General features: G+C 66.9%; 55 protein-coding genes, 1 tRNA gene and 1 other RNA gene (2 of these 57 only partly in view). 31 read left to right on the top strand and 26 right to left on the bottom strand.

What is annotated here, in order from left to right; translation table 11 throughout:
• A protein-coding gene (locus L1080_RS13540; protein WP_250771525.1) for a glutamine synthetase family protein crosses the window boundary here: on the top strand, positions 1-339 show its 3' end. 1,017 nt of this gene lie to the left of the window's left edge; the window shows 339 of its 1,356 coding nt (coding positions 1,018-1,356); the start codon falls outside the window, past its left edge; its stop codon occupies positions 337-339.
• A complete protein-coding gene (locus tag L1080_RS13535; protein ID WP_250771527.1) occupies positions 336-1,100 on the top strand; it encodes a gamma-glutamyl-gamma-aminobutyrate hydrolase family protein in 765 nt (254 codons plus the stop codon). The genes L1080_RS13540 and L1080_RS13535 overlap by 4 nt, the downstream gene beginning before the upstream one ends.
• A gap of 65 nt (positions 1,101-1,165) precedes the next feature.
• Here the strand turns inward: L1080_RS13535 and L1080_RS13530 are convergent, their stop codons facing one another.
• Complete coding sequence (locus L1080_RS13530) at positions 1,166-1,849, bottom strand: TetR/AcrR family transcriptional regulator (RefSeq protein WP_159921553.1); 684 nt, start codon at positions 1,847-1,849, stop codon at positions 1,166-1,168.
• Between the two features lie 147 nt (positions 1,850-1,996).
• Between L1080_RS13530 and L1080_RS13525 the strand changes: the two genes are divergently transcribed.
• The 10 genes from L1080_RS13525 (at position 1,997) to L1080_RS13480 (ending at position 14,410) form a co-directional block, all read left to right on the top strand.
• A complete protein-coding gene (locus L1080_RS13525; RefSeq protein ID WP_459030969.1) occupies positions 1,997-3,739 on the top strand; it encodes a class I adenylate-forming enzyme family protein in 1,743 nt (580 codons plus the stop codon).
• A 10-nt stretch (positions 3,740-3,749) separates the two neighbouring features.
• On the top strand, positions 3,750-4,520 hold the full coding sequence (locus tag L1080_RS13520) for an enoyl-CoA hydratase/isomerase family protein (protein ID WP_250771531.1): 771 nt from the start codon (positions 3,750-3,752) through the stop codon (positions 4,518-4,520).
• A gap of 22 nt (positions 4,521-4,542) precedes the next feature.
• Positions 4,543-5,637: a Zn-dependent alcohol dehydrogenase gene (locus L1080_RS13515; RefSeq protein WP_250771570.1), complete on the top strand. Its 1,095-nt coding sequence runs from the start codon at positions 4,543-4,545 to the stop codon at positions 5,635-5,637.
• 34 nt (positions 5,638-5,671) lie between these two features.
• Positions 5,672-7,129: an aldehyde dehydrogenase family protein gene (locus tag L1080_RS13510; RefSeq protein WP_250771534.1), complete on the top strand. Its 1,458-nt coding sequence runs from the start codon at positions 5,672-5,674 to the stop codon at positions 7,127-7,129.
• A gap of 110 nt (positions 7,130-7,239) precedes the next feature.
• Entirely contained in the window at positions 7,240-8,904 is a 1,665-nt protein-coding gene (locus L1080_RS13505) for a flavin-containing monooxygenase (protein WP_250771573.1), read from the top strand.
• On the top strand, positions 8,901-9,275 hold the full coding sequence (locus L1080_RS13500) for a hotdog fold domain-containing protein (RefSeq protein ID WP_208961875.1): 375 nt from the start codon (positions 8,901-8,903) through the stop codon (positions 9,273-9,275). The genes L1080_RS13505 and L1080_RS13500 overlap by 4 nt, the downstream gene beginning before the upstream one ends.
• 5 nt (positions 9,276-9,280) lie before the next feature.
• The gene (locus L1080_RS13495) at positions 9,281-10,579 is read left to right on the top strand and encodes an NAD(P)/FAD-dependent oxidoreductase (protein ID WP_250771537.1); all 1,299 of its coding nucleotides are present in this window, start codon (positions 9,281-9,283) and stop codon (positions 10,577-10,579) included.
• Between the two features lie 34 nt (positions 10,580-10,613).
• Positions 10,614-11,309, top strand: coding sequence for a transporter (locus L1080_RS13490; RefSeq protein ID WP_250771540.1), 696 nt, complete (start codon positions 10,614-10,616; stop codon positions 11,307-11,309).
• Positions 11,310-11,354: 45 nt separating this feature from the next.
• A complete protein-coding gene (locus L1080_RS13485) occupies positions 11,355-12,737 on the top strand; it encodes a flavin monoamine oxidase family protein (protein ID WP_250771543.1) in 1,383 nt (460 codons plus the stop codon).
• Between the two features lie 83 nt (positions 12,738-12,820).
• Entirely contained in the window at positions 12,821-14,410 is a 1,590-nt protein-coding gene (locus L1080_RS13480) for an AMP-binding protein (RefSeq protein WP_459030965.1), read from the top strand.
• 49 nt (positions 14,411-14,459) lie between these two features.
• Here L1080_RS13480 and L1080_RS13475 read toward each other — a convergent pair whose 3' ends face one another.
• The 6 genes from L1080_RS13475 to aceE form a co-directional block, all read right to left on the bottom strand.
• Positions 14,460-15,893: an acyl-CoA carboxylase subunit beta gene (locus L1080_RS13475; RefSeq protein WP_159921571.1), complete on the bottom strand. Its 1,434-nt coding sequence runs from the start codon at positions 15,891-15,893 to the stop codon at positions 14,460-14,462.
• Between the two features lie 94 nt (positions 15,894-15,987).
• Positions 15,988-17,238: a KasA/KasB family beta-ketoacyl-ACP synthase gene (locus L1080_RS13470; protein WP_109335018.1), complete on the bottom strand. Its 1,251-nt coding sequence runs from the start codon at positions 17,236-17,238 to the stop codon at positions 15,988-15,990.
• An 8-nt stretch (positions 17,239-17,246) separates the two neighbouring features.
• A complete protein-coding gene (gene acpM / locus L1080_RS13465; protein ID WP_109329100.1) occupies positions 17,247-17,558 on the bottom strand; it encodes a meromycolate extension acyl carrier protein AcpM in 312 nt (103 codons plus the stop codon).
• 108 nt (positions 17,559-17,666) lie between these two features.
• Entirely contained in the window at positions 17,667-18,584 is a 918-nt protein-coding gene (locus tag L1080_RS13460) for an ACP S-malonyltransferase (RefSeq protein WP_250777139.1), read from the bottom strand.
• 127 nt (positions 18,585-18,711) lie between these two features.
• Positions 18,712-19,983 (bottom strand): PucR family transcriptional regulator, encoded by a 1,272-nt coding sequence (locus tag L1080_RS13455; RefSeq protein WP_109329104.1) that lies wholly within the window; start codon positions 19,981-19,983, stop codon positions 18,712-18,714.
• A 79-nt stretch (positions 19,984-20,062) separates the two neighbouring features.
• On the bottom strand, positions 20,063-22,915 hold the full coding sequence (gene aceE, locus L1080_RS13450; protein WP_250777138.1) for a pyruvate dehydrogenase (acetyl-transferring), homodimeric type: 2,853 nt from the start codon (positions 22,913-22,915) through the stop codon (positions 20,063-20,065).
• Between the two features lie 225 nt (positions 22,916-23,140).
• On the opposite strand from aceE, the gene L1080_RS13445 reads away from it, so the two are divergent.
• The 4 genes from L1080_RS13445 to L1080_RS13430 all read left to right on the top strand — a co-directional run bounded on the left by L1080_RS13445 (position 23,141) and on the right by L1080_RS13430 (position 24,872).
• Positions 23,141-23,674, top strand: coding sequence for a hypothetical protein (locus L1080_RS13445; RefSeq protein ID WP_250777137.1), 534 nt, complete (start codon positions 23,141-23,143; stop codon positions 23,672-23,674).
• Positions 23,675-23,839: 165 nt separating this feature from the next.
• Positions 23,840-24,265: a DUF3052 domain-containing protein gene (locus L1080_RS13440; RefSeq protein ID WP_109329110.1), complete on the top strand. Its 426-nt coding sequence runs from the start codon at positions 23,840-23,842 to the stop codon at positions 24,263-24,265.
• 38 nt (positions 24,266-24,303) lie between these two features.
• Positions 24,304-24,768, top strand: coding sequence for a peroxiredoxin (locus tag L1080_RS13435; protein ID WP_250777136.1), 465 nt, complete (start codon positions 24,304-24,306; stop codon positions 24,766-24,768).
• Positions 24,769-24,800: 32 nt separating this feature from the next.
• Positions 24,801-24,872 (top strand) — tRNA-Val (locus tag L1080_RS13430).
• A gap of 110 nt (positions 24,873-24,982) precedes the next feature.
• Here the strand turns inward: L1080_RS13430 and L1080_RS13425 are convergent.
• A complete protein-coding gene (locus tag L1080_RS13425; protein WP_159921579.1) occupies positions 24,983-25,345 on the bottom strand; it encodes a DUF5655 domain-containing protein in 363 nt (120 codons plus the stop codon).
• Between the two features lie 47 nt (positions 25,346-25,392).
• Here L1080_RS13425 and L1080_RS13420 point away from each other — a divergent pair, with 47 nt between their 5' ends.
• The gene (locus L1080_RS13420) at positions 25,393-26,376 is read left to right on the top strand and encodes a cobalamin biosynthesis protein (protein ID WP_250777135.1); all 984 of its coding nucleotides are present in this window, start codon (positions 25,393-25,395) and stop codon (positions 26,374-26,376) included.
• Here the strand turns inward: L1080_RS13420 and L1080_RS13415 are convergent.
• Genes L1080_RS13415 through L1080_RS13405 form a run of 3 tightly spaced genes read right to left on the bottom strand, consistent with a single transcriptional unit; the run spans position 26,317 to position 28,427 of the window.
• Complete coding sequence (locus L1080_RS13415) at positions 26,317-27,198, bottom strand: SURF1 family cytochrome oxidase biogenesis protein (protein ID WP_250777134.1); 882 nt, start codon at positions 27,196-27,198, stop codon at positions 26,317-26,319. The genes L1080_RS13420 and L1080_RS13415 overlap by 60 nt on opposite strands.
• A 43-nt stretch (positions 27,199-27,241) precedes the next feature.
• On the bottom strand, positions 27,242-27,715 hold the full coding sequence (locus L1080_RS13410) for a low molecular weight protein-tyrosine-phosphatase (RefSeq protein WP_109329118.1): 474 nt from the start codon (positions 27,713-27,715) through the stop codon (positions 27,242-27,244).
• Positions 27,702-28,427: an HAD-IA family hydrolase gene (locus L1080_RS13405; RefSeq protein ID WP_159921585.1), complete on the bottom strand. Its 726-nt coding sequence runs from the start codon at positions 28,425-28,427 to the stop codon at positions 27,702-27,704. Before L1080_RS13405 ends, L1080_RS13410 begins: the two co-directional genes overlap by 14 nt.
• Positions 28,428-28,456: 29 nt before the next feature.
• Between L1080_RS13405 and cobC the strand changes: the two genes are divergently transcribed.
• The 4 genes from cobC (at position 28,457) to L1080_RS13385 (ending at position 32,583) form a co-directional block, all read left to right on the top strand.
• A complete protein-coding gene (gene cobC / locus L1080_RS13400) occupies positions 28,457-29,491 on the top strand; it encodes an Rv2231c family pyridoxal phosphate-dependent protein CobC (RefSeq protein WP_159921587.1) in 1,035 nt (344 codons plus the stop codon).
• Positions 29,488-30,636 (top strand): Nif3-like dinuclear metal center hexameric protein, encoded by a 1,149-nt coding sequence (locus tag L1080_RS13395; RefSeq protein ID WP_250777133.1) that lies wholly within the window; start codon positions 29,488-29,490, stop codon positions 30,634-30,636. Before cobC ends, L1080_RS13395 begins: the two co-directional genes overlap by 4 nt.
• Positions 30,637-30,724: 88 nt before the next feature.
• Positions 30,725-31,462, top strand: a complete 738-nt coding sequence (locus L1080_RS13390; protein ID WP_159921591.1) for a zinc ribbon domain-containing protein — start codon at positions 30,725-30,727, stop codon at positions 31,460-31,462.
• Positions 31,459-32,583: a bifunctional RNase H/acid phosphatase gene (locus L1080_RS13385; RefSeq protein ID WP_250777132.1), complete on the top strand. Its 1,125-nt coding sequence runs from the start codon at positions 31,459-31,461 to the stop codon at positions 32,581-32,583. Before L1080_RS13390 ends, L1080_RS13385 begins: the two co-directional genes overlap by 4 nt.
• A gap of 6 nt (positions 32,584-32,589) precedes the next feature.
• On the opposite strand, the gene L1080_RS13380 is transcribed toward L1080_RS13385, so the two are convergent.
• Positions 32,590-33,825, bottom strand: a complete 1,236-nt coding sequence (locus L1080_RS13380; protein ID WP_250777131.1) for an SLC13 family permease — start codon at positions 33,823-33,825, stop codon at positions 32,590-32,592.
• Between the two features lie 7 nt (positions 33,826-33,832).
• Positions 33,833-34,360, bottom strand: coding sequence for a DUF1697 domain-containing protein (locus tag L1080_RS13375; protein WP_250777130.1), 528 nt, complete (start codon positions 34,358-34,360; stop codon positions 33,833-33,835).
• A gap of 77 nt (positions 34,361-34,437) precedes the next feature.
• Here L1080_RS13375 and rnpB point away from each other — a divergent pair.
• Together rnpB and L1080_RS13365 are read left to right on the top strand one after the other, a co-directional pair.
• An RNA gene (gene rnpB / locus L1080_RS13370) (RNase P RNA component class A) lies at positions 34,438-34,875 on the top strand.
• Between the two features lie 58 nt (positions 34,876-34,933).
• On the top strand, positions 34,934-35,737 hold the full coding sequence (locus L1080_RS13365) for an alpha/beta fold hydrolase (protein WP_159921599.1): 804 nt from the start codon (positions 34,934-34,936) through the stop codon (positions 35,735-35,737).
• An 11-nt stretch (positions 35,738-35,748) separates the two neighbouring features.
• On the opposite strand, the gene L1080_RS13360 is transcribed toward L1080_RS13365, so the two are convergent.
• Positions 35,749-36,168, bottom strand: a complete 420-nt coding sequence (locus L1080_RS13360; protein WP_250777129.1) for a MaoC/PaaZ C-terminal domain-containing protein — start codon at positions 36,166-36,168, stop codon at positions 35,749-35,751.
• Positions 36,165-36,611 carry an FAS1-like dehydratase domain-containing protein gene (locus L1080_RS13355; protein WP_159921601.1) on the bottom strand — a complete coding sequence of 149 codons (447 nt, stop codon included), beginning with the start codon at positions 36,609-36,611 and terminating at the stop codon, positions 36,165-36,167. The genes L1080_RS13360 and L1080_RS13355 overlap by 4 nt, the downstream gene beginning before the upstream one ends.
• Positions 36,612-36,992: 381 nt before the next feature.
• Here L1080_RS13355 and L1080_RS13350 point away from each other — a divergent pair, with 381 nt between their 5' ends.
• Both L1080_RS13350 and L1080_RS13345 read left to right on the top strand, forming a co-directional pair.
• Positions 36,993-37,178, top strand: coding sequence for a hypothetical protein (locus L1080_RS13350; RefSeq protein WP_109329136.1), 186 nt, complete (start codon positions 36,993-36,995; stop codon positions 37,176-37,178).
• 53 nt (positions 37,179-37,231) lie between these two features.
• Complete coding sequence (locus L1080_RS13345; protein WP_250777143.1) at positions 37,232-38,632, top strand: RNB domain-containing ribonuclease; 1,401 nt, start codon at positions 37,232-37,234, stop codon at positions 38,630-38,632.
• Positions 38,633-38,636: 4 nt separating this feature from the next.
• Here L1080_RS13345 and pip read toward each other — a convergent pair whose 3' ends face one another.
• The 3 genes from pip to panB are packed head-to-tail and all read right to left on the bottom strand — an operon-like array spanning position 38,637 to position 40,979.
• Complete coding sequence (gene pip / locus L1080_RS13340; protein ID WP_250777142.1) at positions 38,637-39,593, bottom strand: prolyl aminopeptidase; 957 nt, start codon at positions 39,591-39,593, stop codon at positions 38,637-38,639.
• A 19-nt stretch (positions 39,594-39,612) separates the two neighbouring features.
• Positions 39,613-40,065 (bottom strand): hypothetical protein, encoded by a 453-nt coding sequence (locus L1080_RS13335; RefSeq protein WP_250777128.1) that lies wholly within the window; start codon positions 40,063-40,065, stop codon positions 39,613-39,615.
• A gap of 44 nt (positions 40,066-40,109) precedes the next feature.
• Positions 40,110-40,979: a 3-methyl-2-oxobutanoate hydroxymethyltransferase gene (panB, locus tag L1080_RS13330; RefSeq protein ID WP_250777127.1), complete on the bottom strand. Its 870-nt coding sequence runs from the start codon at positions 40,977-40,979 to the stop codon at positions 40,110-40,112.
• Positions 40,980-41,161: 182 nt separating this feature from the next.
• On the opposite strand from panB, the gene L1080_RS13325 reads away from it, so the two are divergent.
• From L1080_RS13325 to L1080_RS13310, 4 genes are all read left to right on the top strand, one after another.
• Positions 41,162-42,730 carry an alpha/beta hydrolase gene (locus L1080_RS13325; protein ID WP_159921605.1) on the top strand — a complete coding sequence of 523 codons (1,569 nt, stop codon included), beginning with the start codon at positions 41,162-41,164 and terminating at the stop codon, positions 42,728-42,730.
• Between the two features lie 116 nt (positions 42,731-42,846).
• Complete coding sequence (locus tag L1080_RS13320) at positions 42,847-44,187, top strand: glutamine synthetase family protein (protein WP_109329144.1); 1,341 nt, start codon at positions 42,847-42,849, stop codon at positions 44,185-44,187.
• 8 nt (positions 44,188-44,195) lie between these two features.
• A complete protein-coding gene (locus L1080_RS13315; RefSeq protein WP_250777126.1) occupies positions 44,196-47,210 on the top strand; it encodes a bifunctional [glutamine synthetase] adenylyltransferase/[glutamine synthetase]-adenylyl-L-tyrosine phosphorylase in 3,015 nt (1,004 codons plus the stop codon).
• Positions 47,207-48,172: an endonuclease/exonuclease/phosphatase family protein gene (locus L1080_RS13310; RefSeq protein WP_159921609.1), complete on the top strand. Its 966-nt coding sequence runs from the start codon at positions 47,207-47,209 to the stop codon at positions 48,170-48,172. Before L1080_RS13315 ends, L1080_RS13310 begins: the two co-directional genes overlap by 4 nt.
• 3 nt (positions 48,173-48,175) lie before the next feature.
• Here L1080_RS13310 and L1080_RS13305 read toward each other — a convergent pair whose 3' ends face one another.
• From L1080_RS13305 to L1080_RS13280, 6 genes are all read right to left on the bottom strand, one after another.
• On the bottom strand, positions 48,176-49,168 hold the full coding sequence (locus L1080_RS13305; RefSeq protein ID WP_159921611.1) for a glycine betaine ABC transporter substrate-binding protein: 993 nt from the start codon (positions 49,166-49,168) through the stop codon (positions 48,176-48,178).
• A complete protein-coding gene (locus tag L1080_RS13300) occupies positions 49,168-49,938 on the bottom strand; it encodes an ABC transporter permease (protein ID WP_159921613.1) in 771 nt (256 codons plus the stop codon). Before L1080_RS13300 ends, L1080_RS13305 begins: the two co-directional genes overlap by 1 nt.
• The gene (locus L1080_RS13295; RefSeq protein WP_159921615.1) at positions 49,935-51,146 is read right to left on the bottom strand and encodes an ABC transporter ATP-binding protein; all 1,212 of its coding nucleotides are present in this window, start codon (positions 51,144-51,146) and stop codon (positions 49,935-49,937) included. The genes L1080_RS13300 and L1080_RS13295 overlap by 4 nt, the downstream gene beginning before the upstream one ends.
• A complete protein-coding gene (locus L1080_RS13290; protein ID WP_159921617.1) occupies positions 51,139-51,795 on the bottom strand; it encodes an ABC transporter permease in 657 nt (218 codons plus the stop codon). Before L1080_RS13290 ends, L1080_RS13295 begins: the two co-directional genes overlap by 8 nt.
• A gap of 162 nt (positions 51,796-51,957) precedes the next feature.
• Positions 51,958-53,022: a DUF2332 domain-containing protein gene (locus L1080_RS13285; RefSeq protein WP_250777125.1), complete on the bottom strand. Its 1,065-nt coding sequence runs from the start codon at positions 53,020-53,022 to the stop codon at positions 51,958-51,960.
• 48 nt (positions 53,023-53,070) lie between these two features.
• Positions 53,071-54,048 (bottom strand): antibiotic biosynthesis monooxygenase, encoded by a 978-nt coding sequence (locus L1080_RS13280; protein ID WP_250777124.1) that lies wholly within the window; start codon positions 54,046-54,048, stop codon positions 53,071-53,073.
• 167 nt (positions 54,049-54,215) lie between these two features.
• Here L1080_RS13280 and L1080_RS13275 point away from each other — a divergent pair, with 167 nt between their 5' ends.
• Positions 54,216-54,950, top strand: coding sequence for a GAF and ANTAR domain-containing protein (locus L1080_RS13275; protein WP_250777123.1), 735 nt, complete (start codon positions 54,216-54,218; stop codon positions 54,948-54,950).
• Between the two features lie 222 nt (positions 54,951-55,172).
• Here L1080_RS13275 and glnA read toward each other — a convergent pair whose 3' ends face one another.
• Complete coding sequence (glnA, locus tag L1080_RS13270) at positions 55,173-56,609, bottom strand: type I glutamate--ammonia ligase (RefSeq protein ID WP_109329159.1); 1,437 nt, start codon at positions 56,607-56,609, stop codon at positions 55,173-55,175.
• Positions 56,610-56,821: 212 nt separating this feature from the next.
• Between glnA and L1080_RS13265 the strand changes: the two genes are divergently transcribed.
• The gene (locus L1080_RS13265; protein ID WP_159921625.1) at positions 56,822-57,298 is read left to right on the top strand and encodes an RDD family protein; all 477 of its coding nucleotides are present in this window, start codon (positions 56,822-56,824) and stop codon (positions 57,296-57,298) included.
• 86 nt (positions 57,299-57,384) lie between these two features.
• Here L1080_RS13265 and L1080_RS13260 read toward each other — a convergent pair whose 3' ends face one another.
• Positions 57,385-57,671 carry the final stretch of a DUF4191 domain-containing protein gene (locus tag L1080_RS13260; RefSeq protein ID WP_109329163.1) on the bottom strand. Its footprint extends 472 nt past the window's final position, so the window shows 287 of its 759 coding nt (coding positions 473-759); its start codon lies beyond the right edge, outside the window — the gene reads right to left on this strand; the stop codon is at positions 57,385-57,387.

Below are 57,671 nucleotides of genomic sequence, written 5' to 3'. Positions count from 1 at the left end.
GAGTACCGCGTGCCCGGCGCCGATGCCAACCTGTACCTCGCGGTCGCGACAATCCTGGCCGGTGTGATCGCCGGGATCGACGGCAAGCTCGAACCGGCCGACCCGATCACCGATATGGCGTGGTGCGCGCCCGACCTCGAACGGCTGCCCGACACCATCACCAAGGCGGCCGACGCGCTCGAGACCGACCTGATCCTGCGCGAGCAGCTCGGTGACGAGTTCGTCGACTACTGGGTCGGCACGCGGCGCTGGGAGTGGATGCAGTTCCACACCACCGGCGGTGACCCGTTCGCCGACCTGTCCGAGTGGGAGTCCACGCGCTACTTCGAGTTCCCGTGACCGTGGGCTCGGCCCGGCGCAAGCCCCTGATCGGTCTGACCGGACGACGGTTCAGGATGGGGCTGATCAAGGGCTCGCACCCGGGTTACGGTCAGCGGCTCACCGACAGCTACTTCGCCGATTTCGCGGAGCGGATCACCCGCGCCGGTGGTGTGCCGGTGAATCTGCCCTACGACGCCGATCCGGCGGAGCTGGGCGATTGGCTGTCCGGTGTGCTGATCACCGGTGGTCAAGATGTGCATCCGAGCCGCTGGGGTGGGGACGAGTCGGTGGTCAGCGGGATCGATCCGCGGACCGACCCCTCGGTCCACGATCCCAGCCGGGACGAGTTCGAGATGACGTTGACCCGGGTCGCGCTGGATCGCCAGATCCCGCTGCTCGGCGTCTGCCGCGGCATGCAGGTGCTCAACGTGACCCTCGGCGGCACGCTGATCCCCGACCTACCGGTCGGACCGATCACGCACCTCATGTCGGCGCCTCCGCTGTCGGACGGCGATCCCGAGCACGTCGTCACCTTCGACGTGGGAACAACCGCCCAGAAGGTGTTCGGCGATCGGCTGGTGACTAACTCATGGCACCACCAGGCGGTCGATGTCTGCGGTGACGGGCTGGTCGTCACCGGCCGCACCGACGACGGTGTCGCCGAGTCGGTGGAGCTGCCCGGAGCCGCCGTGTTCGGGGTGCAGTGGCATCCCGAGTGGATGGCAGGTGACGACGGCGCGGTGCGCTGGCTCGTCGAAGCGGCCAACGAACGGCACTGAGCGAAGCGGAAATGGCTGTGGCCGCCACCGGTCCGGTGGGGGCCACAGTCGCTTCTGTGGGGAGTTCAGTCCACGCTGACCCAGGACACCAGCGACCGCATATCCGGCGCGGGCGTGCTCTCGGGGATCTCGACCGTGAGCGTCTCGGCGGAGCCCCCTCCAAGATTGGCCGCCATCCATGTGTCGAGCACGCTGAGGGTGAGCTCCATCTGTATCTGTGCCGCGGCGGTGTCGGTGAACACCAGCCAGTTGAGTGCGAAGCCGTCGGACAGCGCGGCGACCAAGTAGATCAACCGGTCGATCGTGTCCGGTGGAACGTGTTGGCCCGCCGCGGTCAACGGTGCGCCGAGGATCGTACGCATGGTTTCGAAGGCGGCGTTGTACACCAGCTGGGCCTGCGCGCCCTCCCGCTGGCCCCAGCTGATCAGCTCGATGATTGTCGCGCCGAAGGCGGGGTTGTCCAGGTACCACTCCATCAGGCCGCGTAACAACGCCCGTGCGGTGGTCGGAATGTCGCTGTGGACGTCGTTGCGGATGAGCACGTCGCGATACTCACCGGCGAGGTACTCGAACACCGCTCCGAACAGCACCTCTTTGGTGGCGAAGCAGTAGTGCAGCGTCGCCAGTGGAGCCTTCGCCTCCTCGGCGATCCGGCGCGTAGTGGCTCCGTCCACTCCGTGGTCGGCGATCACGCGCACGGCCGCGGCTACCAGCTCGGCGCGACGTTCCGCGGCGGGAATGCGAGCCATGCGAATCTCCTTCTCACCAGATCTGAACGACTGATCAAGTCAAACTCGACATTACCAGCCCGAACAATTCGCCAGACCCGCATCCGTTGCAGTTGGGCAATTAGTTAGTCAAACGCCTTGATCATTTGACCCACTACCGTTACGGTTATGGCAGGCCTCACATTCCCTCGCGAACCGGGCCCATCGAGAACCGTCGACGACGGCGTGCGAGCCGCGTCGGCCGCAGCCCGGCCACTGCAGAGCGATCGACGGCCTACCACCTGCTACCGCGAAGAGGACGACATGACCCAAGTCGAATCGGTCCACGCCGAACGCGCGATCGCGCTCGAACGCCTGTCCGTGGACCCGCCGATCGACACCCTCGTCGGCCTCCTGGCCGACCGGGCCGTCCGCTCGCCCGACCGTGAATTCCTCCGATTCGTCGACGGGTCGTGGACCTTCGCCGAGATCGACGACTGGAGCACGCGGCTGGCCCAGCGGTTGGTCACCGAAGACGGTGTCCGTCCGGGGGACCGCGTCGCGATCATGCTCCCCAACGTGGTGCAGTGGCCGGTCGCCTGGCTTGCGATCCTCGGGGCAGGCGGCGTCGCGGTGCCGGTGAACTCGTCTTACCAGCGCGCAGACCTCGAATTCGTGCTGCGGGACTCCGGTGCCCGGGTGATGTTCACCGACGCCGCGCACACCCCGATCGTCGAAGAGGTGCGCGCCGCCAATGACGATCTGGCCGATGTCCGGATCGTCGGAGTCGGTGCACGCGACGAGCTCACGCAGTATCCGGCGGCGTGGCCGGGGGTTGCCATCTCCGGCGACACCCTCGCGAACCTCCAATACACCTCAGGCACAACCGGATTCCCCAAGGCCTGCATGCTCACCCACGATTACTGGACCCGGCTGGGCTGGGTCTGCGCGAACGCAGCCGGTCTCGGCCCCGACGACGTGGCCCTCACCTCGCAGCCATTCTCCTACATGGACCCGCAGTGGAACACGTCGTTATGCCTCACGATCGGCGCGCCGCTGGTGGTGCTTCCCCGGTTCTCCGCCTCCGGTTTCATGGCCGACGTCCGAAAGCACCGGGCCACGTTCTGCTACGTGCTCGGTTCCATGCCCACGCTGCTGTTCAAGCAGCCGCCCAGCCCCGACGACCGCGACAACGACCTGCGCATCGTGCTGTGCTCGGCCATTCCGGTCGCGTTGCACGCCGAGCTCGAACAACGCTGGGGCGCGCCGTGGCGGGAGATCTTCGGGATGACGGAGAGCGGGGTGGACCTGTTCAGCCTGCCCGAGAGGGCCGGTGATGTCGGCAGCGGACGACTGGGTCAGCCGGTGCCGACCAAACAGGTCCGCGTGGTCGACCCGCAAGGCCGTGAGGTCGGCGACGGTGAATCCGGCGAACTGATCACCGCGGGCAAGCCGATGATGCTCGGCTACTGGAACCGGCCCGAGGAGACCGCGCAGGCCCTGCGCGACGGCTGGCTGCACACCGGCGACGTCGCGGTGCGCGAGGCGGGCAGCTATCGCCTGGTCGGCCGGATCAAGGACATGGTCCGTCGCGGCGGGGAGAACATCGCCAGCGCCGAGGTCGAACGGGCGCTCGAACGCGACGACACCGTCGTCGCGGCCGCGGTCGTCGGTGTCCCCGACGAGCTGTTCGGTGAGGAAGTCAAGGCCTTCGTGCAGCTGGCAGCAGGCGTCGAGGAGGGTCGCGAGACTGCCGAGCGGATTCTCGGAAATCTTCGAAACCAACTGGCGCGCTTCAAGGTCCCGCGCTACGTCGAGTTCGTCCCCGATTTCCCGCGCACGCCGTCCGAGCGGGTGTCGAAGCCTGCGCTGAAGATTCGCGCCGCCGAGCATCCCGGCACCACCTACGACCTGCAACCCCCGCGTGCCTGAGGAGCCAGACATGACCGACCACTACCTGGACGTGCACATCGACGACGACGTCGCGGTGCTCACGCTGAACCGCCCAGCGAAGCTGAACGTGATGGATGTGGCCACCCGGGTGCTGCTCGCGCAGACGATCCGCCGGTTCGGTACGGGTGATCTCGTCCGCGGGATCGTCCTCACGGGCACCGGGCGGGCATTTTCCGCCGGGGAGGACCTGCAGGCGGTGCCGACCGACTACGACGAGATTCGCGAAGCCTTCGCGACCTTCCATGACATCACCCGGGCAATTCTCGAGACGAAGGTTCCCGTCATCGCCGCCGTCAACGGTATTGCGGTGGGCGGTGCCTCGGAGATCACGCTCTGCTGCGACTCCCGGATCGGCAGCCCCGCCGCCGAGTACTACCAGCCGGAGAACCACCGCGGGATCATCATTTCGAACGCTGCCAGCCTCCTGATGGGCCGGCTGGTGCGCAATCATGCGATGCGAATCATTCTTGGCTCCAGCCGGATCGGCGCGGAGGAGGCCCTGCGGATCGGGCTGCTCGACGAGATCACCGCCCCAGAGGCGCTCGTGGACCGCGCGGTCGAGGTGATCCGGCAGTGGAACACCGACCCTCGTATCACCGCGCTGCACCTGGGTTTGCTGCGGCCGCGCCTCGAAGCCATCGAGGCCGCGTTCGCCCGCGAAGACGACGCCGCCCGCCAGTCGTGGGAGTCCGGCGCCTTCAGTGAAGGCATCGAGGGCTTCTGGACATCGAAAAACGCGGCGCCATCGGCGTCGCAATAGCGCAATCAAGATCGGAGACATGATGATCACCACCGAAGCAGCTGTCCTCACTGCGGTGAACGAACCGCTGGAATTCACCGAGATCCAGGTCGACGACCCGGAGCCCCACGAGGTCCGCCTCGCCGTCTCGAATGTCGGCCTGTGTCACAGCGACCTGCACTACATGACCGGTACCGTGGGCGCCGACCTGCCCGTGGTCGTCGGGCACGAGGTGGCGGGCGTCGTCGAGTCGGTCGGCTCCGGGGTCTCCTCGTTGCTCCCCGGCGACCGCGTCGTGGGCGCGCTCACGCCGTCGTGTGGGTTGTGCCGCAACTGCCAGGTCGGGCATTCGACGCAGTGCCAGCGTGTCGCGCAGATTCGGCAGCGGTCGCGCCCGGCTTTCCAAGTGCCGGGAGGCCAAGTCGTCGAGCGACTCGGCGACGTCGGCGCGTTCTCCCGCCACACCCTGATGCGGGAGAACTCGCTGGTGAAGGTTCCCGACGAGGTGGGACTACATGTCGGGTGCCTGCTCTCGTGCTGCATCATCACCGGTGTCGGCGCCGTGTTCCGCGCCGCCCAGGTACGCCCCGGCGCGACCGTGGCCGTGATCGGCTGCGGCGGTGTCGGATCGGCCATCATTCAAGGGGCGCGGCTCGCGGGCGCCTCGGCGATCGTCGCCGTGGATCTCGACGAATCCCGGCTCGCGGCGGCCCGGACCTACGGTGCCACGCACGTTGTGAACGGGGCGGCAGATGTCCCTGCTGAGATCCGGAACGTGCTCGGCGACGGGGTGGATTACTCGTTCGAGGCCGTCGGCAACGCGCGGACCGCGGCTACCGCGCTGGCGGTCCTGCGGGCCACGGGCACCGCATGCCTCGTGGGTATCGCGCCCGACGGCACCGATCTCACCCTCCCTGCGTCGGACTTCTTCTTCGGTGAGAAGCGCCTCATCGGCTCCTACATGGGCTCCGGCCAAGCGCACGAGGATATTACGCAGTTCGCGCACCTCTACCTGCAGGGTCGCCTGCTGCTCGACGAGATGGTCAGCGACGTCATCCCGTTCAGTGAGGTCGACAAGGGCTTCGAAGCGATGAAGTCGGGAGAGGTAACCCGCATCGTCGCCGACCTCACCGTGTGAACCCCCACCCCTTCGAGCACCCAGGGAGCCCCAGATGGCGAATCCGCAACTGTCCCAGCCAGTCAACTACATTGCCGACGAGTGGTCCGAGTGCCAGACGATCCCGGACGCGTGGAATCTCGACCCCAACACCGGCCAACCCGTCCACCGGGCCGTCACCTCGAGTCCGGACGACGTGGAGCGCGCGCTGCGCCATGCCGAACGGTCCTACGGCTTCGAACGCTGGGACGACACGGCGAGAGAGGAGCGTGCGGCGGTCATCGAGCGCGCAGCTGAGATCGTCGAGACCCGGATCGAAGACATCGCCCGGACCGACGCTCTCACCAGCGGTGTCCCGATCGCGAAGGCCCGGATGGTCGCGGAGTTCCTCCCGCACAGGATCCGCTCGTCCGCGGCGGAGCTACGCACCATCCCGCGGCGCACGGCGCTGGCGGCCGGCGGCCGCGACGTGCGGCTGTACAAGGTCCCGTGGGGGCCCGCGGCCATCCTCACCCCATGGAACGGCCCGAGTTTCATTCCCGCCGCGAAGATGGTGAGTGCGCTGGCCGCCGGGTGCCCTGTCATCCTCAAGCCCTCGGAGCACGCGCCGAGCAGCGCCCAGATCATCGTCGAGAGCTTCGTCAAAGCCGGGCTGCCCGCGGGCGCACTGCAGCTCGTCCACGGCGCGGGCGATGTGGGAGCGGCGATCACTGGTGATCCCCGGGTGAAGATCGTCTCGTTCACCGGCGGACCGACCGCGGGCCGGGCGATCGCCCGCGCGGCAGCGGAAGACTTCAAGGTGCTCCAACTCGAGCTCGGTGGCAACAACCCGGCCCTCGTGTTGGATGACGCCGACATCGACGTGGCCGCCGACGGCATCCTCGAGGGGATGACCAAGCTCAACGGTCAGTGGTGTGAGGGGCCCGGGAAGGTGCTGGCGCACAAGAGCCTCGTCGAGCCGCTCCTCCGCGCGCTGATCGATCGCATCTCCCGCATCGAGATCGGACACTCCCTCGAAGAGGCCACGCAAGTGGGCCCCATTTCGAACGCGCCACATTTCGCCACGCTGCAGAGCCGGATCGAAGGGCTGCGGGCGCACGGCGCGACTATCCATCAGCCCGCGAACCTCCCCGCACTCGACGGATTCTTCCTGTCGCCCACCGTCGCTACGGGAGTTGACGCATCGGTGGCGACCGCCGAGCTGTTCGGGCCGATCGTCAGCCTGCACGCCGTGGAATCCGACGAGGACGCACTGCGCGTGGCCAATGCGAACCCGTCGGGTCTGGACGCCTACGTGTTCGGCGGCGACGTGGACCGCGCCATCGAGGTCGGATCCCGGGTGCTGTCGGGCGAGGTCCGAGTGAACGGTGCCAAGGTCGCCGATCTCGCCGACGGTTCGGCACAGAGCTTCTGGGGCACGTCCGGAATCGGCGGTCACGCCCCCGGCGAGTCCGTCCGCGTGTTCTGCGGCGACCGCGTGGTTGGCGTCGATGCACCCGATCTTCCGATGTAGCGCTCGGGACACTTTTCCGTCACCTCTTGACTGTGACCAGGACCACTGGTGTACTGGACTCAGTCAACTGATCCAGTCATATGATCACCAAGACGAAAGCGGCAATTTCCATGAACTTCCCCTCCACCTCGGATACCGGGATCGTCGATGTCATCGGCGTCGGCGCCGGCTTCTCCGGCCTCTACCTCTCGCACCGGCTCACGAGGGCGGGGTGGACCTTCGCCGGGTTCGAGGCCGGACCCAGTGTCGGCGGCACCTGGTTCTGGAACACCTACCCCGGCGCCCGCTGCGATGTCGAGAGCATCTACTACTCGTACTCATTCGACGAGGCGCTCCAGCAGGAGTGGACGTGGAGCCAGCGATTCGCGCCGCAGGCCGAGATTCTGAGCTACATCGAGCACGTCGCCGACCGCTTCGACCTGCGTAAGCACTTCACGTTCAATACCCGAGTTGTCAGCGCGACATGGAACGCGGACGACCGGCTGTGGGAGGTACAGCTGGACAACGGTGCGACTCGCCGCAGCCGCTACCTGATCTCGGGCGCCGGCGGCCTGTCCACCCCGAAGGACTTCGACGTGCCAGGCCTCGCGAACTTCACCGGACTCCAGGTATCCACCAGCCGGTGGAATATCTCGCTCGACGACCTCGCCGGCAAGCCCGTTGCCGTGATCGGCACCGGATCTTCCGGGGTTCAGGCCATCCCCCTGATCGCGGAGGTGGCCGAGCACCTCACGGTGTTCCAGCGCACCCCGAACTATGTGATGCCCGCACGCAACGCCGACCTCCCCCCGGAGCAGGTCGCCGCCATCAAGGACGACTACCCGGCGATCCGAGAAGAATGCCGGCACTCACCCGGCGGCATCCCCGACCGTCCCGTCACCGACAACGCCTTCGACGTCTCGGACGAGGAGCGCCAGCGGCGGTACGAGGAAGCGTACGAGCGCAGCGGCTTCCAGGGCGTCGGCGCCGAGTTCGCAGACCTGCTCACTGATCCCGAGGCGAACCGGACCGCCTCGGAATTCATCCACGACAAGATCCGCGAGATAGTGAAGGATCCGGTCACGGCGGAACTGCTGGTGCCCAAGTACCACCCACTCGGCGCCAAGCGCAGCGTGTTCGGCACCGACTACTACGAGACCTATAACCGGCCGAACGTGTCGCTGGTGTCGCTGCGTGGCGAGTCGATCGAGACGATGACCGAGAACGCGATCGTCACCTCGAAGGGCACCTACGAGGTGGACGCCATTGTGCTCGCGATCGGGTTCGACGCCTTCACCGGCCCGCTGTACGGGCTGAATATCACCGGCGCGTCCGGCGAGAAGCTGCAGGAGGCCTGGAGCGACGGTATCCGCTCCTACCTCGGGGTCATGGCCGCCGACTTCCCCAACTTCTTCATGGTCGGCGGACCGCTGAGTCCCGCGCTGGCCAGCAACGTGGTGGTGACGATCGAGCAGGCCGTCGACTGGATCGCCGACCTCATCGAGCACGCCCGCGACTCCAACGCCACGCTGATCGAGGCCACCCCTGAGGCCCAGAACGACTGGGTGGACATCACCGAGGGGACCGTCGCCCAGACGCTGTATGCCACGACCGACTCCTGGTATCGCGGCTCCAACATCGAGGGCAAGCCCAACACCTTCATGGGCTACGTGGGTGGCGTGGGCAAGTACCGCCGGATGTGCACCGAGATTGCCAAGCGCGGGTACCCCGGCATCCAGATCGACGGCGAAGCGCAGTCCCGCACCCTCGGCCCCATCCATCAGGAAATCTCATGAGTAAGACCGTGCACCGACGCTATGTCGCCTTCTCCGACGCACACTATGCCGGAAACCTGGTCGACGGTGCCTTCGCCCTGAAGTTGTTCGGTGACGTCGGCACGAACCTGTCGATCGAGATCGACGGCCACGAGGGGCTGTTCGCCGGCTACTCGTCCGTCGAGTTCCTCGCCCCGGTTCGTGGCGGCGATGTCGTGGAGGCCGAGGCCGCGCTGGTGAAAAAGGGCAACCGCAGCCGCACAGTCGATTTCGAGCTCCGGGTGATCTGCCGCGGTTCCGACGACACCGGCCGCTCGCAGGTCCTGGAGACGCCCCTGGTCGCGGTGCGCGCTCGCGGCACCGCGGTCATTCCTGCAGATGAGACGGAGTAGAAGCCATGGAGCTGATCCACGACACTGGCTGGGCCGCAACGCCTGTCGCCGCTGAACCATCCCTGCGCGGTGACATCGACTGCGACGTGGTGATCGTCGGCGGCGGCGGGGGCGGCATGTCGGCCGCACTGCGCCTCGCGGAGAGAGGCGTTGACGTGGTCCTCCTCGAGGCGAAGACCCTCGGCTGGGGCGCGACCTCCCGCAACGCCGGATACATCACCAACTCCATCGCCGCCGATCCGGAAATGCTGGGCTTCCTGCTGAAGCGCGAACGGCTGCGCGACCTCTACCGGTACGCCGAGAACGCGGTGCACTTCGCCGAAGATGCCATCACACACCACGGGATCGACTGCGGCTACCAGCAGGAGGGGATCGTGATGGCCGCCGTGTCCAAGGGGCAGCTGCGGCACGCACGCCGCAACGCGAAGGTCATGGCCGCGGCCGGATCGTCGGCCGAATTCGTTGAAGGTCGCGCAGCAGGCCTCCCGGACGGCTTCCTCGGCGGAGTGCGTGAGGGCGTCGGCGGCACGCTCAACCCGGGGGAGTTCGTGCTCGGTCTGCGGGCCGCGACGATCGCGGCCGGCGTGCGTGTCTACGAGCACACCCTCGCCCGCGACGTCACGGACACCGGCGGCGGGGTCACCGTCGAAACACCGGACGGAAGAATTCGGGCTCGCAAGGCGCTGCTGACCACAAACGCCAACAGCAACGGCTTGTCCATCGCACCGAAGCACCTCGCCAGCCCGGTGTGGACGTCCCTGGTGGAGACCGAACCCGTCGCACCCGAGCGACTCGACGAGATCGGCTGGACCAGCCGTGCCCCGATGGTCACGCTGCACATGATCATCGAGAGCTACCGCATCACCCCGCGGGGCACGATCGTGTTCGGCACCCGCCGCGTACAGTCCGGGCGGAACCCACTGCCCGACCGCACCCCCGCGCGGAACGTCGCAGACGATCTTGTCCGCGGATTCCACGACAGATTCCCGGGCCTGCGCGACGTCAAGCCGCAGCGGGCGTGGGGTGGCTGGATCGGCATGAGCTCCACCTGGCTCCCCGCCGCCGGCGAGGCCTCTGACAACGTGCTGTACTCGCTCGCCTGCAACGGCCACGGCTTCGCCCAAGCACAGTATGTGGGCCACCTGCTCGCGGACCGCATCGGCGGCGCGCCGCTGCACGACGACCTGGCGGCAATTTGGCACGGGCGCAAGCGCTTCTGGCCCAGCCTCGTCAGCGGCCCCGCGCTGTACGCGGCCTGGCTCGCCGACCGCGCCTCCGACCGCCTGGCAGCACTCACGAAATAACTATCGGCGTAAGCCACCTTCCAAGGAGATGCTCATGTCCATCAAAGAACTGCTCTTCGCGGTCTCGGACATCTGGATGATCGCCGTCGGATTCACCTACGGGATCAAGTTTATCCGGAACTACAAGAATTACCTGCTCGGCATCGAGTGGATCGTCGTCGCGACGTCGGGCACGAATTTCCTGCTCTACGGTCTCCTGAAGGCTGGTCACGACAGCCCGATGTATGCCTTCGCCTACTTCCTGGACGCCTTCTCCCGGTCGATCGGCATCACGCTCATCTTGGTCCTGGGGCTGATGAAGGTCACCCACCGGTACAAGCCGTCCGCGGCGGTGGACATCGGCGCGTTCGCCCTGGCGGGTGTGGTGGGTTTCCTCCTCAGCCATTTCGCGGAGGAGATCGGTCTGCCCGGCAAGATCTTCTACATCGTGGTCAACGTGCTCACCACGATTTTCCTCATCTACTTCGTCAAGCGGCTGTGGGGCATCGGCGAGCGCGGGCACGCGGCGTGGGCCGCCGTCGCCACCGCCTGCGGGTTCGTCATCGCGGCGACCTACGACTTCGTTTCCATTCCGGGGGACGACGCCGAGCACACGATCTTCTACATCTTCGCACTGTCCACGTGGGGCCTGCAGATGTTCGCGTACTACCGCGCCTACCGAGCATTCGACGCCCACAACAAGCGCGTCGACGCCCAGACGGTCAGCGGCAGCGCTCCAGCAACGGCGTAAGCGGCCGAACCCTCCGTGGTGATCGATCCATAGTCAGGAACCGAAATGTCAACGCATGTCATGCACGAAGAGACCACCGAGGTTGTCGTCGTCGGCGCCGGAATGTCGGGTCTGATGGCGGCCACCACGCTGGCGCCGGAGACCGACGTGGTGGTGCTCGAATCCACCGAGCGCACCGGTGGACGCGTCGAGACCGTCCGTCGGGGCGACTACTGGATCAACGTCGGCACCCAGTTCACCGAGGGCACCGGCACGCTGATCGATGCCCTCGACCGGCACGGCATCGAGATGGGCTCGCTCGCAGGCAAGAGCGTCGCGCTGTACTTGAACGGCGAGGTGGTCGACACCTCGAACCCCGTCGCGCTCATGTTCCGCACGCGGATGACCATGATGGACCGTATCGGCATGGCCATCGTCGGTGCCCGCATCCTTTCGGTCATGCCGTTCCTGGAGTCGCAGAGCCGTATCGCGCGACGGGTTCGCGCCAAGCTCGACACCAAGCTGGCGTCATACCTGCTGAAGGGTGTCCGGTCGCAGTTGGCCGCCGCCGTCGTGCGGTCGTGGTCGGCGCAGTGGATGGGATGCGAGGTGGAGGAGACGGCCGCCACCCAGTTCGTCACGTCGGTGGGCCTCGCGCTGGCCGACCCGGAGAAGATCCCGAACTTCTCGCTGCCGGTGGGTGGCAATCAGACGTTGACCGACGTGCTGACGGAAGATCTCGGTGGCCGGATCCGGCTGAACTCGGTGGTGCGCTCGGTGCGGCAGGACGGTGACGGCGTGGTCGTCGACTATCACGACGGTGACCGACCGGTGCGGTTGCGGGCAAAGCGCGCGATCGTGACCGCACCCGCCGATGTCGCCGAGCGAATCATCCCGGACCTCCCGCAGCAGCACCGGAATGCTTTCAACGACATCACCTACGGCCGGTACGTGATCGTCGGATTCTTCACCGACGAAGTCGGGCCGCAGCGCTGGGACGACTACTTCGCTGTCTCGACGCCGCAACTGTCGTTCCAGGCGATGTTCAACCACGCCGCCGCGATGCGGAACGGCGACAACCGTAAGCCGGGTGGAGCACTCGCCTGTTTCGCCGGTGGCGCTCACGCCGACGCGTTGTTCGACCTCCCCGACGAGGAGATCGTGTCGCGATACCAGCAGGACCTGCTCGCAGTGTTCCCCGAGCTGGAAGGGAAGCTGGGCGAGGGCATCGTGCGACGGCATCGTCGGGTCGTGCCCTTCTGGGCGCCCGGGCGGAGGAACTCGCTTCCGACGTTGCGTGATCCGCTCGGCACCACCTACCTCGCCGGCGACTATCAGCTCGAATTGCCCTCTCTCGCCGACGCGGCCACGTCGGGCGAACGGGCGGCGAAGGCCGTACTGGCGAGCCTGAGCGGCGTGGGGGTGCAGGGCGTCCCGACACGTTCCTGAATCAGCTCCCGTCCCAGCGCGCCCGGCAACCGGGCCGCGATACCAACACCCCACTGCTGCAATATTTCGAGGGAGAGGCCCCAGTGAGCTTCAAGAGCCCGTTTCCGGACGTCGAGATTCCGAACCTCAGCGTCTATGACTTCCTCTTCGGCCAGGTCGATGCGGCCGATGGGGATCGGCCGGCGCTGATCGACGGCGCTTCCGGTGCGGTCACCACGTATCGGGCGTTGATCGCCCAGATCGACGGGGTCGCGGGGGCGCTCGCCGCGCGCGGGTTGGCCGTCGGTGAGGTGGCGGCGTTGCATTCGCCGAACGTGCCGGCGTTCGCGTCGGTGTTCCACGGGATCCTGCGGGCCGGTGGGGTCGCGACCACGATCAACGCGTTGTACACCGCCGAGGACATCGCCAAGCAGCTCACCGACTCGAAGGCGAAGTTCCTGTTCACCGTCTCCCCGCTGCTGCCGCAGGCGAAGGCCGCGGCCGCGCAGGTCGGGATCCCGGCCGCGCACGTGATCGTCCTCGACGGTGCGGACGGGCACCCGTCACTGCAGGATCTGCTGGCCGAGGGGGCGCCGGCGCCGGAGGTGTCGTTCGACCCGGGCACCCAGTTGGCGGTGCTGCCGTATTCGTCGGGCACCACCGGTCGGCCGAAGGGGGTGATGCTCACCCACCGCAACCTGGTGGCCAATGTCTGCCAGATCGACCGGCCGATCGGGATCGGTGCCGACGACAAGCTCCTGGCGGTGTTGCCGTTCTTCCACATCTACGGGATGACGGTGCTGCTCAACGCCGCCCTGCGTAAGCGGGCGGCGCTGGTGACGATGCCGAAGTTCGACCTGGTCGAGTTCTTGACGATCGTCGCGGAGCAGAGGTGCACGTATGTGTTCATCGCCCCGCCGGTGGCGGTGGCGTTGGCCAAGCATCCGCTGATCGATCAGTACGACCTGTCGAGTGTGCATTCGATCTTCTCCGGGGCCGCCCCGCTGGATCAGGAATTGGGTAAGGCGGTGGCGAACCGGCTCGGGTGCCGGGTGCGGCAGGGGTACGGGATGTCGGAGATGAGCCCGGTCTCGCATGCGATTCCGTTCGATCGGGACGATATTGCGCTGGACTCGGTGGGTCCGAGTATCGCGAACATGGAATGCAAGCTGGTCGATCCCGGGACCGGTGCGGAGATCGAGCAGCCGGCCGAGGGGGTCAGTGCGGCGGGGGAGTTGTGGTGCAAGGGCCCGAACATCATGGCCGGGTATCTCGGTAACGAGGAGGCGACCGCGGAAACTCTGGATGCGGATGGGTATCTGCATACCGGGGACATCGCGACGGTGGATTCGGAGGGGGTGGTGACGATCGTGGACCGGATGAAGGAGTTGATCAAGTACAAGGGTTATCAGGTGCCGCCCGCGGAGTTGGAGGCGTTGTTGTTGACGCATCCGCAGATCGCCGACGCCGCCGTGATCGGGGTGCTCGACGAGGAGGGTGAGGAGGTGCCCAAGGCGTTCGTGGTCCGGCAGCCCGGCGCCGACCTGGACGAGGACGCGGTGATCGCGTTCGTCGCCGAGAAGGTCTCCCCGCACAAGAAGGTCCGCAAGGTCGAGTTCATCGACCTGGTGCCGAAATCGGCCGCCGGCAAGATCCTCCGCAAGGACCTACGCGCCGCCGAGGCCGCAAAGTAGACACTCCGACATGACTCACACCGAACCGACCGCGGTGTGGTCTACCGAATCAGAGCGGGATGTTCTTGTGATCGCCGCGATGCGCGGGGGCGGCCGCGAGGGCTGCGGTGATGACGCTGCGAGTCTTGGCCGGGTCGATCTCCTCGTCCACCACGCCGATCGCGACGGCGCGATCGACACCACCGGCGATGCTCTCGTGCTCGATGGCCAGACGCTCGTGCAGCGCCTCACGCTCTTCTTCGGGAGCGGCGGCGAGCGCACGCTTGTGCAGGATGCCGACCGCAGCCTTGGCGCCCATCACGGCGACCTCGGCGTCGGGCCAGGCGTAGACGGCGGTGGCCCCGAGCGCGCGAGAGTTCATGGCGATGTAGGCGCCACCGTAGATCTTGCGCGTGACCACCGTGACCCGGGGAACCTTGGCCTCGGCGAACGCGTGGAGCAGCTTGGCGCCCCGGCGAACCACGCCTTCCCATTCCATGCTGACGCCGGGGAGGTAGCCGGGGACGTCGACGATGACGACGAGGGGGATCCCGAACGCGTTGCACAGGCGCACGAAACGCGCCGACTTCTCCGCACTTTCGGAGTTGAGGCAACCGCCGAGGCGAAGCGGGTTGTTGGCGATGACGCCGACCGTGCGGCCGCCGAGGCGGCCCAGCCCGGTGACGATGCTGCGCGCGTAATTGCCCTGCAACTCTTCGAAGCTCGACTCGCCCTCGACGTTGTCGAGCAGTTCGTGCACGATCGGGCGAACGTCGTAGGCGCGCTTGGCTGACTCCGGCATGAGGGCGCGGAGATCGGTGTCACCATGTTCGGCTGCGGCCTGGTCGAATTCGCCTTGCTCGCAGAACATCGACACGAGGCGGCGCGCCCGATGCAGGGCATCGGCCTCGTCGTGGGCGGCGATGTGCGCCACACCCGACTTCTTGGTGTGGGTGTCGGGGCCGCCGAGGGACACCATGTCGACCTGTTCGCCGGTGACACTGCGCACCACGTCGGGGCCGGTCACGAAAACGCGGGCCTCGGGCGCCATGATGACGATGTCGGTGAGGGCGGGGCCGTATGCCGCTCCGCCGGCGGCGAAGCCGAGTACTACGGAAATCTGGGGGATGCGACCGGAGGCACGCACCATGGCCTCGAAGACGAGTCCGACGGCGTGCAGCGCCTCGACGCCTTCGGCGAGGCGCGCGCCACCCGAATGCCAGAGCCCGACGATGGGGGCATCTTCCTCGAGGGCGGTGTCGATCGCCGTGACGATGTGCTTACAACCTTCGACTCCCATGGCACCGCCCATGACGGTGGCATCGGAGCAGTAGGCGATGGTGCGGACACCGTCGATGTTGCCGGCCGCAGCCAGCACACCGGACTTGTCACGCGGGTGCAAGGGGACGACGGTCCCGGCATCGAACAGCTTCTCCAGACGCGCAAGGGGGTCGCGTGGATCGACTGACGCATCGGACTTCGTTGCGGGTGCCAAGATTGTCATCGCGTCCTCCTTGTAGCGGCCCTGAGGGGCTGTCGATGGGTGGAGACCCCCTGAAGAAGGAGGTCTCCACCCGCGATCTAGCTGGACCGGCTTGTCAGACCCGGCCGAAGGCGAGCGCGACGTTGTGCCCACCGAAACCAAACGAGTTGTTGATCGCGAACTCGATCTCGCCGTAACGGGCTTCGCCTTTGACGACATCCAGATCGATTTCTGGATCCTGATTCTCGAGATTCAGCGTGGGCGGGATGACTCCCTCACGCAGACTCAGGACCGTGAGCACCGCCTCGAGCGCACCGACGGCGCCGATCGAGTGCCCCAACGCGGACTTCGGTGCGTACACCGCAGCATGGTTGCCGACAGCAGCCTTGATGGCGTTCGCCTCTGCTGTGTCACCGATCGGCGTGGCCGTGGCGTGCGCGTTGATGTGCTGGATGTCCTTCTTCGTCAACCCAGCAGTCTCGATTGCCCTCGTCATGGCCCGCGCAGCGCCCGAACCCGAAGGATCGGGAGCGACGATGTGGAACCCGTCGGAGGTGATTCCCGCGCCCAGCAGACGGGCGTGGATGGTGGCACCGCGAGCCTTGGCGTGCTCCTCGGTCTCGAGAACCATCATTGCGCCGGCTTCACCGAAGACGAAGCCGTCGCGATCCTTGTCGAACGGCCGCGAAGCCGCCTTCGGATCGTCGTTCCGGGTGCTCAGCGCACGCATCATCGCGAAGCTCGCGATCGGCACGGCGTCGAGGTAACCCTCCACACCACCGGCGACGATGATGTCGGCGTCACCCATCACCAGCATGCGGTATGCATGCGCGATGGCCTCGGAACCCGAAGAGCAGGCCGAGACGGGTGTGATGACCCCGGCGCGGGCGCCGAGTTCGAGTCCGACGGTGGCCGACGGACCGTTGGGCATCACCATCTGCACCGCGAACGGCGACACCTTGCGGTAGCCGCCGGCCTTCATCTTCTCGACTGCGTCGATGAGAGCCTCGCCGCCGCCCAATCCGGTGCCGATGACGACACCGAGTCGGTCCTTGTCGACCTCCGGGCTGCCGGCGTTCTCCCAGACCTGACGGCCCAGGACGAGCGCCAACCGCTCGACGAAACTCATCCGGCGAATCTCGACCCGGGACAGTGACTCGTCGGGCGACACCTTGAGCTTGCCACCGATCGTCACCGGAAGGTCGTTCTCGGCGACGAAGGGCTCCTGGATGGTGTCGATGCCGCTCTCGCCGGCCAGCAGGCCCTTCCACGTGGCATCCACATCACCAGCGATCGACGTCGTGGCCGCGAGGCTCGTGACGACGATGTTGGGGAACTGTTTCCCGTTGGTCGAGGCGGAAGTCACGGTTGAGCTCACTCCTCGTCGTTCTTGGCTGCTTCGAGCTTGGCCTTCACGGCGTCAGCCTCGGCGCCGCCTTCGGCTTCGAGCTTCTGGATGTAGGACACGGCGTCACCGACGGTGCGCAGGCCTGCGAGATCCTCGTCGGGGATCTTCACGCCGTACTTGTCTTCGGTCTGAACGGCGATCTCAACCATGGAGAGGGAGTCGATGTCGAGGTCGTCGACGAAGGACTTTTCGATGGTCACCTCGGAGGGTTCAATGCCGGTGACCTCCTCGATGATCTCCGCGAGTCCGGCGATGATGTCTTCCTGGGTGGCGGCCACTGAGTGGCTCCCTTCTGATTCGGTGTAGATGTATCTGGAGTTGTGCGGACGCGTCCCCATCGGCCGCGCCCGCGGGCCCTGCACGCACCCTGAGGTGCGCGCAGCAAACTAGCCGACTTGTGTGAGTTCGGCCAGCGCGGAGATATCCCCCGGGGTCTTGAGTGCCAGAGTCGGCGTACCGCGCATTTCACGCTTGGCGATGCCGACCAGGGTTCCAGCTGGTGGAAGTTCCGCGATCGCGGAGACCTGAGCGGTCCGCAGACTCGCGGTGCACAGGTCCCAACGCACAGGTCGGGTCACCTGCGCAGCCAGCTTAGTCAGTGCGTCGGCTCCGGATGCGACCGGTGCGCCGTCGGCGTTGGAGAGCAGTGTGCGAGTGGGTTCGTCGGGCTTGATCTTGGACGCCGCTTCCGTGACGGCTTCCTGGGCGGGGGCCATGAACCGGGTGTGGAAGGCGCCGGCGACGGGGAGTGCGCGCACCCGTGCCTTCTCCGGTGGGTTGGCGGCGAGCTCTTCGAGCGCGGAGAGCAGACCCGCTGCCACGATCTGGCCGGCAGCGTTTCGGTTGGCCGGCTCGAGGCCCAGCTCTTCCAGGCGGGCGAGGACCACGGCTTCGTCGCCGCCGAGGACGGCGGACATTCCGGTCGGTTCGAGGGCGCAGGCCTTGGCCATCTCCGCGCCGCGGATCGCAGCGAGGGCGACAGCATCGTCTGTGGAGAGCACACCGGCGATAGCCGCCGCGGCAAGTTCCCCGACCGAATGCCCGGCCGCGATGGCGTCGGCGGGGATAACACCGCGGGTGTCGAGCTCCTCGAAAGCGAGCAAGGCGGCGGCCACGACGAGAGGCTGGGTCACCGACGTGTCGGTGATCTCCTCTGCCGTCGCTGTGGTGCCGAGCCGGACCAGATCGAGGCCGGAAGCCTTCGACCACAGTGCGACACGGTCATGAGAACCCGGCAGCTCCAACCAAGGAATGAGCATGCCGGGTGTCTGAGAGCCCTGACCCGGGGCGAGCAACGAAATCACTCTTCAAGAGAACACCGTCAGGTACGTACTGCGAGATGTCGTTGCGGATGAACCTTTGTCAGCGGATTTGTTGGGTTCCCACAAAATTGCACGTGGGACCCTCGCATCGAAATTGGACAACCGTTCGTTACAGCGCTGGTTCTCCGAATGGGAAGCCTGTGACTGGTGTTAAACGTGTGATGGGTTCGTTATGGGAACGTGTCAAACGACCGACCGTGGCGGCCACCCGAAGCACGTACGCATCCCTCGGATTCGTCGGATCACGGCCCGTGACTTCAGCGATTCGCTTGAGTCGATACCGCACAGTATTTGGATGAACAAACAGCTGCCGTGCACAAGTCTCAACCGCACCTCCACAGTCGAGATAGGCGTCCAACGTGTCCGTCAGGACCCCGCCCGCGGCCGCCAGCGGAGCTACGAGATGTTCGTTGAGGGCAGTGACCGCCGCGTTGTCGCCGAGGAGCGCGCGTTCGGGGAGGAGCTCGGCGGCGTGGACCGGCCGGGGGGCGCCCCGCCAGCCCGCTACGGCCTGCATCGCGGCCAGCGCCTCGACGGCACTGAAGTGGGCTGCGCCCAGCGTCGGGGTGGTCGGACCGATGATCACCGGCTCTTCCGAGAACTTGCCGAGCAGATCCGACATGAAACTCGAGTGCCCCGACCCCTCCTGTAGTTCACCGCTGACCACCATCACCAGGCGGGAGCCCTGCACCACGGCCAGCGCTGCACGGCCGTGTTTCTGCGCGATGGTGTGCACCGTCCCGACCACGGACACCCGCTCGTCCTCCGGCGGTGTGCCCACGATCACGGTGGCGGGCGCGGTGGCGTCCCAGTTGAGGGTGGCCGCCCGCGACAACATGTCGGACCCGGTGTCGCCCCGGACGACCGCATCGACGACGAGTGCCTCGAGCCGGGTGTCCCAGGCGCCGCGGGATTCGGCGGCGCTCGCGTAGACGGAGGCGGCCGCGAAGCCGAGCTCGCGGCCGTACCGGAGCACGGCCTCGGTCAGTGCGATCAACTGCTGGTCGTTGCGGGCGAGGGCGGGAAGCCATTGCTCGAAGAACTCCATGGCCACCCGCACCATGTCGACCGTTTGCCGGAGAGTGAGTCGGCGGGCCAGGTCCTGGGGGATGACCTGGAAAGCGTCGAGGCTGAAGCGGATGTCGCTGTCCGGGTCCTTGAGCCACTCCAGAAAGTTGACGACCGCCGTCTGCACGAGGAGCTGCACGTTGGAGCGTTGAGCGGCATCGAGGTCGTCGAAGAAGGGCAGTTGATCCTGCATGGTGGTGACGGCCTCGGTGGAGAGGCGGCCGGAGTACTGCTTGACGCGGCGCAGGAGAGCATCGGGCAACGGATCTCTGGGCTGTCGTCTGCGGGAGACCATCGGACTCTGCTCGACCATGGTCAAGAACCTACGCTCACTGCCGCCCGAGATGTCCGACGGACCCCGGGCGGCAGTGAGGCGAGGAACTATCTGTGGGTTACGCGCTTCCGGTGTCGGTGTAGGACACCTCCGCGGCGCCGACCTCGTCGATGCGGTACTTCGACGCAGCCTCGACGGCCTTCGACCGGTCGACCGCTCCTTCCCCGGCGAGCGCGCTGAGGACGGCGACGACGATCGATTCGGCGTCGACGTTGAAGAATCGACGCGCGGCCGGACGGGTGTCGGAGAAGCCGAACCCGTCGGTGCCCAGGGTGGTGTACGAGCCGGGGACCCACTGACGGATCTGGTCCGGGACGGCGCGCATCCAGTCCGAGGCGGCGACGAACGGGCCGGCCGCATCGGAGAGTGCCTGCGTGACGTAGGGCAGTGGTGCATCGTTGCCCGGGTCGCGCAGTGCCTGCTTCTCACACTCGACGCCGTCGCGGCGCAGCTCGCCCCACGACGTCACCGACCACACGTCGGCGGCCACACCCCAGTCGTCGGCGAGGAGGTCCTGCGCGCGCAGAGCCTCGGGCATCCCGACGCCAGAGACCAGGATCTGTGCCTTCGGGCCGGAGCCTTCCGACTTCTTGAACAGGTACATGCCCTTGAGCAGGCCCTCGACGTCCAGGTTCTCCGGCTCGGCCGGCTGCGAGTACGGCTCGTTGTACAGGGTGATGTAGTAGAAGATGTTCTCGCCACCGAAACCGTCGACACCCTCGGTGCCGCCGTACATGCGGCGCAGACCGTCCTTGATGATGTGCGCGATCTCATAGGAGAACGCCGGGTCGTAGGCGACGGCAGCCGGGTTGGTCGACGCCAGCAGCAGCGAGTGTCCGTCCGCGTGCTGTAGTCCCTCACCGGTCAGCGTGGTGCGGCCGGCGGTGGCGCCCAGGACGAATCCGCGCGCCATCTGATCCGCCGCTGCCCAGAGCCCGTCGCCGGTGCGCTGGAAACCGAACATCGAGTAGAAGATGTACAGCGGGATCATCGGCTCGCCGTGCGTGGCGTACGAGGTGCCGACTGCCGTGAACGACGCGGTCGACCCCGCCTCGTTGATGCCCTCGTGCAGGATCTGCCCGATCTCGCTCTCCTTGTAGGCGAGCATCAGTTCGGCGTCCACCGCCGTGTACAGCTGACCGTTGCGGTTGTAGATCTTCAGCGACGGGAACCACGAGTCCATACCGAACGTGCGCGCCTCGTCGGGGATGATCGGCACGATGCGCTTGCCGATCTCCTTGTCCCGCAACAGTTCCTTCATGATGCGGACCAGTGCCATCGTGGTCGCGACCTGCTGCTTGCCGGAACCCTTGCGCACCACGTCGTAGGTCTTGTCGGGCGGCATCGGCAACGGCGCGACGTTGGAGCGACGTTCGGGGAGGAACCCGCCCAGCGCGCGGCGACGGTCGAGCATGTACTGGATCTCGGGTGCGTCCTTGCCCGGGTGGTAGTACGGCGGCATCTTGGGATCTCGCTCGAGTTCCTCGTCCGAGATCGGGATGCGCTGCAAGTCGCGGAAGTTCTTCAGGTCGTCGAGCGTGAGCTTCTTCATCTGGTGGGTCGCGTTGCGGCCCTCGAAGTGCTTACCGAGGGTGTAACCCTTGATGGTGTGCGCGAGGATCACCGTCGGCTGACCCTTGTGTGCCATCGCGGCAGCGTAGGCGGCGTAGATCTTGCGGTAGTCGTGACCACCACGCTTGAGGTTCCAGATGTCCTGATCGGACAGGTTCGCGACGAGTTCCTTGGTCCGCGGATCGCGACCGAAGAAGTGCTCGCGCACGTAGCCGCCGTCGTTGGCCTTGTACGTCTGGTAGTCACCGTCCGGGGTGACGTTCATGAGATTGACCAGGGCGCCGTCGCGGTCCGCGTGCAGGAGCGCATCCCACTCGCGTCCCCACACGACCTTGATGACATTCCAGCCGGCGCCGCGGAAGAACGATTCGAGTTCCTGGATGATCTTGCCGTTACCGCGGACGGGGCCGTCGAGGCGCTGCAGGTTGCAGTTCACCACGAACGTCAGGTTGTCGAGACCTTCGGTGGCGGCCACGTGGGCGAGGCCACGCGATTCCGGCTCGTCCATCTCGCCGTCGCCGAGGAACGCCCACACGTGCTGATCGGAGGTGTCCTTGATGCCGCGGTCGTGCAGGTAGTGGTTGAACCGTGCCTGGTAGATGGCATTCATCGGGCCGAGACCCATGGACACGGTCGGGAATTCCCAGAAGTCGGGCAGCAGCCGCGGGTGCGGATACGACGGCAGGCCGCCACCCTCGTCGGCGTGAGAGGCCTCCTGGCGGAATCCGTCCATCTGCTCGGCCGGAATACGGCCCTCGAGGAACGCGCGGGCATAGATGCCGGGGGAGGCGTGACCCTGGATGAAGATCTGGTCGCCACCACCCGGGTGGTCCTTGCCGCGGAAGAAGTGGTTGAAGCCCACCTCGTACAGGGCCGCCGAGGACGCGTACGTGGAGATGTGGCCGCCGACGCCGACGCCGGGACGCTGGGCACGCGTCACCATGATCGCCGCGTTCCAGCGGATGAAGGCGCGGTAACGCCGCTCGACTTCCTCGTCACCGGGGAACCAGGGCTCGTTCTCGGTGGGGATGGTGTTGACGTAGTCGGTGGATGTCAGCGCGGGAAGAGCGACGTGCTTCTCGCCGGCGCGTTCGAGCATGCGCAGCATCAGGTAACGCGCGCGGGTCGGACCGGACCGATCGAGCAGTCCGTCGAACGATTCCAGCCACTCAGTGGTTTCGTCCGGGTCGATGTCGGGCAGATACGACGCGACACCCTCACGGATGACGCGAACGCGGCCGTCGGAGCCCGGGGTCGCACTGGGGGAAGGTTGGGCCGCTCCGGCGCCGGGTGTGGCGGAATCCGGTTGAGACGCGGGTCCCTGGATCAGGTCTGACAACGTTGCTCCTCATTGTGGTGGGACGCGCGGTGTGGCGTCCTCTCCATGTGATCGGGACCTTGTTAGGTCCGACCCATCTCCTTTATGAAATATGGCGCAAGCCCCATCTTTCCCCATTGCGACGCAGTCGGCACACTCCGCTCGGGTTACTCTCCGGTAGCGTTTGCGCAGTTACGGGGCCTGGCGGTTCACTTGTCGGGGGTCGTCGTGGAACAGGGGAGACGAATGCGCGCCGGAACCGAAAGAGCAGCCCTGCTCGGCGCTGCCGCGGCGGTGATCGGACTCGCCCTGGTCGTGGGTTGCTCCGCTCCTGTGGAGGGTCACCCACAAGAGAACCGAGCGCAGGCGGCCGAGTACGCCGCGGAAGTCACGTCGTCGATGGCGGCAGCGTCGTCCTCCCAGAAGGTCGCGGACGAACTCGCCGCACTGGAAGCGGAATGCGCGCTGTTCCTCACCCGCGCCGGCGACACCATCGACTCGTACAACGCCTTCATCGACGCGGCCAACACCGACGCCGCGGACGCCGGCGCGAAAGCAGCTCAGGCCGTAGGGGCTCTGCGTTCCGCGGCGGACCGGGCCGAGGAGGCTGGCCCGGCGTTGCCCCCGGATCTGGCGGGTCTCTTCGTCGACTACGCGGCCACGTATCGCGACCTCGCCTCCGCGGTCGAGAGTGGCGAGCGAGGCGACTATCTGAACACGCTGGCGGGTCGTGGGGACGAACTCCGCGACTCGATTCGGGCAGCCTGCCCCACTTCCTGAGCTCCGCACCGTAGGCTCGGTCGATGACCACGCGGCACTTTCTCCACAATTTTCGCGTGGTCGGCTTGCGCGAAAGCGTCCGAGCATGTTCGCTTTCACCTAATTGATCTTCATTCGGCCGGTGTTCGGGTACCCGAGCACCGTCAACAAAAGGAGGACCCCACCGTGGTCGCCGCGGCGGACGCCCAGAACTACGCTCAGAAACTCGGGATCACTGCTGACATGGCAGTACAAGAACTGGGCTGGGACGAGGACACCGACGACGACCTGCGTGCCGCGGTCGAGGACACCATCGGTGGAGACATGCTCGACGAGGACTCGGACGAGGTGATCGACGTCGTGCTGCTGTGGTGGCGCGACGAAGACGGCGACCTCGTCGACGCCCTCATGGACGCGATCGGCCCGCTGGCCGACGACGGGTTCGTGTGGGTCCTCACCCCCAAGACCGGCCAGCCCGGTCATGTGGAACCCAGCGAGATCGCCGAATCAGCCCCCACGGCCGGGTTGACCCAGACATCCGCGGCCAACCTCGGAGACTGGACCGGAAGCCGCCTGGTGCAGCCGAAGTCACGCCCCGTGAGCAAACGCTGACACGCCGGAACGTTCATCACACATCGAAGGATCACCTCATGCCGCTCGAGGTGGGCGCCACCGCCCCCGATTTCACCCTCAAGGACCAGAACAACCAGCAGGTGACGCTGTCCGACTACCGCGGGAAGAAGAACGTCCTGCTGGTGTTCTACCCCCTCGCCTTCACCGGCACCTGCCAGGGGGAGCTCTGCAAAGTGCGCGACGAGCTGCCGAAGTTCGAGAACGACGACACCGCCATTCTCGCGCTGTCGGTCGGTGCGTCGCCCACGCACAAGATCTGGTCCGCCGAACAGGGGTACACCTTCCCGCTGCTCGCCGACTTCTGGCCACACGGCGAGGTCGCACAGGCATACGGCGTCTTCAACGAGAAGCTGGGCTTCGCCAACCGCGGCACCTTCGTGATCGACAAGGAAGGCATCATCCGGTTCGCCGAAATGAACGGTCCCGGAGAAGCCCGTGACCAGGGAGCTTGGGAGAAAGCGCTCGCCACGCTAGAGTCCTGATGCACATCCGGCGAGCCTCTCGCCGGATGTTCGGGCGTGTAGCTCAGTGGTAGAGCTCTGGTTTTACACACCAGCGGTCGGGGGTTCGAAACCCTCCGCGCCCACCGTTTTCGCCCTGTCCGCATCCGCGCACCGATTCGCGCGACTCGCCGGCCAATTCCTCAGCACCTGACCAATGTGTATGCGGATGCGTCGCGGCTCCCGCGCGCAGCGGCTACCGCGCGCGGGTGCCCGGGCCGACCGTCTCGTAGGCCTCGGTCAGAAGCGCGGCGAGGGTGTCGTCGAGCTGGCCGTCGGCGGTGATCGTGAGCCGATGTGTGATCACCGTTTTGGTGGTGGGGAAAGCGTCGCGCAGCTGCGGGTGGTGCACGCGTCGACGAAGGTCGAGGGCGATCTCGAGTCGGGACGAGTAGATGAACGCGGCGGCGAAGACGCGGGTGCGCGCCCAGGCGATCTCGGTCCTGTGCACTCGCTCGTCCACCTCACCGCAGGCCAGCACCAGGTCCCGGAACTGCAGAAGACGCTCCGTGGCGTCCGGATCTTTCCCGGCCAGATACTCGTCGATCACGGCACTCATGGACGCTCCTTCACTCCCCTGCAACGTTAGTTGATACAAATAGCGGCGTGTATCCAACCTCCCGCCCCGGCACCGCGCGTGCAGTAGGCCTGTTGCTCGGCTTCGGCGCCGACCGACTGCTGGCCGACCCGGCCCGGTGGCATCCGGTGTCCGGATTCGGCAGGGCGGCAGCAGCATGCGAGAAAGCCACCTACCGCGACTCGCGGCTGTCGGGCGCCCTGCATGCAGCGGTGCTCGTGGGCGTCGTCGGAGCATTGGGGGTGGTCACCGCGCGGGCTGCGGGGCAGGGAGGCTGGGCAGGCGAGGCAGGCGGGACCGCGATCGCGACGTGGGCCGTGCTCGGCGGAACGTCCCTCGGCCGCACCGGCGCGGCGATGGCCGAACACCTCGCGGGTGACGACCTCACCGACGCCCGCGAACTGTTGCCGTCCCTGTGCGGCCGGGATCCCAGCGTGCTCGACGCCCGGGGGATCACGCGGGCGACGCTCGAGTCGGTGGCGGAGAACACATCCGACGCGGCAGTGGGACCACTTTTCTGGGGTGCGCTGGTAGGCATCCCCGGCCTGTTCGTCTACCGGGCGTTCAACACACTGGACGCGATGGTCGGGTATCGCTCGCCGAGATACCGCAATTTCGGGTGGGCCGCGGCGCGCGGCGACGACGTTCTGAACCTTCTGCCCGCCCGGCTGACGGGCGCTCTCACCGTGGCGCTGGCCCCGGCAGTGGATGGTTCGCCGAGGCAGGCGTGGACGGCATGGCGCCGGGATGCGGCGGGGCATCCCAGTCCCAACGCGGGCGTCGTGGAAGCCGCGACCGCGGGCGCTCTCGGGATTTCCCTCGGCGGCCGGACCCAGTATGCGCACGGAATCGAGATGCGCCCGCAGCTGGGGAGTGGCCGTGTGCCCACGCCTACCGACCTGCGCCGTGCGGTGCGGCTGTCGACCGCGGTCCAGTGCGGTGCCGCGTGTGCCTCAGCGGCTCTTGCCGTAGCGGTCGGCCATCTTCGCTTCCGCCGCCGTCCGCGGGGCTGAGTCGGCGGGCTTGGCCCGTGTGAACGGCGTCTTCTTCGCGGCGGGAACGGGGGCGGACGCCGGGGACGTGCCGCCTGCGGCAACCTTCTCCTTGCGACGTTCCCGCAATTCCGCGCGGACGAAGTACGCCAATCCCAGGGGAGCCATGATCCCGAACGCCAGCCACTGCAGTCCGTAGGACAGGTAGGGGCCGGCGTCGAGCTGGGGGAGCGGAATGGTGCCCAGTCCGCCGGGCTGATCAGGTTCCAACTGCACGTAGGCGTCGAGAAGGTCGATGCCGATGAAGTCGCCGATCTGACCGGCGTCGATGAAGTAGACCTGCCGCAGCCCGTTCTCCGTGATCGGGTCCTTCCCGGCGACGGTGCCCTCCGACTTGCGGATGCGCCCGTCGAGCGTGACCTGTCCTGCGGGGGGCGGTCCGACGGGGGGCGCTTCGGTTCCCTGGACCGGTCGCACGTATCCGCGATTGACGAGAATGGCGCGGCCGTCCGTGAGCTGCAGGGGTGTCAGTACCTCATACGCGGGCTCCGAACCGATGGACCGCAACCGGACGAGGATCTCGCTGTTCTGCACGTACGAGCCGGTGGCGGTGACGCGGCGCCACTCGTCGTCCGGATTCGGCGCCGACCCCGGGATCAGGCTCTCCAGCGACACCGGCTCGGCCTCCACCGATTCGGCGATCAGCTGGTTGCGGTGTTCCGTCGAGGTGTTCTTGCCGAGCTGCCATGGCGCCAGTACGTAGAAGCACATGAATGCGAATCCGGCGACCACCACGGCCAACACCAACCAGCCGGGTCGCAACAGAAATCTCAGCCTTCGCACCCTTCCACGGTAGCCGCTCGCAGGTGAGACCCCTGATCGCGGGTCAGCGACCGCGTACCCACTCGAGCAGTCCGGGCACCGCGGCCTCGATCTGGCGGCGCACCCGTTCGAAGTCCTCGAGACCGCCGTAGAACGGATCGGGGACGGACGAGGAGTCGGCGTCCGGGTCGAAGCTGCGCAGCAGCCGGCGACGCTCCTCGGGTACGCCGAGGTGAGCGAGTTCACGATCGTGATTGGCCGCCAGGGCGACGACGAGGTCGGCGCCGAGGTGGTACGGCCCGACCTCGGCAGCGGTGTGGCCGGTGGGGTACCCGTTCAGTTTCAGGATCTCGTTGGTCCGGAGGTCCGCCTCCCGGCCGACGTGCCAGCCGTGCGTGCCGGCGCTGCTCACCCTCACCCGGTGGTCCAGGTCTGCGCGTCTGACATGCTCGCCGAAGATCTTCTCGGCCATGGGGGAGCGGCAGATGTTGCCGGTGCACACGAAGGTGACGTGCAACCGCGGGTCAGGCTGCGCCATCGAGCATCTTCCCGAGCTCGGTCACCGTGCGCGCCGAACGGTGCGCACCCGAGGCCTCGGCCGGCGAACCGTACCCCCACTCGACGAAGACCGCCGGAATACCCCACCGCGCCGCACCGAGCACGTCGTGGTCGCGGTCGCCGATCATCAGCACATCGGACGTCGCACCCTCGGTGGCGGAGACACCCAGGGCCTGCAGAGAGTGCGCGATCACGTCTGCCTTCGCGCGGCGCTGCCCGTCGTTGCTGGCGCCGCCGATGAACTCGAAATAGTGGGCCAACTCGAAATGCTCGAGGATGCGGACGGCGAACCGCTCGGATTTCGACGTGGCGACGGCGAGCCGCCTGCCGCTGTCGCGGGCGCCGGCCAGCACGTCCGCGATGCCGTCGAAGACGGAATTCTCCGCCCACCCCACACTGTCGTAGCGGTCGAAGTACGCCGTGAGTGCGCGCTGGACATCGGCCTCGTCGAGGCCCAGTGAACGGAAGGTGTCGATCATCGGCGGCCCGATCACGTTGTCGAGCATCTCCGGGGTCGGCTCCGGCTGCCCGATGGTGGCGAGCGCGTGGCGGAAACCGCCGTGGATACCGGGAGCCGAGTCGGTGAGTGTGCCGTCCAGGTCGAACAGCACGATCGGCGCAGACAGGGCCGAGGGGGCGGACAGGGTCGACTGGGCGGACAGGGCCGACGGGGCGGTGGAGAGCGAAGTCACCGGACCATTGTCCCTTAGGCTCGACAGCTGTGGACATTCGTGCCGGTAGCCGGGAGAGCCTGCGTCATCACGGAGATGTGGAAGCGGGCCCAGGTCTGCTCGATTTCGCAGTGAACGTGCAAGGCGACGGCCCACCGGAATGGTTGCGCCGCCGCCTCGCCGACGCGCTCGGGAGTCTGGGCACGTACCCGACGGTGGCCGCCGACCTCGCCGCCCGCACCGCGGTCGCCGAGCGGCACGGACGGTCACCGGACGAGGTACTGCTCCTCGCGGGTGGGGCCGAGGGCTTCTCGTTGCTGCCCCGGCTCGGTGTGCGGCAGGCAGCACTGTTTCATCCGTCGTTCACCGAGCCCGAATGGGCACTGCGGGAGGCCGGGATTCCTGTCACGCAGGTACTGCTCGAGGATCCGTACCGACTCGAGCAGGCGCCGGTGCCCGACTCGGCGGACCTCGTCGTGGTCGGAAATCCGACCAATCCCACGTCGGTGCTGCACCCCGCCGAGGACATTCTCCGGTTGCGCCGTCCCGGCCGAATTCTTGTAGTCGACGAGGCCTTCGCAGACGCGGTGCCCGGTGAAGTGGAGTCGCTGGCCGGTCTGTCGCTGCCCGACGTCCTGGTGTTGCGCAGCCTCACCAAGACCTGGGCGCTTGCGGGACTGCGCTGCGGGTACGTCCTCGGGCCGCCCGAGCTTCTCCAGCGACTGCAGGTGGGCAGGGCCCACTGGCCGCTGGGAAGCCTGCAGGTGGAGGCGATAGCGGCCTGCAGTAGTGCCGCCGCCGTCGCCGCCGCCAGGGACCGTGCCGTGCTCCTGGGCTCCTGGCGGGACGACATGATCCGGCGACTGCGCGACCTCGGTGTGGCAGTGCACCAGCCCGCATTCGCTCCTTTCCTGCTGCTGCGACTTCCCGACGGCGAACTGATGCGCAAGCACCTCAGGGAGCGGGGCATCGCAGTCCGGCGGTGTGACACCTTCCCGGGGCTGGACGCGAACTTCCTGCGGGTCGCGGTGCGGCCCGGCGAGCAGACCGACGTCCTGATCGACGCGATGAAGGAGATCCTGTGAACCCTGTTCGTCTCCGTGACATCATCGCAGTCCTGGACGACGCCTATCCGCCGGCCCTCGCGGAGTCGTGGGACTCCGTCGGCCTGGTCTGCGGCGACCCCGAGGACTCCGTCACCACGGTGATGATTGCGGTGGACCCGACGGCTGCGGTGGTCGCAGAGGCCGTCGACGCGGGCGCCGACCTCCTCCTCGTCCACCACCCGTTGCTGCTGCGCGGTGTGGACACCGTCGGCGCGCACACGCCCAAAGGTGCGTTGATCCACCGGCTGATCAAGGCGGGCTGCGCCCTCTTCACCGCGCACACCAACGCGGATTCCGCAGACCCCGGCGTGTCCGACGCATTGGCGGAGGCGCTGGGTCTGAACGTCACCGGGCCGATCGAGCCGCAGCCCACCGAGCCACTCGACAAATGGGTGGTGCCGGTGCCGGTCGACGATGCTGCGAAGGTCCGCCGTGCGATGTTCGACGCGGGAGCAGGCAACATCGGCAATTACCGAGACTGCAGCTGGTCGGTCACCGGGCAGGGACAGTTCCTTCCGACGGAAGGCGCGCAACCCGCCCTCGGCTCGGTCGGGGAGCTCGAACTCGTCGAGGAGAGCCGGATCGAGGTGATCGCGCCGCGGCGGATCAGAGCGGGAGTGCTCGCCGCTCTGCGGGCCGCGCACCCCTACGAGGAGATCGCGTTCGACGTCTTCGAGACCGCCACCTTTCCCGGAACACGCGGACTGGGCCGGGTAGGCGAACTACCCGAACCGGTGTCGCTGAAGACCTTCACCCAGCAGGTCGCCGACGCTCTTCCCGCTACGTCGTGGGGAGTGCGGGCGGCCGGCGACCCGGACGCGACGGTACGCACGGTCGCTGTGTGCGGGGGATCGGGCGACTCCTTCCTGGACGCCGTCGCCCGGTTGGGCGTCGACGCATATGTGACCGCGGACCTGCGTCACCATCCCGCCGACGAGCACCTGCGCGCCGGCGGTCCCGCGCTGATCGACGTCGCCCATTGGGCCAGTGAGCAGCCCTGGTGCGCGCAGGCGAAGGGCGTACTGGACAACGCCTTCGGTGACGGGCCCGGATGGCAGGCGCGGGTGTCGCAGGTACGGACCGATCCATGGTCGGTCGGCGCGACATCGGACTGCTCGCGGTAGCGCCGATCGACGCCCACGGCCGGGGTACGGTTGGCCTACACATCTCCAGAGAAGAACCCTTCACAGAAGACAGCAGGAGTTACCACGCGTGAACGTCGAACCACAGGTCCAGTCCAAGCTCCTCGACCTCGCCGGCGTCGATGCGGAGCTCTCGAGGATCGCCTACCGCCGCACCGCGCTCCCGGAACAGCAGGAAGTCGAGCGGCTCGAGGCCGAACGACTCACCCGCAAGGATGCGGCAGTGGCCGTGGAGATCATCCTGGACGACCTCGACCGCGACATTCGCAAACTCGAGGGCGAGGTCGACGCGGTGCGCAAGCGTGAGGATCGCGACCGCGCGCTGCTCCAGAGCGGCTCGGTGGGGTCGAAGCAGCTCACCGAACTCGAACACGAACTCGGCAGCCTGGTCCGACGGCAGGGTCTCCTCGAAGACGAACTGCTCGAAGTGATGGAACGGCGTGAAGCGTCCCAGTCCGATCACGACCATGCCGGTGCCCAGCTCTCGCAGATCGAGGACGAACTGATCGACGCACGACGCCGCCGCGACGATGCGGTGGCCGACCTCGATTCCGCGGAGCAGCGGTGCACAGCGGACCGGACCACACTGGCGGAGCAGCTCCCCGCCGACCTGATCGCGATCTACGAGAAGCAGCGTAAGCAGAACAGTGTCGGCGCGGCACTGCTGCAGGCGCGGAGGTGCGGCGCATGCCGTATCGAGCTGGACCGCGGCGAAATCTCCCGCATCACCGCCACCGCACCGGACGTCGTGGTGCGGTGCCCGGAATGCGGGGCAATCCTGGTGCGTACCAAGGAGTCCGGTCTGTGAGTGTCGGGCGGGTGGTCGTCGAGGCCGACGGCGGGTCGCGGGGCAACCCCGGGCCGGCCGGCTACGGCGCCGTCGTGTTCGACTCGGCACACGGCACCGTTCTGGCGGAGCGGAAGGAAAGCCTCGGTGTCGCCACCAACAACGTCGCCGAATACCGGGGACTGATTGCCGGTCTCGGAGCGGCGGCCGAACTCGGTGCCTCCGCGGTCGAGGTACGGATGGATTCGAAACTGGTGGTCGAGCAGATGTCCGGGCGCTGGAAGGTCAAGCATCCGGACATGATTCCGTTGCAGCGACGCGCCGCCGACCTTGCCGGACAGTTCGAGCAGGTGACGTACACGTGGATTCCGCGGGCGGAGAACGCGCATGCCGACCGCCTCGCGAACGAGGCGATGGATGCGGCCGAGGGCGTGCCGTCTCCCACACTTTCCTCGGCGCCACCCTCCCCGGCGCCGGCGCCGGCGCCGGCGCCATCCAGCCCCGCCGCGCCGGGCTGGATGGACGCACACGGTGCACCCACCCGAATGTTGCTATTGCGGCACGGGCAGACGGCGTTGTCCGTCGACCGCCGCTACTCCGGGCGCGGCAACCCGTCGCTCACCGAACTGGGGCAGGCGCAGGCGGGGGGCGCCGCCAAACGTCTCGCCGGGCGCGGCGGAATCGCGGCGGTCGTCTCTTCCCCGCTGGGGCGCGCGCAGCAGACCGCGGCCGCGGCTGCCGAAGCGCTCGGGCTTCCCGTCACCGTGCACGAGGGTCTCACCGAAACCGACTTCGGGAAGTGGGAAGGGTTGACGTTCGCGGAGGCCGCGGCCCGCGACCCCGAACTTCACCGCAGCTGGCTGTCGGACACGTCTGTGCGTCCGCCGTCCGGGGAAAGTTTCGACGAGGTGCGCGAGCGGATCGAGCGGGTGCGGGAAGACCTGACCTCCTCCTACGCGGGCTCGACCATCCTCGTGGTCACCCACGTCACCCCCATCAAGACGCTACTCCAGCTGGCACTCGCTGCCGGACCGTCGCTGCTGTACAAACTGCACCTGGATCTGGCGTCGCTGAGCATCGCCGAGTTCTATCCCGACGGCGGCTCGTCGGTACGCCTGGTCAACGACACTTCGCACCTCTGACCCGGCTCACCGCAGGACCAGCCACAGCGCGGTGACGGAGGGCAGCAGTGTCAGCGGCGTGGTGACGAGGCCCAGGACGGTGAACGTACGCAACTCGGGCGGCGAACCGGCGCGCGCGGACACCCGCCGCCACAGCATGATGGCCAGCGAGCCGACGTAGGTGAGGTTGGGGCCGAGGTTGACACCCAGCAGCATCGCGAGAACCAGGCCGGGTGGGGCCTGAGTGCCCAGCCCGGCCAGCAGCAGAAGCGTCGCCGGAAGATTGTTGACGAGGTTGGCCGCCACCGCCGCCACCACGGCCATTCCGAGCAAGCCGAGGAAGGTGGCGCCGGTAGGGAGTCGCTCGCTGATCCACTGACCGATCGGACCGTTCGCCACCCCCGCCACCACGACGCCGAGGAGAAGGACGAACAGGCAGAACCACGCGTCCAGCGCGTAGATGATGTGACGGATCCTGGTTCGCCCCTCGCGCAGGGCGAGGACACCCAGAGCGAACGCTCCGAGAGCCGCCACCCATGCCGGGGCGACGTCGACGACGCCGGACACAGCGAAACCCGCCAGCGTTGCCCCCACGATCGCCAACGCCGCAGTAGGCGCGGGTACGTCGCGTTCCGCCGCCGGTTCGGCGCCTCGCCGAGCGAGTAGTTCCCGCCGGAAGAACACACGGAACAGCGCCAGTTCGACGCAGACCGACACGATCCAGGGCAGCGCCATCACCGCGGTGAAGTGGAGAAAGGTCAACCCCGTCGCGGAAAACGCGATGAGGTTGGTCAGGTTGGACACCGGCAGGAGTGTCGACGCGGTGTTCGACAGATGCGCCGTGGCATACGAATGTGGCCGTGGGTCCATCTGCAACGCACGTGCCGTGGCGATGACCGCAGGCGTCAGAAGCACCACCGTGGCGTCGAGACTCAGGACCGCCGTGGTGAGCGCGGCGGCGCCGAACACCAGCGTCAGCAAACGTGTCGGCTCTCCTCGCGCGCCGCGCCGTAACCGGCTCGCGATCCAGGCAAATACACCCATCGCGTCCGCCAGGTGCGCCAGGACGAGGATTGCGGCGAGGAACCCGACGGTCGGCGCCATCTCCCGTATTTCGTCCCAGGCCTGCGACGGCGTCACCAGACCCACCCCGACGGCGACGGCAGCGGCCGGGGCGGCCACCACCACCTCGGGGAGGCGGTACGGGCGGACGACCGCGAACAGGAGGACTACGGCGACCAAGGCCGCTGCCAGAACTGTCACCGCCGAATTACTTCAACAGCTTCTGCAAGGTGCGGAGATTGCGAGTCGTCGTGGACCCCTTGAGCCGCGGTGTGCCCGTGCTCTTGCCGAACGCGCTCTTCAGCGTCATCCCGCGTTCGACCTCCCAGTACAGGACCCCGTTCCCGGCCTGGACTCGCTCGACTGCCGGATCCAGTTCCTCGCCCTTGGCGATCAGCCCCGCAAGAACGTCGGGATCAGGCGTCACGAGCACGTACGGATGCCAGCCTTCCCGCTCGGGATCGAACGGGTAGTCGTCGACGATCCTTCGGACCGTCTCGAGGTCCAAAACGAAAACCCATGCGTCGTAATGGAACTCGGCCCTCAAGGCCTTCTCGATCTCACTCTTCAACGTGGGGACGTCGGTGCGATCGGAATCGAACAGCACGTTGCCGGACGCGAGCACCGTCTTCACGTTCTCGAAACCCAGATCGCTGAAGGTGCGGCGCAGATCCACCATCTTGATGTTGATGCCACCCACATTGATCCCACGCAGAAGGGCGACGTATCGAGTCATGAGTCCGACCATAGTGCGAAGGCACGACACCGCGAGTTCGGAGGCCGAGCGCGTGACGCGTATCCTGATCGGGCGGACGAGTTGGCCGGGCGGCCGCGGCACGGGGAACCAGCATGCAGATGCACAGGCCCCGGGCCGAGGAAAGTCCGGACTCCACAGAGCAGGGCGGTTGTTAACGGCAACCCGAGGTGACTCGCGGGACAGTGCCACAGAAAACAGACCGCCGACGTCACACCCCTTCGGGATGTGCGTCGGTCAGGGTGAAACGGTGCGGTAAGAGCGCACCAGCACCCCGGGTGACCGGGGTGGCTAGGTAAACCCCGCCCGGAGCAAGGTTGAAGACCGCACCAGGCCTTTCGGGGTCCCGGTGCGGTTGCGCAGGTGTTCGAGGGCTGCTCGCCCGAGCCTGCGGGTGAACCGCTCGAGGTACCCGGCGACGGTGTGCCCAGATGGATGGTCGCCACCCGGCATTTCGGTGCCGGGGACAGGATCCGGCTTATACGCCAACTCGTCCGCGCTCCTCGTTTCTCCGGGAGCTGTAAGTGTTACCGGTGGGAGCGCTAACATCTGCCCATGGACTTGCCTCATGACATCGCCGGCTCCGGCCCCACGCTCGTCCTCGTGCACGGCGTGGTGCATCGCCGCCAAGCGTGGAACGCCTTGCTGGACCAGTTGACGCCGTATCGCCGGGTGGTCACGGTGGATCTTCCGGGCCACGGGGAGTGCCCGGCTCTCGAGCACGACGGTGTGGATGCGATGGCCGCCCTCCTCGAGGAGCTGAGCGGGTTCGTCCGGTCGGTGACGCCGCCGGGAGAACGCGCACACATCGCCGGGAACTCTCTCGGGGGCTGGCTTTCCCTCGCGCTCGCGGCCAGGGGTGAGGTGGCCTCCGCCACCGCCCTCTCGCCGGCCGGATTCTTCGTCAACAAGGCCGATCAGGCGCGTACCATCTACACCTTCCGTGCGCTCCGCAAGGTGGCGAGGGCAATGGGGGAGAATGCGCCGAAGGCGCTGAGCTACCGCGCAGTCCGCTATCCGTCGCTGGCCGCCTTCTTCGCCAGGCCGAGCCACGTACCGTACGAGGATGCCGTGATCGACGCCCGGTCCCTCACCACCAACGTGTTGGTCGACCAGGGACTGACGGCGTCGTTCGCGCTGCCGCCCGTCGTCGACGCCACCGTCCCCGTCACCGTGGCGTGGGGCCGGCGCGACCTCATCCTGCCGGTGTATCAGGCGCGACGCGTGCGCAAATCCTTCCCGCAGGCCCGGCTACTGGTGCTCCCCGGAATCGGTCACGTTCCCATGAGCGACGACCCCGATCTCATCGGCACCATTCTGCTGGGCGGTAGCTCGGCGACATCCTCGGCGCCGCGCTGACCGGTACGCCCTCAGCGGAGCGAAATCCACACCTGGGACTTGCCCAGCACCGTATGGCCGTCGCACGTCACGGTCAGATCGATCCGGGCGCTGCCGGCTTCGTCGTCCACGCGAGCGGCCTTGGCGACCACATCGACGACCGCACCGTCCTCGGCATGAACGATGACCGGCTTCGTGAAGCGGGCCCGGTAGCCGGTGATTCGCGCAGGGTCGCCGAGCCACTCGACGACGCACTGAGTGGCGAGCCCCAGCGTGAGCATCCCCTGAGCCAGGACACCGGGAAGTCCGACCGTCGCGGCGACGTCGTCCCGATAGTGAATCGGATTGAAGTCGCCGGAGGCGCCGGCGTAGCGAACCAGTGATTCGCGGGTCAGGTGGTATCGCGCTTTGACGACGGTGTCGCCCAGCAGGATTCGCTCGGGCGCACTCACTGGTCACCTCGCACGAAAAGGCTGGAGGTCATGGTGCTGACCACAGCACCGCTCGCGTCGGTGATGTCGATGCCGGCCACGATGAGGGTGTGGGGACCTCTCGGGGCCACCTCGGTCACTGTCAATACCGCCGACAACTCGTCGCCGGCGACTACGGGGCGGAAGGACGACGCCTGTTCGGTGCTGTGCACCAGGTTGACGGGCTCGATTCCCGTGGTCGGATCGGCGACCAACTGTGCGAGGGCCCGCTCCTGCACGATGACGGGAAATGTCGGCGGCGCAACGAGATCAGCGTGTCCGGCGGCTCGGGCGCGTTCCACGTCGTAGGACGTCGGGTTGGTGGCGAAAACGGCCCGTGCGAACTCGCGAATCTTCTCACGGCCGACGAGGTACGGCTCGGTGGGCGGATAGACCCGTCCCTCGATCGCTCGATTGACTGCCATCATGACAGCGTAGAGAGACTACGGGCGCCGGGCGCAGTGAAACGGCCGGAACTCTACGCCTCCGGCAACGGCGAAGCCCCCGCCGAGAAGTTCGGCGGGGGCTTCGTTCGAATCAGCTGACCGGCATCCCGTCAGACGGGATCGACCATCAGAAGCTGGGCCCAGTAGGAGGCGCCTTCGGCGCCGAGGTAGGGAAGTAGCTGATCAAAAATGATCGTTGACATGCTCGCTCCATTCTCTGTTCGGGCACTGCACGCGGGACACGCTGCCACGACACCGCACGTACCGGCGCCGGGGAACGAATCACCGGACAGGCCCCGAGGGTAACAGTCTGAGCATGATCCACAACTCCAGACGTCCCGCCGGTGCGACACTGGGAACATGACTGACGAAGATCAACTCTGGTACTACAACGTCGACGACGGATCCGTCACGCAGGGGAAGGCGGCTTCGTCGATGTCCAGGATGGGCCCGTACCCCGACCGGGCTTCGGCCGAGAAGGCGCTGCAGATCGCCGCCGAGCGGAACAAGGCGGCTGACCGCGCGGAAGAGGAATGGAACAACTGACAGCGCGCACCGTCAGGGTGCCTACGGCGTGAAAGGGGCTACCTACGGTGCCGATCACTCGCTTTCTCGCGCACGGGATCGATTTCGGTGCCGTGCGCGAGGAATTCAACCTTCCGCACGGTTATCCGCCCGAGGCGGTGGCCGAGGCCGTGCGGGCTACGGACCGGTGTTCCGCCGAGCGTGAGGACCGCACGGATCTGCCCCTCGTGACCATCGACCCGCCGGAGTCGATGGACCTCGATCAGGCCCTCCACCTCGAGCGCACCGCGGACGGATTCGTCCTGCACTATGCGATCGCGGACGTCGGCGCCGTCGTCGAACCCGGTGGTGCCCTGGAGGTGGAGAGCCGCAAGCGGGGCCAGACGTTCTACCTGCCGGACGGCAAGGTTCCGTTGCACCCGAAGGAGCTGTCGGAGGGGTCGGCGAGCCTCCTGCCGGACCAGATCCGCCCCGCAGCCCTGTGGCGGATCGAGCTCGACGAACAGGCAGCACCGGTGTCGTGGACGGTATCCCGCGCGACCGTCCGCTCGGTGGCGCGGCTCGACTATGCCGGGGTCCAGGCGGATTCGGACGCGGGCCGATTGCACCCGTCCATCACCTCGCTGCCCGAGTTCGGCCGGCTTCGCGCCGCAGCCGCGATGGCGCGCGGTGCCATCGAGCTGCGACTGCCGGAACAGGACGTGGTACCGGACGGCGATGGGTGGCGCATCGATCTGGCACCGCGCACCGAGGCCGACGACTGGAACGCCGAGGTGTCCTTGCTCACCGGAATGTGCGCCGCTGCCATGATGATCGACGCGAGGATCGGGCTGCTGCGGACGTTGCCGCCCGCCGGACCCGACGCCGTCGCCGCCTTGCGACGCACCGCGGCGGCACTGGGCATCGAGTGGCCACGCGACGTCGGTGTGGGCGAAATGCTGGCCGGGCTGGACCCCAATTCGGCGCCGACGCTCGTGCTGATGACCGAGGCCCCGTCCTTGCTGCGCGGCGCCGATTACGCCGCTTTCGACGGCAGCGTTCCCGAGCTCACCGTGCATGCGGCCATCGGCGCGCCGTACGCACACGTGACCGCACCGCTGCGGCGGCTGTCGGACCGCTATTCGACGGAAGTGTGCCTGGCCATAGCGTCCGGCGCCGCGGTCCCGACGTGGGTGCGAGGCGCGCTGGGGTCGATGCCCGAGATCATGGGCGGCTCCGACACGCTGGCCGGGAAGGTGGAACGCGCCTGCATCGACCTTGCCGAGGCGACAGTGCTCGCCGACCGGGTGGGGGACGTGTTCGATGCGACCGTTCTCCGCTCACGCAACGGCAAGCGCACCGCCGACGTGTTCGTCCCTTCCGTGTCGGTGATGGGCAAGTGCGTCGGGGATCCCGCGGAAGGGGAGCAGGTCAAGATCCGGCTCGTCGCCGCCGACGTCCACAAGCGGTCCGTCGAGTTCAGCTACCCGGCGTAGTTCGTTACGGGCGGAACCGGTCGGTGGCCCGTACCAGACGGTCGACGATCCCCGGCTCCATCGCTGAATGACCGGCATCGCCGACGATGTCGAGCTGCGAGCCGGGCCACGCCCGGTGCAGCGCCCACGCGCTCGTCGCCGGGCATACCACGTCGTAACGACCCTGCACGATCACCCCGGGAATCCCCTCGAGCCTCGCAACATCACGCAACAGCTGTCCCTCGTCGAGGAACCCGCGGTGATGAAAATAGTGGTTTTCGATGCGGGCGAACGCGAGTGCGAACCGAGGCTCCGAACTCTCGGCGATCCGCTCCGGCTTGGGCAGGAGCGAGCTGGTCGCCCCTTCCCAGGCCGACCACGCGATCGCGGCCCGCGTCGCAATCTCCACATCTTCGGCGTGCAGCAGCCGGTGGTAGGCCTCCACCAGATCGCCGTCCCGCTCTTGCTCGGGAACGGGCGCCAGGAACTGCTCCCACCGTTCCGGAAAGAGATGTGCGGCACCGCCGTTGTAGTACCAGTCGATCTCGCTGCGCCGCAGCAGGAAGATTCCTCGCAACACCAATTCGGTGACCCGGTGCGGATGCTTCTGCGTGTAGGCGAGGGCCAGGGTGGAACCCCACGAACCGCCGAACACCTGCCACCGCTCCACGCCCAGATGATCACGCAGCATCTCGATGTCCGCGAGCAGGCGGTCCGTCGTGTTCACCGACAGATCGGCCCCGTCGGCGACGTGTGGTGTGGAACGACCACACCCGCGCTGGTCGAACAGAACGATCCGGTACGCGGCCGGGTCGAAGAACTGCCGATACGCAGGATCGGTGCCGCCGCCCGGGCCGCCGTGCAGGAAGACGACGGGCTTTCCGTCGGGATTGCCGCTCAGTTCCCAGTACACCTGCTGGCCGTCACCCACATCGAGATGCCCGAACCGGAAGGGTTGGATCTCGGGGTAGAGAGTGCGCAGGTCCTGCTCGCCGGACACCTCAGAACCCGATCAGGCCGGACGCCAGATCGGGTATCTCCAACGCGGTCACGGCTTCCTGACGGATGTCCGGGCAGGCCGCCGTCGTGATCACGTCGATGCGACCGCGATCCTGCAGGAAGTCGAGGGCATTGAGGTTGTTCTGCGCGATCCACGTGCCGACCAGCCCGTTGAGTCCGGTCTTCCCGATGGTCGGCGTGTACGTACGCCAGCTCTGCAGCTGCCCCTCGAGATCCCGGCACAACTGGGCGGCCTGGGCCTCGGTCACTCCGCCCGGGACCGCAGCGACTCCCGGCGGGGCGGCGGGGGAACTGGTAGGAACAGCGGATTGGGGCGCCGGTGCGGTGCCCTGTCCCGCGCACCCCGTGAGCGCGGCGGCGAGTGCGACCGCCCCGGCCGCGAGTGCGGCCGGGCGGCGACGGTGGCCGGTCTGCGACGCACGTCGTACTCGCATGAACACCTCTCTCGAATTGTGGAGCCGAACCGGATGAGAAGAGATCAGAAGCTGTGCTCGTCCGCGGGGAAGGCGCCCGAACGTACCTCGTCTGCGTAGGCCGCGGCTGCTGCGCGGAGCTCGTCACCGACGTTGCCGAAGCGCTTGACGAACTTCGCCGTCTTCCCGCTGGTGTAACCGGCCATGTCCTGCCACACCAGCACCTGGGCGTCGCATTCGGCGCCGGCACCGATGCCGACCGTGGGGATGGTGAGCTTGCGGGTGACCTGTCCGGCGATTTCCGCGGGCACCATCTCCATGACGACCGAGAAAGCGCCTGCTTCCTGGACGGCGATGGCGTCGGCCACCAACTGCTCGGCCGCGTCACCTCGGCCCTGCACCCGGAAGCCGCCGAGTGAGTTGACGCTCTGCGGGGTGAAGCCGACGTGGGCCATGACGGGAATGCCCGCGGCGGTAATTGCGGCGATCTGGGGCGCGACGCGTTCGCCGCCCTCCAACTTGACGGCGTGGGCCAGGCCTTCCTTCAGGAACCGGGTGGCGGTGGCCAGGGCCTGCTCGGGCGAGCTCTCGTAGCTGCCGAACGGGAGGTCGGCGACGACGAGGGCGTGGGGTGCGCCGCGAACGACACCTCGTACCAGGGGAAGCAGTTCGTCGACGGTGACCGGAACGGTGGTCTCGTACCCGTAGACGACGTTGGCGGCGGAATCGCCGACCAGCAGGACCGGGATGCCGGCTTCCTCGAAGATGCGGGCGCTGGAGTAGTCGTAGGCGGTGAGCATCGCCCAGCGTTCGCCTTCGGCCTTCATGGCCTGCAGGTGGTGGGTCCGGGTCTTGCGTCGGGGTCCGTCGGGGGAGGGGGCTGATCCGTAGAGCCGATTCTCGGACGTGCTCTCGGAAGTCTTGCTATCGGACATCGTTGTCCCTTTCTGGCCTCGAGGCCCTTGGCGGGTCCCCGGGTGCGGGTGATGACGCCTACAGTCTGCCACCGGGCCATGGGGGTGCGAACCCCCGGCGCAGGTGCGATAGGTCACATCGATCTCCGGGGTCTGACCTGCCCTCGAGGCACGCACCCGGTGAACCCTGGCACGATCGTCGTATGTCTCGCAGTGCTCGCGTGCCGGCCGCGTTCGCGGGTGCCGTCGCCGTTGTCCTCGTCTTCGCAGGATGCAGTGGGAGTGGAGGGGATTCCGGCGAGGCCGTCGCCGAGCCCTCGCCTTCTGCGGCGTCGCCGGGAGCGTCCGCTCCCGACGGACTGGAGGCCTTCTATACGCAACAGGTGAATTGGGGTTCGTGCGAGGGATACAGCACGGACGGCACACCGCTCGGGGACAACCTCGACTGCGCCAAGGTGACCGTGCCCAACGACTACGCGGACCCGGGCGGCGCCACGGCGCAGATCGCGATCTCCCGTTCGCGGGCGGGTGGACCGAAACTCGGGTCTCTTCTGGTCAACCCCGGCGGTCCCGGGGCATCCGGTCTGGCTCTGGCATCCGTGGCCGACGGCACCGAACTCGCCGAGAAGTTCGACGTCGTCGGATTTGACCCGCGCGGTGTCGGCGCATCCACCCCGGCAGTGACCTGCTTGACCGACCCAGAGGTGGACGCCAAGCGGAGGGACGACGACGTCGACATGAGCCCTGCCGGGATCGCGCAAACCGAAGCGGAGAACCGTGATTACGCGGCCAAGTGCGCAGAGCGGACAGGTCCGGACGTACTGGCCCACGTGGGCACCTACGACGTCGTCCGCGACATGGACGTCATCCGGGCAGTGCTCGGCGACGCGAAGCTGAACTACCTCGGATATTCCTACGGCACCCGGCTGGGGTCCTCCTATGCGGAGACGTTCCCCGGCAACGTGCGGGCGATGGTGCTCGACGGCGCCCTCGACCCCGAGCAGGATCCGACCGACGAGGTCATCTTGCAGGCCGAAGGCTTCCAGAAGGCATTCGACGCCTTCGTCGCGGACTGCATGAGGCAGCAGGATTGCCCCCTGGGCACCGACCCGGCGAAGGCCGACGAGAACTTTCGCGCTCTGGTCGATCCGCTGATCGCGAAGCCGGCGGCCACGACCGATCCACGAGGACTCAGCTACACCGACGCGATCACCGGCGTCCAGCAGGCGCTGTACTCACCCAACCTGTGGGGACCGCTGCGCGGCGGATTGCAGAGTCTGCGGACGGGCACCGGGGATTCGCTGCTGATGCTGGCCGATCTGTACGAGGGCCGGGCGGACGACGGCAGCTACTCGAACCTCAACGACGCTTTCAACGCCATCCGGTGCGTGGACGATCCGCCGGTCACCGATCGCGCGAAGGTCGGCGAGGCCGATCTGCGGTACCGGCAGGCGGCTCCGTTCCTCGACGACGGTCGCGGCACGGGCAACGCGCCGCTCGACGTCTGCGCGTTCTGGCCGGTACCGAGCACGGGTGCACCGCACACGGTGGACGCCCCCGGAATCCCGACGATCGTAGTGGTCTCGACCACAGAGGATCCGGCCACTCCCTATCAAGCGGGAGTGGACCTGGCGAAGCAGATGAACGGCGCGCTGATCACGTACCGGGGCACTCAGCACACCGTCGTTCTCGATGGCGAAGCATGCGTCGACGACGCCGTCATCGACTATTTCGTGACCCTCGAGCCGCCGCCCGCCGACCTCACCTGTTGACACGCGCGTCCGCGGCGAGGGGTCGAGGTGGCCACACGCTGGCACGATGCGGAATCGTAGCCGGGTGAATTCACGAAGTAACACAGATTTAACGAACTTTGCTTACTCTCGCGGACATGGATCGCCAAAAGGAATTCGTGCTTCGCACCCTGGAAGAGCGCGACATTCGGTTCGTCCGATTGTGGTTCACGGATGTTCTCGGATACCTGAAATCGGTGGCGATCGCCCCCGCGGAACTGGAAGGTGCCTTCGAGGAGGGCATCGGCTTCGACGGATCCGCGATCGAAGGGTTCTCGCGGGTGTCCGAAGCCGACACCGTCGCGAAGCCGGACGCCTCCACGTTCCAGGTTCTGCCCTGGAGCTCGAGCAAGGGCCATCAGCACTCCGCCCGCATGTTCTGCGACATCGCCATGCCCGACGGGTCCCCGTCCTGGGCCGATTCGCGGCACGTGCTGCGACGGCAGCTGAACAAGGCCAGCGACCTCGGCTTCAGTTGCTACGTGCACCCCGAGATCGAGTTCTTCCTGCTCGAGAACGGGCCGATCGACGGCACGCCGCCGAAGCCCGCAGACTCCGGTGGGTACTTCGACCAGGCAGTCCACGACTCTGCCCCCAATTTCCGCCGCCACGCCATCGACGCGCTCGAGTCGATGGGAATCTCCGTCGAGTTCAGCCATCACGAGGCGGCCCCCGGCCAGCAGGAGATCGACCTGCGGTATGCGGATGCCCTGTCGATGGCCGACAACGTCATGACCTTCCGGTACGTGGTGAAGGAAGTCGCCATTGCCGAGGGGGTGCGGGCCACGTTCATGCCCAAGCCGTTCAGCGATCAGGCCGGCTCGGCGATGCACACGCACATGAGCCTGTTCGAGGGCGACACCAACGCGTTCCACAACCCGGACGATCCGATGCAGCTGTCGGAGACCGGGAAGGCGTTCATCGCCGGCATCCTCGAACACGCCAATGAGATCAGTGCGGTCACCAATCAGTGGGTGAACTCGTACAAGCGGCTCATCCACGGTGGAGAAGCTCCGACTGCGGCCTCCTGGGGTCCGTCGAACCGGTCGGCGCTCGTGCGTGTCCCGATGTACACGCCCAACAAGGCGTCGTCGCGTCGCGTCGAGATCCGCAGCCCAGACTCGGCGTGCAACCCGTATCTCACCTTCGCGGTCCTGCTCGCTGCGGGACTGCGCGGTATCGAGAAGGGTTACGCACTGCCGCCGGAGGCCGAGGACGACGTGTGGGCGTTGACATCGGCCGAGCGGCGCGCCATGGGGTATCGCGAACTCCCCGGGAACCTCGACGGGGCGCTGCGGGAAATGGAGAAGTCCGAACTGGTCGCCGAAGCACTCGGTGAGCACGTGTTCGACTTCTTCCTCCGCAACAAGCGTCGCGAGTGGGAGGAGTACCGCAGCCACGTGACGCCGTTCGAACTCAAGACGTATCTGGGGTTGTGAGCAAGAACATGGTGAAGCCTCCGGCAGCGCGTTCTGCCGTTCCCGGCCCGGGTCGACTGGGCCTCGTCGAACCGACCGCTCCCGCCGAACTTCGAGATCTGGGCTGGGTAGGCGAGGGCAGCGTCGAGCTGCTCTGGTCCCTCTCCCGTGCAGCCAACGCCGACCTCGCGCTCCGCACGTTGGTGCGGATGAAGGACGGTCTGGGCGACGGGTGGGAAGCCCTCGACAAAGCCCTGCGGACCGACAAGGCCCTGCGCGGGCGCTTGTTTGGCTTGCTGGGTGCTTCCAGTGCGTTCGGCGATCATCTCGTAGCGGACCCCGCGCTGTGGACCAATCTCGCCGGCGACGTGACCCTGCCGACGAGGGAAGAGGCGAACGCCCGGATGTTAGCGTCCGTCGACGCCCACCCGGAGGAAGGCGTTCATCCCGAGGCGAATCTGTACCGGGCCGCCGTGACGGGCTCGGACGCTGTCGCCGCATTGCGCAAGTCGTACCGTGACCAGCTCATGCTCCTGGCCGCCGTGGACCTCGCGGCCACCGTCGAGAACGAACCGGTACTTCCGTACCAGACCGTCGGGCGTCAGTTGTCCGATCTGGCGGACGCCGCACTCAATGCCGCCCTCGCAGTCGCCGTCGCAACAGTGTGTCCGGAAGCGCCCTGCCCGGTGCGGCTCGCCGTGATCGCGATGGGCAAATGTGGTGCACGCGAACTGAATTACGTCAGCGATGTGGACGTGGTCTTCGTCGCCGAGCCCGCCGATGCGATCGCCAGCCGGATCGCGGGTGAGCTGATGCGCATCGGATCGACGGCCTTCTTCGACGTCGATGCGGCACTGCGACCCGAGGGTAAACGCGGCGAACTCGTCCGCACCCTCGAATCTCACGTCACCTACTACAAGCGGTGGGCCAAGACCTGGGAATTCCAGGCGCTCCTCAAGGCTCGGCCGATGATCGGCGACCTCGAGCTGGGACGGCAGTACGTCGAGGCCCTCAGCCCGATGGTGTGGACGGCCTCCGAGCGGGAAGATTTCGTTCCCGAGGTGCAGGCCATGCGCCGGCGGGTAGAGGAGATGGTTCCGCCCGAACTGCGCGAGCGGGAGCTCAAATTGGGCCGGGGCAGCCTGCGGGACGTCGAGTTCGCGGTGCAGCTGCTCCAGCTGGTCCACGGACGTGCGGACGAGGCGCTCCACGTGCAGAGCACCATCGACGCCTTGACGGCGCTCGCCGCGCGCGGGTACGTCGGGCGCGACGACGCCGCGAATTTGGCTGCGTCGTACGAATTCCTGCGGCTGCTCGAGCACCGGCTGCAACTGCAGAAGTTGCGACGCACCCACACGCTTCCGCCCGCCGAGGACGAGGAAGCATTGCGGTGGCTGGCGCGGGCCGCCCACATGCGGCCGGACGGCAGCAAGGATGCCCTCGGCGTCCTCAACGCCGAAATCAAGCGCAACGCCCACCGGGTGCGGCGCCTGCACGCCAAATTGTTCTACCGCCCACTGCTCGAATCGGTGGCTCGGATCGACAAGGATGCTCTGCGGCTCAGTCCCGACGCGGCAATCCGGCAGTTGGCGGCGCTGGGATACACGGCACCCGAGAACGCCCTCGGACATCTGACGGCGCTCACGAGCGGTGCGTCCCGAAAGGGCCGCATCCAGGCGCTGCTGCTGCCGACGTTGCTCGAATTCCTCGGTGACACACCGGACCCCGACGCGGGGTTGCTCGCCTACCGCAGGCTGTCGGATGCGATGAACGACCAGACATGGTTCCTGCGTCTGCTCCGTGACGAGGCGTCCGTGGCCGAGCGACTGATGACCGTGCTGGGTTCGTCGGCCTACGTTCCAGACCTGCTGATCAAGGCCCCCGATGTGGTGCGGTTGTTTGCCGATTCCCCGGGCGGCCCGCGCCTGCTGGAATCGAAACCGGAGGACGTCGCGCGGGGAATTCTGACGGCGTCGGCACGCCACGACGATCCGGCGCGCGCCATCGCGGCCGCGCGGTCCCTGCGCCGGTACGAACTGGCCCGGATCGCCTCCGCCGACATTCTCGGCATGCTCGACGTGCCCGGGGTGTGCCGGGCGCTGTCCTCGGTGTGGGCGGCCGTCCTCAACTCCGCGCTGACCTCGGTGATCAACGCGAGCGAGAAGGAGCTGGGCGAACCGGCACCCGCAACGTTCACGGTGATCGGGATGGGCCGGCTCGGTGGCGGTGAGCTGGGCTACGGATCCGACGCCGACGTGCTCTTCGTGTGCGAGCCCCGCGAGGGCGTCGACGAGACCGTCGCCGTCAAGTGGGCCAACGGAGTCGCCGACAAGGTGCGCTCGCTCCTGGGTGCGCCCAGCACGGATCCACCACTCGAGGTCGACACCGGGTTGCGGCCGGAGGGTCGTAGCGGTCCCGTCGTGCGCACGCTCGCGTCGTACGAGGCCTACTACGCACAGTGGGCGCAGGCCTGGGAGATTCAGGCGCTGCTGCGAGCACACCACGTTGCCGGCGACGCCGACCTCGGACTGCGCTTCCTGCACATGATCGACAAGACGCGTTACCCCGAAGGCGGGGTGTCAGAGCAGGCGGTACGCGAGATCCGGCGCATCAAGGCGCGGGTCGACTCGGAGCGGTTGCCTCGCGGCGCCGACCCCGCCACGCACACCAAACTCGGCCGCGGCGGGCTCGCCGACATCGAGTGGACTGTGCAGCTGATCCAGCTTCGCCACGCCCACGACATCGAGTCGCTCCACAACACGTCGACCCTCGAAACTCTCGACGCCATCGGGGCCGCAGAACTGCTCAGTGAGGCGGACGTCGAACTGCTACGCGACGCGTGGATCACGGCGACGAAAGCCCGCAACTGCCTGGTGCTGGTGCGCGGTAAGCCCACCGACCAGCTGCCCGGCTCCGGTCGCGTCCTGTCCGCGGTCGCACAGATTGCCGGCTGGGGTAGTGACGACGCGGGCGGGTTCCTCGACCATTACCTGCGCGTCACCCGACGGGCCAAAGCAGTGGTGGAGAGGGTCTTCGGCGGGTGATCGCCGCCTGGGGAGTGCGAGCGCTCACTGCCCTCGGGTGGTGCGCGGTGCTCGTCGGGGTGTTCGGTGTGGTGCTCCGATTCCTCGACGTGCACAACCAACGACTCCTCGTGCTGGCGTCGGCCGCCCCCTATTTGATGGCCGCGGCCGCGGTCGGGGTGCTGGTTCTCGGAGTGACGCGGCACTGGGTCGGATTCGGCGTGGCCCTGACAGTCGCGGCGGTAGCCACGCTGTCGCAGGCGCCGCTCTATCTGGCGAACGGCTCGGCGCCGGCATCTGGTCCGGAAGTGACTGTGATGCAAGCCAATATCTGGCTCGGCAACGCTGATCCCGATTCGCTGAGGAGGCAGATCGAGGACAACGACGTCGACGTCGTTACCGTGAACGAACTGACGCCCGAGGCTGTCGGGCGGCTCGAGGCGTCGGGTATCTCGTCTGTGTTGCCTTACTCGTTTCTGCGGCCCGGGACCGGCGGAGTAGGAACCGGGATCTGGAGCCGGTATCCGCTGTCCGAACAGATACACCACGAGGAGTTCCTGCTGACGGCGCTGTCGGCGCGGATAACCCTTCCGGACGGCGCGAGTGCCGCCGTGTACGCTCTGCATCCCGTTCCGCCCTGGCCGGTGGATTCCGCGGTGTGGGCGGGGGAGATGGACCGCATCAAGGCGTTGCTCGACGGGATCCCCGAGGACTCGGGTCCGGTGATTCTCAGCGGCGATTTCAATTCCACCCGCGATCACGTCAAGTACCGCAATCTGGTGAGCGGCCGCTTCCGGGACGCCGCCGACCAGGTGGGTGCCGGAATCCAGAACACGTATCCGGCAGACCGGCAGCCGTTTCCGCCGATGATCGCGATCGACCACATCGTGACGAGCGGGGCCCGGGCGCAGTCGGTCGAGTCGGTGGTGATCGCCGGTTCGGATCATCGGGGCTTGATCGCAACGATCACGCTCGGTCCTTGACGGTCAGGGGAGTGTCACAAATCCCTTGTCTGCCAGCCAGTTACGAGCGACGTCCGCCGGTTCCTGTCCTTCGACGTCGACGAGCCGGTTCATCTCGGTGACCTCCTCGTTGGTCAGGGCGTCCGAAATGGGCGCCATGACCTCCGCCACCTGTGGGTGGGCATCGGCGAAGTCCTTCCGCATCGTGATGGCAGGGTTGTACTTCGGGAAGAACTGCCGGTCGTCCTCGAGAAGAACCAGATCGAGCGCGATGATGCGTCCGTCGGTGGTGAACACCTCACCGAACTTGCATTGTGTGCCGTCCGCGGTGGCCTGATAGATGATGCCGGTCTGCAGGATCTGCCGGTTCGCTCTCGCGGGATCGAAGCCGTAGGTGGCGGCCAGCCCGGGGAAGCCGTCCTGTCGCACATTGAATTCCGTCTCGACGCACGTGGTGGCGGCCGCAGGGTCGCGGTTGACCAGGTCTGCGTACTGGGACAACGTGGTGATGCCGGTCTGCTCGGCGGTCTGCCTGTTCATCGCCAGGGCATACGTGTTGTTCATGGGCGCGGGCTCCACCCACACCATGGCATTGCGTTCGAGGTCTTCGTCCCGCACGGCCTCGAATTGCGCGACGGGGTCGGGCACAGGAGTCTCGTTGCCCAGATAGTTGATCCAGCCGGTTCCCGTGTACTCGTAGGTGACGTCGATCTGCCCGTCCAACTGCGCGTCCCGGGTGCTGTTCGATCCCTGGATGTTGGTGAGATCGCGCACCTCGGCGCCGGCGGCGCTGAGCGCGAACTCGATGATGTACCCGAGGATCACCTGCTCGGTGAAATCTTTGGACCCGACGGTGATCTTGACCCCCTCGAGTCCGGGGACAGGCTGGATACTGCCGGGGAGTACGGACAGCGGCAACGCGCCACCGGATTCGAGACCGCAGCCGGCCAGGAGAGTGACACTGCACGCCAACGCCGTTGCGGCAAGAGTGCGCCGGAGTCCTCGTCGCAAGGCCATCAGCGCAGTCCCTTGGGGCCCAGGAACTCCTCGGCCAGTGCACCGCACCAGTCGACCAGAAGCGCGAGCGCAACCGCGAGCACCGCGCCGACGACCAGTGTGACGTTGTCGCGCAGCTTGTATCCGGTGTCGATGAGGATGCCGAGACCGCCAGCGCTGACGAGGAAACTGAGGGTCGCGGTGCCGACGGCGAGGACGAGCGAGGTACGCAACCCGGCCAGGATGTACGGAACGGCCAGTGGCAACTCGACTTTCTGCAACACCAGGCGCGCCGTCATTCCTTGCCCGCGCCCGGCGTCGATGACGGCGGGATCGACCTGCTGCAGACCGAGCATGGTGTTGCGAAGCACAGGAAGCAACGAGTAGAACGCTATGGGCAGAACGCCGATCCAGAACCCGGTGGTGTTGGTGGCCAGGAACAGCAGCACGAGTAGCCCGATCGCCGGCGCGGCCTGACCGATGTTGGCGACACCGATGAAGACTGGTGCCAGCCTGGTGAAACCGGGGCGCGTCAGAAGGACGCCCAGGGGAACGGCGATGGCAACGACGATGGTCACGACCACGACCGTGATCAGCACATGCTGCCATGTCAGGGTGGCGATGTTCGAAGCGTTGAGACTGCCCTTCTGAGTGGCCGTGAGTTCGCGGTTGAATGCCCAGCCGAGGACCCCGGCGACGAGTACGAGCACGATCGCCGGTTGAACCAGCAACCGGGCACGTTCGGACCGGCGGGCGGCGGGGATGGTCTGTGCGACAACGGCGGTGGTCATGACGGCGGTCCCTCCACGCTCGTTTCCCCGTTCTCGCTGTCCGGCCCGTGCTCCTCCCGCATCGCGGAGAGGTGGTTCACCAGCGTGTCGATACTGATGAGACCTTCGTACTCGCCCCGTCGGCCGGTGACGACGGTCGAGGCGCTACTTTCGGCGAGCAACGCCTCGAGCGCATCCTGCAGCGTGGACTGGGTGGAGACGACCTCCTCGATCGGGTCACCGATGTCCTGCAGTGAGGAGGCGTGCGCCAGGTGGCCGAGGGACACCCAGCGGATGGGGCGATCACGTGCGTCGAGAATCAGACCCCACTTGATTTTGCGTGGTGTGATGGCCGCCCGCAGCTCGTCGACCGAACCGTCGGCATACGCGGTGGGGCAGTCGAGGAGCGGCACGTCCCGGACCCGGGTCAGCGTCAACTGTTTGAGCGACGCGTTCGCGCCGACGAAGCCGGCCACCATGTCGTTCGCGGGATTCGCGAGAATCGCATCCGGGGTGTCGTACTGCATGATGTGCGACTGATCCCCGAGAACGGCGATACGGTCGCCGAGCTTGACGGCCTCGTTGAAGTCGTGGGTGACGAAGACGATGGTCTTGCCCAGATCCGACTGCAGTCGCATCAGTTCGTCCTGCAGCAGTCCGCGCGTAATCGGATCCACCGCGCCGAACGGCTCGTCCATGAGCAGGACCGGGGGATCGGCGGCCAGGGCCCGGGCCACGCCGACCCGCTGTTGCTGACCACCCGACAGCTGCCGGGGATAGCGGTCCCGGTAGACATCGGGGTCGAGTCCCACAAGGTCGAGCATGTCGTCGGTGCGCTGGGCGATCTTCTTCTTGTCCCACCCGATCAGCCCGGGAACGGTGGCGACATTCTTGGCGATGGTCAAATGCGGGAAGAGCCCTGCCTGCTGTATCGAGTAGCCGATGCCCCGCCGCAACCTGTCGGGATCGATGGACAGCGCATCGTTGCCGCCGATCGTGATCTTGCCCGACGTCGGTTCGATGAGGCGGTTGATCATCCGCATCGTGGTGGTCTTGCCGCAGCCGGACGGGCCGACGAATACGACGATCTCGCCCGCCGGGATGCGCATCGAGACGTTGTCGACGGCCGGCCGGCTCTGGCCGGGATAGTTCTTGACCACATTCTCGAGGACGATCTCGACGCCTGAGACGGTGTCGGCGCCGGTGCGTGCTGTGTCGAGTTCAGTCACGGATCCCCCTGGAAGTGGTGAGTCGCCCGACGACCACGAAAAGGCCGTCGAGCACGAGAGCGAGAAGGACGATCAAAACGGTGCCCGTGAGGGCCTGCGGGACTGCCGTGGGGCTTCCCACCCGGGACAGTCCGGAGAAGATGAGGTTGCCCAGTCCGGGGCCCTTGGCGTACGCCGCTATGGCGAGAATTCCCATCAACATCTGGGTGCTCACCCGCATGCCGGTGAGGATCGACGGCCACGCGAGCGGCAACTCGATCCGGCTCAGCACAGCGATCCGGCTCATACCGACACCTCGTGCCGCGTCCGTCACCGCCGGGTCCACCGACGACAGACCGAGGATCGTGTTCCGGATGATCGGCAGCAGGGCGTACAGGACCAGGGCCGTCACGGTGGGAGCCACACCGAGACCCAGGATGGGGATCAGGAGGCCTAGTAGGGCGAACGACGGGACGGTGAGGATGGTGCTCGCGAGCGCTGTGGCGACGGCCGAGCCCGCCGGACTGCGATACACGACGATGCCGACGACCACCGCGACGACCGTGGCGATGACCACCGATTGCACCACAGCGCTGACGTGCAGATAGGAGTCCGTGAGCAGTTGCTGCTTCCGCGCGGAGACGAAATCCCACAGCTGCACGATGTCCACTGTGCGACACCTTTCACCCGTCGAAACCTGTTCCGAGATATTTCACAGTGCTATGCGCCGGCCCTGTACGCAGGCAAATGCGAATCTTCGGCGGGTTGTACGCGGTCAGTCGGGGCAGGGGTCGTCGATCTCGGCAGGACGGTCGCTCACTCGGTCAGAACATCAGGAGCCGGTCAGCCAGGACAGCAAGCGGCCCCGCGACCAGCAGCGGCCGATGGCCTCGGCGCGCAGAGTCGACGCGTCGAACACAGCCAGCCCGATGATGCTGTGGCCGGAGGCGCGGCGATCGCCGAGCGTCGGTATGGACGGCGCGACCCCGACTCCCTCCGCCGACACCCACACCACAACCCGGCCGGCAGCTGCGTCGCCGAGGCGGTGCAGGAAGCGCACGCGGCTTTCGAGGGACAAGCGCGACAGCGCCCACGTCGTCGTCACGACGGGCAGGGCGTCCGCGGGCACACGGGCGAAGGCCTCAGGCAGAACCTCGACGGCGTCACCTCGGAGCAGCAGCGGAGGCTCCGTCGCCGCCAGCGCGATTTCCGCATCGAGCCTGGCGACCCGCTCCGGCTGGTCCGGCCACACGCAGGCGCGTAACCAGCGGGCTTCGTCCGCGTCGGTCACGTCGACCGGATCGAGGTCGATGCCCACCCGGGCGACAACCTCGGGCATCGCCCGCGGCGGGAGGGGGCGATCTCCCACGATCGAGGACGACAGCTGTACCGGAGATGACGGGTCGCCCAGGAATTGTCGGTTGCTGTAGGTGATGCCGACGCGATCGACGGTGAGATCGAACCCGGCCGAACAGCCCACGTCGATCAGCGCAACCCTCTCCGCACCCACCCGGCTTGCAGCCTCAGCGATGGCGGGATACAGCACAGTGCAGTGACCGGTGTCATCGGCCCGCATCGTCCGGCGCACGGCGGTGGCCACCACAGAGTCGGTCATGTGCATCAGCGTGTCGATCGCCGCGCCGACGGCAGCGTCGCGGTCCGCGGCGGCATAGGCGGCGGCGAGCGCGGGGGCGTGTCCGGCGAGCGCGAGGTCGTGGAGCGCGGCGAGAATGACCGTGGGGTGCCGCTTGCGCGCCGGCGCGGCCTCGATCGCGCGCAGCGCTTCCGCGGACTCGCTCAGGGCGACGGCGATGCGATGGTACAGCGGCGATGTCGGGGCGGCATCGACCTCACCGAAGTCTCGGTACACCTGAGCGAGTGTGCGGGCCCTACTCACGATCCCGACTTTCTCTTGGACGAGCTCGGCGCTCACTTCCCCGGAACATCAGGTGGTGGGAATGGCGAAAAGCAGGGTAGACACGGCGATCGAGACACCGAACAAGGCGATCATCAGGGCGTATCCGATATTGCGCCGGCGAGGAGAAATCGTTGGGTCCATCCACCATCCGAACGCCTTGAAGGCGGCCGGAACCGCCCACCACCCCAAGAGCTGGGTGGTGACGACATTGCCGATGAACAGCGCGATGGCAACGGGGACACCGCGAGCCTCGATGAGCGGTGCACTGACGAAGTGGCCCCAGATCACCACCATCGGATACAAGACGAGGAGTACCAGGAGGTTGCTCCGCGCAACCGGAACCTCCGCGGACTGTTCGCCTTTCGCCCCGCGAAACCAGAAGTCGAAACCGTAACTGGCCCTGCGGACTCGAAGGTTCTGATTGAAGCGCGCCCCCTGTTCGAGAAGTTCGGCGCGCTCTGCCGAGTTCATCCATCGCTCGAGATTCTCTTCGGTGTCGAAGCTGAGGACGATCGTCCAATCGTCGGTGACGCCGCGGACAGGCCGCTCCACCTTGTGCCCCCGGAAGCCCGTGAACCGGGCCTCGGCGGCGGAAATCCGACGCTGCCAATCCATGAAGGCGGACTCGTCCTCCGGATCGATGCGGCAGGAGATGACCACCGACGACGCAGCCTGCGCGGCAGTCTGTTCACCGGTGAGCAGATGGACGTCCTCGTTGCCGATGAATGTGTGCTTGATCTTCGCGACGAGGGTAGTCCGTTCGGCACTGTCCAGCCATGCTCTGGCGTCGTCGATCGTGGTGAACCGTTGGACCGTTACCCAGTCGTCCTGCACGGGCGGTGACGGCGGGATGATGTCCTGATCGATGAATCCTGGACGACCCGACAGGATTTCGGCTGAGCGGTGCTCCCAGCGCAGGTACTCGTCGAAACTGGCGTCGTCGATCCTGCGTCGGAAGATGATCGACACCGGCGATTGCGCCGGATCGCGGGCGGAGCGAGGCACGCGTTCACCCCCATCGGTTCGGCCCAAGGCAGTGTGTGGCCGGGTTTCCGGATCATATCGCCGGTCTCGGTGGCAGCGAGGAGGTTCCCGTACTTCTGGAAGTCCTCCCATCCACGGCCGCCGCGGTGACGAATAATGGAGGGTCGGAGAATCACGGAAGGTGCACGATGAGCGGAGTGAGTGGGAACGGACTCGGTGATCGCCAGTTCGACGCGCTGAAGGATGCGCTCCACAGCTTGTACTCAGAACTGGACTCGGCGGGGCGAACGGACCGATTCCTCGAAGAAGTCAGCCGCGAGGCCCTCGCCCTGGTGCCGGGCGCCCATCTGGCAGGCGTCACAGTCCTTCTGGACAACGGAGATGCCACGACGAGAGCCGCCACCGACCGCTTGGTCGTCGACGTGGATCGTGTCCAGTACGACGCCGGCGACGGGCCGTGTCTCGAAGCTGCCCGCACGCAGACGATCACGCGGGCCGATTCCGAAGAAGCGACACGGCGATGGCCGTCGTTCGCACACAGCGCCCGGCGCTTGGGTGTCGCGAGCTACCTGTCCGCGCCGATACTGCTCGAGGGAAAGTACCTCGGCGCACTAAATGTATACAGCCGGGAGGCACACGGTTTCACCAGGGCAGATGCCGCCGTCCTCAACGTGCTTCTCGTTGCCGTCCGCTACGCCCTCGACGACGCCTCGCGACTCGAGGAGGCGCGCAGGCGTGGTGAGCAACTGGAGACGGCGATGAAGTCGCGTGCGGTGATCGAGCAGGCGAAGGGTGCCATCATGGCGGCCCGCCGGGTCTCCGCCGACGAGGCGTTCCAGGTTCTGGTCACCGAGTCGAAGAACCGCAACATCAAGCTGCGCGTCATCGCCGAGGAGATGCTTCGGACGCTGCAGGAAGGGTGAGGCGGCGGCGCCGCCTCGACTTCTGAACCGGCGCCGCCTGGACGATCCAATGGTCCGGAACACTGGAACGCCTGGTGTGGCGGTTACCCGAGTCGCCTGGAGTGAAACAGGTGTGCCACAGGAGAGACGAACGAGCCCATCCGCGGGAATCGGCTGCAGGCAGCCGAGACCACGGATGGGCTCGTCGGAGAAACGATCCGCGCGAAGGCGGGAACCTACGACTTACACGTCGTAGTATAGCTGGAACTCGTAGGGGTGCGGCCGCAGGTTGACCGGAGCGATCTCCTGCTCACGCTTGAGCGAGATCCAGGTCTCGATCAGGTCGGAGGTGAACACGCCACCCTCGGTGAGGTAGTCGTGGTCCGCCTCGAGGCGGTCGATCACTGCCGACAGGCTGGTGGGGGCCTGCGGGATGTTGCGGGCCTCCTCCGGCGGGAGCTCGTAGAGGTCCTTGTCGACCGGAGCCTGCGGCTCGATCTTGTTCTTGATGCCGTCCAGGCCGGCCATCATCTGCGCCGCGAAGTTCAGGTAGGGGTTACCCGAGGAGTCGGGGGCACGGAACTCGAGGCGCTTGGCCTTCGGGTTGTTGCCGGTGATCGGGATACGCACGGCCGCCGAGCGGTTGCGCTGGCTGTACACCAGGTTGATGGGGGCTTCGTAGCCCGGCACCAGGCGGTGGTACGAGTTGACGGTCGGGTTGGTGAACGCGAGCAGCGACGGAGCGTGATGCAGGATGCCGCCGATGTAGTGGCGTGCCATGTCGGACAGACCCGCGTAGCCGGCCTCGTCGTGGAACAGCGGCTTGCCGTCCTTCCACAGCGACTGGTGGACGTGCATGCCCGAGCCGTTGTCGCCGAACAGCGGCTTCGGCATGAAGGTGGCGGACTTGCCGTGCTTCCACGCGGTGTTCTTCACGATGTACTTGAACAGCTGCAGGTCGTCTGCGGCTGCGAGCAGCGTGTTGAACTTGTAGTTGATCTCGGCCTGACCGGCGGTGCCCACCTCGTGGTGACCGCGCTCGAGCTCGAAGCCCGCGTTCTGCAGGTTGGTCGAGATCTCGTCGCGCAGGTCGACGTAGTGGTCGTACGGTGCGACGGGGAAGTAGCCACCCTTGGGACGGACCTTGTAGCCCAGGTTGGGGCTGCCGTCGGCGTTGAGTTCGGCGCCCGTGTTCCAGGATGCGGAGACGGAGTCGATCTCGTAGAAGGAGCCGTTCATCTGCGAGTCGTAACGGATCGAGTCGAAGATGTAGAACTCGGCCTCGGCGCCGAAGAACGCCGTGTCGGCGATGCCCGTCGACTTCAGGTATTCCTCAGCCTTGCGGGCGACGTTACGGGGGTCGCGACTGTAGGACTCACGCGTGAACGGGTCGTGGACGAAGAAGTTCACGTTCAGTGTCTTGGCGGCACGGAAGGGGTCGATCTGCGCGGTAGCGACGTCGGGGAGGAGCATCATGTCCGACTCGTGGATCGACTGGAAGCCGCGGACGGACGAACCGTCGAACGCGAGGCCGTCCTCGAAGACATCCTGGGTGAACGCAGAGGCCGGGATCGAGAAGTGCTGCTGGACGCCGGGAAGGTCACTGAACCGAATGTCGACGTACTCGACGTTCTCGTCCGCGATGAACTTGATGACCTCTTCGGCCGTGGTGAACGCCACGCTTGTGCTCCTTAAGTCGCTTCAGCCAAGTAGATATTGGCGAATTCGTCGTGCCAGACGGTATGGACCTGGTGTTGCCCGCTGGTCAACCTTTTGTTTCCGGCATGTTACGCGTCGCAACGTCCTGGGCTTTTGCGGCCGGGTGTGACTGCGCACACAGGCCCGAACGCCAGTGTGAGGTGCCCCGAGCGGCGACGCCTATCCTGGACAGCATGGCACGTATCACCGGCTCCTGGCTCTCCGGACCCTCGGCTGCCCTGCCGAACGGGGCAGCTGAGGCGCAACAGTCCTATCGAGGTGAACGCCTCGGGCTGCCGGCGGACGGGCCCGGCGCGCTCGTCGGCACCGGCCGCCGTCTGGCGGCCCTCATGATCGACTGGGTGTCGTCGGCGGGCGTGGCCGCGCTGATCATCGGCGACAATCCACTCGAAGGCCCGTTGTCGAGCGTCACGTTGCTCGTGTGGTTCGTCGTCGGGATCGCCGCCGTCACCTTGTTCTCCTTCACTCCCGGGCAGTTGTGCCTGGGAATACGGGTGGCGCGGGTGGACGGCCCCGTGCGTGTCGGCTTCGTCCGTGCGCTGGTGCGTCAGGCCCTGCTCGTCTTCGTCGTGCCGGGCACCATCACCGATGTCGACGGCCGCGGCATGCAGGACCGCGCCACCGGCACCGCCCTCGTGCGCACACGCTGACTCCGACCTCGACGAAAACGCCGATGCCGGGCCGATGCAGTCGAGCTGCATCGGCCCGGCATCGGGCTTGTGTGACAGAGGCGAACTCAGCGACGACGGATGGTGCGCTGCACCCCGCGCATCTTGGCGCCGCCCGGCATGGGGCCCTTGGGTAGTGCGGCACCGCCGCTCCGGCTGCTCAACGCCGCGAGACGCGACTCGATAGCGTCCATGCGCTTGGTGTCGATGTTCTTCGGGAGCTTGTTGAGGTACTTCTGCAGCTGCGAGAGCGGTACCTGCCCCTCGTCGTTGCCGATGACGATGTCGTAGATCGGCGTGTCACCGACGAGTCGAGCGGTCTTCTTCTTCTCCTGCGCGAGTAGCGATTTGACCC

The organism is Rhodococcus sp. MSC1_016 (genome assembly GCF_023667485.2).
Lineage (GTDB): Bacteria > Actinomycetota > Actinomycetes > Mycobacteriales > Mycobacteriaceae > Rhodococcus_F > Rhodococcus_F oxybenzonivorans.
This window is presented reverse-complemented; position numbering and strand designations above follow the sequence as displayed.

What these genes read in the sequence shown, in the direction of transcription:
- L1080_RS13315 (WP_250777126.1), top strand. Translation starts at nt 44,196, where the DNA reads ATGGTGAAGCCTCCGGCAGCGCGTTCTGCCGTTCCCGGCCCGGGTCGA.
- L1080_RS13445 (WP_250777137.1), top strand. Translation starts at nt 23,141, where the DNA reads ATGCGCGCCGGAACCGAAAGAGCAGCCCTGCTCGGCGCTGCCGCGGCG.
- L1080_RS13375 (WP_250777130.1), bottom strand. Translation starts at nt 34,360, where the DNA reads ATGACTCGATACGTCGCCCTTCTGCGTGGGATCAATGTGGGTGGCATC.
- L1080_RS13425 (WP_159921579.1), bottom strand. Translation starts at nt 25,345, where the DNA reads ATGAGTGCCGTGATCGACGAGTATCTGGCCGGGAAAGATCCGGACGCC.
- L1080_RS13325 (WP_159921605.1), top strand. Translation starts at nt 41,162, where the DNA reads ATGTCTCGCAGTGCTCGCGTGCCGGCCGCGTTCGCGGGTGCCGTCGCC.
- L1080_RS13265 (WP_159921625.1), top strand. Translation starts at nt 56,822, where the DNA reads ATGGCACGTATCACCGGCTCCTGGCTCTCCGGACCCTCGGCTGCCCTG.
- L1080_RS13475 (WP_159921571.1), bottom strand. Translation starts at nt 15,893, where the DNA reads ATGACAATCTTGGCACCCGCAACGAAGTCCGATGCGTCAGTCGATCCA.
- L1080_RS13525 (WP_459030969.1), top strand. Translation starts at nt 1,997, where the DNA reads ATGGCAGGCCTCACATTCCCTCGCGAACCGGGCCCATCGAGAACCGTC.
- L1080_RS13305 (WP_159921611.1), bottom strand. Translation starts at nt 49,168, where the DNA reads ATGGCCTTGCGACGAGGACTCCGGCGCACTCTTGCCGCAACGGCGTTG.
- L1080_RS13355 (WP_159921601.1), bottom strand. Translation starts at nt 36,611, where the DNA reads ATGGCAGTCAATCGAGCGATCGAGGGACGGGTCTATCCGCCCACCGAG.
- L1080_RS13435 (WP_250777136.1), top strand. Translation starts at nt 24,304, where the DNA reads ATGCCGCTCGAGGTGGGCGCCACCGCCCCCGATTTCACCCTCAAGGAC.
- L1080_RS13500 (WP_208961875.1), top strand. Translation starts at nt 8,901, where the DNA reads ATGAGTAAGACCGTGCACCGACGCTATGTCGCCTTCTCCGACGCACAC.
- L1080_RS13505 (WP_250771573.1), top strand. Translation starts at nt 7,240, where the DNA reads ATGAACTTCCCCTCCACCTCGGATACCGGGATCGTCGATGTCATCGGC.
- L1080_RS13530 (WP_159921553.1), bottom strand. Translation starts at nt 1,849, where the DNA reads ATGGCTCGCATTCCCGCCGCGGAACGTCGCGCCGAGCTGGTAGCCGCG.
- L1080_RS13335 (WP_250777128.1), bottom strand. Translation starts at nt 40,065, where the DNA reads ATGCGAGTACGACGTGCGTCGCAGACCGGCCACCGTCGCCGCCCGGCC.
- L1080_RS13410 (WP_109329118.1), bottom strand. Translation starts at nt 27,715, where the DNA reads ATGGCGCAGCCTGACCCGCGGTTGCACGTCACCTTCGTGTGCACCGGC.
- L1080_RS13275 (WP_250777123.1), top strand. Translation starts at nt 54,216, where the DNA reads ATGAGCGGAGTGAGTGGGAACGGACTCGGTGATCGCCAGTTCGACGCG.
- L1080_RS13455 (WP_109329104.1), bottom strand. Translation starts at nt 19,983, where the DNA reads ATGGTCGAGCAGAGTCCGATGGTCTCCCGCAGACGACAGCCCAGAGAT.
- L1080_RS13515 (WP_250771570.1), top strand. Translation starts at nt 4,543, where the DNA reads ATGATCACCACCGAAGCAGCTGTCCTCACTGCGGTGAACGAACCGCTG.
- L1080_RS13300 (WP_159921613.1), bottom strand. Translation starts at nt 49,938, where the DNA reads ATGACCACCGCCGTTGTCGCACAGACCATCCCCGCCGCCCGCCGGTCC.
- L1080_RS13350 (WP_109329136.1), top strand. Translation starts at nt 36,993, where the DNA reads ATGACTGACGAAGATCAACTCTGGTACTACAACGTCGACGACGGATCC.
- L1080_RS13510 (WP_250771534.1), top strand. Translation starts at nt 5,672, where the DNA reads ATGGCGAATCCGCAACTGTCCCAGCCAGTCAACTACATTGCCGACGAG.
- L1080_RS13495 (WP_250771537.1), top strand. Translation starts at nt 9,281, where the DNA reads ATGGAGCTGATCCACGACACTGGCTGGGCCGCAACGCCTGTCGCCGCT.
- L1080_RS13320 (WP_109329144.1), top strand. Translation starts at nt 42,847, where the DNA reads ATGGATCGCCAAAAGGAATTCGTGCTTCGCACCCTGGAAGAGCGCGAC.
- L1080_RS13520 (WP_250771531.1), top strand. Translation starts at nt 3,750, where the DNA reads ATGACCGACCACTACCTGGACGTGCACATCGACGACGACGTCGCGGTG.
- L1080_RS13485 (WP_250771543.1), top strand. Translation starts at nt 11,355, where the DNA reads ATGTCAACGCATGTCATGCACGAAGAGACCACCGAGGTTGTCGTCGTC.
- panB (WP_250777127.1), bottom strand. Translation starts at nt 40,979, where the DNA reads ATGTCCGATAGCAAGACTTCCGAGAGCACGTCCGAGAATCGGCTCTAC.
- L1080_RS13490 (WP_250771540.1), top strand. Translation starts at nt 10,614, where the DNA reads ATGTCCATCAAAGAACTGCTCTTCGCGGTCTCGGACATCTGGATGATC.
- L1080_RS13365 (WP_159921599.1), top strand. Translation starts at nt 34,934, where the DNA reads ATGGACTTGCCTCATGACATCGCCGGCTCCGGCCCCACGCTCGTCCTC.